This window comes from Aeromonas sp. FDAARGOS 1408 (assembly GCF_019048665.1).
Lineage (GTDB): Bacteria > Pseudomonadota > Gammaproteobacteria > Enterobacterales > Aeromonadaceae > Aeromonas > Aeromonas dhakensis.
Genome location: NZ_CP077394.1, coordinates 4,522,501 through 4,578,304, shown reverse-complemented (window position 1 = coordinate 4,578,304; position 55,804 = coordinate 4,522,501). Strand labels below are relative to the sequence as shown.

Here is a 55,804-nt window from a genome sequence, read left to right as displayed (position 1 = left end):
TCGAGGCCGTCGGCAAGCTGATCACCCCCACTCCCATCGAAGGCGTCGGGCTCGGCGTGCTGGTCATGCTGTTGTCGGCGCTGGTCAACAGCGGCGTCTCCGCCTATCTCTACCGGGTCGCCAAGGAGGAAGAGTCGGTGGCGCTGGCCGCCGATGCCCTGCATCTGAAGGCGGATGTGCTGACCTCGCTCGGGGTGGCTGCCGGTCTGCTCGGCATCTGGATCGCCTCTGCGCTGGGCTACAACCTCTATCTGCTGGATCCCCTCGTCGCCATCGGGGTCGCGCTCTTCATCCTCAGAGAGGCCATCGCCATGCTCAACCAGGCCTTCCAGCCCCTGCTGGATCACAGCATGAGCGAGGAGGAGCTGGCCATCACCACTCAAGTGATCGAGGAGTGTTGCCCGGAGCACGGCGGCTTCCACGACCTGCGCAGCCGTCAGGCGGGGCGTCGTCGCCATATCGACTTCCACCTGACACTGCCCAAGGAGATGAGCATCGAGCACTCCCACGCCATCTGTGACCGCATAGAGCAGGGGATCCAGCGCCATCTGCCCCACGCCATCGTGCTGATCCATGTCGAACCAACCGGCCACGCCTAGTCAAATCGGCTAAATCATCGGGAATGCCATAAACAGCACAATAAACTGTCAGATGACGTGGTAGGGTGTTCCCTCCCCGTCATCAGGTATACGCCGTGAAAAAGCTGGAAATGAAGGATCTCACCGACGCCGAGAAGGCCGGGATCACCCTGCTGCTGCAAAAAGCACAGGCCAACGCGGACCACCCATTGACCAATGCCGAACGCAATCGCATACGCGAGGAAGGCCGGCTCAAGGTGGTCGCAGACCGGGCGGCAGCTGCGAAAGCGGCGGCACAACTCGCAAGAGAGAAGGCCAAGGAACGGGCCGCCAATCAGGTACTGCCCGAGACATTCAGCTGGGTTGACTCCGTCAGCAATCGCTTTCGCAAAAAACCTTGATCATGCCGTTTCAACAGGATCAAGCCAGTCCACGCCCTGTCGGCGGGCTGGCTTTTTCATGATGGAAGGGAAAGGTTCTGACCCTTGACGTGACATTATCTGTCGACTCGCATGACCCTTTATCTCGTTTTTTTCTTCGCACAAAGGGGCTCGCACCAACCCGAAAAGCACCTGAAATGGATAATCATGTTATTGATATAAAAGGTAAAATCGTCCTGAAAATCCAGTCATCCGGCACAGGGTACCAACTGAGAGATAAAGTTTGCTTTAACAAAGCGTGCGTGTTCTAATCGACAGCGATAGTTCGGCAGTTCAGTCCTGATTATGTTAGGCAGTCATTTTAGTAAAGCAGTGATTAGTGCAAGTGTTATTTCGATGATGCTTGACGAATAATTCTCCTTCTTTAGTGCTTCCCCTACGTATTGCTGACGAAAAATCAAAACTTGCCATCTGATGGCATTTCAAACACTAAATTTGAGAGTAATTATTATGTCCAAAGTGACTGGTACCGTAAAATTCTTCAACTCCGAAAAAGGTTTTGGCTTCATCTCCCCGGTTGACGGCAGCAAAGACGTGTTCGTACACTTCTCCGCTATCCAGTCCAACGGTTTCAAAACCCTGGAAGAAGGTCAGCGCGTTGAGTTCACCATCGAGCAAGGCCAGAAAGGCCCGGCTGCTGCCAACGTAGTTGCCCTGTAATTCAAGTCAGGGATACCTTCACCCCGCTTCTGCCGGCTGAACGGATCCACTGCAAGAATTGAAAAAACCCGCTTCGGCGGGTTTTTTGTTGCCTCAAATTCACCCTGCCCGTCATCCCCGCCCTGCACCCATCCTTGCATACCTCCGCTTCTCTGCTGGCGAGAGGATAACCGCACAATATTAATGATATTAATTATCATTTACACAGCCATCAGTGATCACTACAATGCCTGCCGACCGCCGGGATCACTATTCGATTGAACCTGCCTGGTCCGGGTTTCACGCGGGATGCGGCGAGACCCCCCATCGATTCACCCAAAGGATGAATGCATCTTCTTACTAAAAAAGAGTTCAGGCCAACATGATAACAATGCACCGCAACAAGCTGACCACGCTCATTCTCGCCGTCCTCGCCGCCAACGCCCATGCCGCCGAACAGGAGGTCATGGTGGTGACCGCCTCCGGCTTCCAGCAGAAGATCGAGAACACCGCCGCCTCCATCTCGGTGGTGACGCGCGAGCAACTGGAGAAACGCGCCTACCGTGACGTGACCGACGCCCTGAAGGACGTGCCGGGGGTGGTGATCACCGGCGGCGGCAGCAGCAGTGACATCAGCATTCGCGGCATGAGCTCCAAGTACACACTGATGCTGGTCGACGGCAAGCGGGTCGACAGTCGCGGCACCCGTCCCAACAGCGACGGTCCCGGCATCGAGCAGGGCTGGCTGCCGCCACTGCAGGCCATCGAGCGGATCGAGGTGGTGCGCGGCCCCATGTCCTCCCGTTACGGCTCTGACGCCATGGGCGGGGTCATCAACATCATCACCCGCAAGACCGCCAGCATGACGGCCTGGCAAGGTTCGGTGCAGGCCGACTCCACCTTCCAGGAGAACAAGGACTCCGGCAACATCTTCCAGAGCAACGCCTACACCGCTGGCGCCCTGGTGGATGGTCTGCTGGGGGTGCGAGTGAACGGTCTGCTCTCCCACCGCGGCGAGGATCAGTTCCAGAACGGGTTCGCCGAACAGGAGATGCGCAGCGGCACTGTGGTGTTCAGCCTGACGCCGGACGAGCACAACCGCTTTGACTTCGAGGCCAGCCGCGGTCTGCAGGATCGCAACCGCACACCGGGCGACTCTCTGGCAGCCAAGGCCAAGCCCAGCCTGAACACCTACGGGCGCACCAACTACGCCATCACCCACGACGGCCGTTATGACTTCGGCTCTTCCACCAGCTACCTACAGCGGGAAGAGAACACCAACCCCGGCCGTCAGATGAAGCTCATCAACACCATCGCCGACACCCATACCCAGTTCGAACTGGGGGCTCACTACCTGAGCGTGGGCGGTCAATACCGTCACGAGGATCTGCAGGATGAGGGCAACCAGCTCAACGTGGCCAACCGTGCCAATCAGCTGACCCGCTGGAGCTGGGCCCTGTTCGTGGAAGACGAGTGGTCGCTGACCGACAGCTTCGCCCTCACCGGCGGCGTGCGGATGGACCGTGACCAGAACTACGGCACCCACTGGAGCCCACGTCTGTACGGGGTCTGGCACCCGGCCGAATTCTGGACCCTGAAGGGTGGCGTCTCCACCGGCTACCGCTCACCGGATCTGCGCATGTCGGCCGCCAACTGGGGCCAGGCCACCGGCGGCGGCACCCAGGACGGCATGCTGGTCGGCAACCCGCAGCTCAAACCGGAAACCAGTGTGAGCCAGGAGATCGCCCTGCTGTGGGATGGTCAGGAGGGGCTGAGCACAGGGCTGACCCTGTTCAATACCGACTTCGAGGACAAGATCTCCGAGATCCGCCGCTGCACCAGCAAGAATGACCCCTCCTGCACCCTGAACGGTCACACCTATGACTTCATCAGCGACCGCATCAACGTCGACAAGGCGAACATGCGCGGGGTGGAAGGCACGGCCAACTGGGCCATCAACGAAAAGTGGTCGCTGGCCTCCAGCTACACCTTCACCCAGTCCGAGCAGAAGAGCGGTCCGAACGAGGGCAAGGCGCTTAACCAGATGCCGCGCCACATGTTCAACACCACGGTCGACTGGAAGAGTACCGATGACGTCAGCCTCTGGTCACGGGTCAACTTCCGCAGCAAGACCTCGGACTACCTGAGCCGGGTCAGAATGGCCGACGGCACCCCTTCCTACACCTTCTTCGACACGGGTCTGGTCTACAAGGCCAACGAACATCTGAACGTCACCGCAGGCGTCTACAACCTGTTCGACAAGACGGTGGACTACAGCAGCTTCGGCACAGTGCTGGATGGTCGCCGCTACACCCTGGGCATGACCTACAACTTCTGATGACTCACCGCCGCCCACCCTGGGCGGCGGTTCTTTATTGCCCCGCCTCGTCTGCCCCCTCTTTCACATAGCTTGCCGCCTGCCAGGTGTTGCGCCCCAGCGACTTGGCGCCATACATCAGCTGATCCGCCTGCAGCAGCACTCGTCGGCCCTCTGCCCTCACCTCGGCCGGCACCCACACCGCCCCCGTGCTGATGGAGATGCCAAGCTCCCCGGCGCTGGTCGACAGCTTGCGGCCATTGACCTCCCGCCCGATCCGCTCGGCCCACTGCTGCAGCGTTGCCATGTCGACCACCAGCAGACTGATGCAGAACTCCTCGCCGCCGATGCGGGCGAACAGGGCGCTGGCGGGCAACACCCGCTGCACGCGCTCCACCATGGCCGACAGTACCTCGTCGCCGACCCCGTGCCCGAAGTGATCGTTGATCCCCTTGAAGCGATCGAGATCGAACAGCAGCAGGGCACACGGCTCGCCGCTGGCCAGTCGTTGCTCCAGCAGCGGCAAGAAGGCGCGCCGATTGAGGATGCCGGTCATGGAGTCGGTGCTGGCGAGGCGCTCCAGCCTGGCGTTGGCCTGGATAAGCTCGGCGGTACGGCTCGCCACCGCCCGCCGCAGCTGGATGATGTAGGCCATCAGCACCAGGCCGCCGACGGCCAGCAGCCAGGGCCAGAGATGAGCCGGGTAGACGGTCTCGATATGCATCCACTTGCGGATGATCCGCTCCCGATCCGCCTCGCCGATGCGGGCGAAACCCTGCTCCAGCTCCTGCAGCAGCGCCTGATTGCCCTTGGCGACGGCAAAGCGGACGTCATCGCTGTAGAGGTGGCGCACCGGGATGAAGCGGGTGGGATCCGCCGCGGTGTAGATGTAGAAGTTGGCCACCTGCAGGTCAGCGATGAAGGCTTCCAGTTCGCCGTTCAAGGCAGCCCGCAGCATGGCGTCGTTGTCATCGAAGGTGCGCAGCCGGGTGCGCGGGAAGTTCTTGCGGGCGTAGTACTCCTCGAACCCTCCCGCCACCACCCCAACGCTCTCGTGCAGCAGGTAGTAGTTCACGTCCGAACCGCGCAGGGAGTTGGCGAAGAAGAGCTGGGCGTCGAGGTGGGAGAGGGCCTGGCCATAGTCGTAGACCATATTGCGCTCCGGCGACCAGAGCAGGCCACCATGGACATCGGCCTGGCCGTTGCGAACCAGATCCAGCGAGCTCTGCCAGTCCACCAGCTTGAACTGGATGGGGCGACCGGTGACGCGGCCATACTCGCGCCACAGATCGATCAACAGGCCATCGGGCTGACCCGCTTCATTGAGATAGGAGAAGGGCTGCCAGGCCTTGGAGTTGGCCACGATGAGCGGTTTGGGCGCTGTGTTCGCCCATGCCGGCAATACCAGCGCACAGAGCAGCAGCAACCACCCGTATCCGACTCGCCACCTGACTCCCGACTCACCTGCCATCCCTGTACCGACCCTGCTGTTTGGCCGTCTGCGCGGCCATCGATTATCACCATCTTCAGCATAGGAGAACAAGCATGAGCGAGTATGAAACGAGCGTGATGCCGGCCGGACCAGTGCAAGACCAAAGACGAACAGGGCGCCCGCTGGCGCCCTTTCCATCGACTCGTTCGCCCCTCACAGCGGCAGGCTGATGCGAGCCTCCAGCCCGCCCTGCTCCCGGTTGTGCAGGGTCAGCTCGCCCCCGTGCTGGTGCACCAGGGTGCGGGCGATGGAGAGCCCCAGCCCCACGCTGCCGGATTCGGTGTTGCGGGCCTCGTCGAGACGCACGAACGGCTTGAACACATCCTCCAGCCGGGCCGGATCGATGCCGGGCCCCTGATCGCAGACCCGGATCACCAGCTCGCTGTCGGTGCGTTCCAGCGACACCTCAGCACTGCCGGCGTACTTGATGGCGTTGCCGATGAGGTTTTGCAGCACCCGGCGCAGGGTGTTGGCGCGGCAGGCGTAGACCTGCTTGCCCTCTGCCAGGCAGGTAACCGGCTGACCTGTGTCGGCATAGTCGTCGCACAGGCTCTCCAGCAGGCTGACCAGGTCCAGCTCCCGGGTCGCCTCCTGCTGCCCCTCCTCCCGGGCGAAGCTGAGGGTGGCCGCCAGCATCTGCTCCATCTGTTGCAGGGTCTGCTGGATCCGCTCCTTGTCCTCTCCCTCGTCCAGGAATTCGGTGCGCAGCCGCAGGCTGGTGATGGGGGTACGCAGATCGTGGGAGATGGCCGCCAGCATGCGGGTACGGTCCTGCACGAAGCGATCGAGCCGGGTGTGCATGCGGTTGAAGGCCTGGATGGACTCGCGCACCTCGGTCGGCCCCTCTTCCCGCAGCGGCTCTATGTCCTCGCCGCGGCCGAGCCGGTCCGCGTTGGCGGCCAGCTGCTTGAGCGGCCGGGTGGCACGACGGAACAGCCAGATCATCATGCCGATCACCAGGCTCGCCACCAGCATCAGGTTGAAGGTGGTCTGCCAGGACCAGCTGGCCGACTCCTTGTCCACCAGCGAGCTGAACTGCAGCCAGCCGCCGCGCGGCAGCTGGATGGAGCCATACAGCCGCATGTCCTGCGGTGGCGGCACCCCCTTGCGGTCCTTCATCATCCGGTTGTGGTGCTGCCAGGCCCGGCTGCGCTGGGCATCCTGCTTGAGCTCGGCGCTGATCTCCACCATCAGGGTCGAGGGGTAACCCAACCGGGAGCGCACCAGCTGCTCGAAGCGGGGACTGCGGTTGTCCGGCTGCAGCGGCTCGTCGGCGATGCGCAGCAGCAGGGTCTCGCTGCGGCTCGCCTTGAGGATCTCGTCATAGAGGGAGGGGGGCGAGAGGGCCAGCAGCCGCACCACCGAGACGATGCGCTGCATGGCGTTGCGGCTGTTGACGTAGCCGAGCGCCTCCTCCCGATCCGTGCGATAGATCTGGATGCTGAGCAGCTGGATCAGCACCAGCCCGGCCAGCGCCACCAGGATGATCTGGCCGGTCAGCCCCTTGGGCCACAGCTTCGACCAGCCGCGTCTTAACATCCCCACCGCCTTATACCTGAGTCACATCGGCGGCGAACAGGTAACCGCCGCCCCAGATGGTCTTGATAAGCTCCGGATTCTTGGGATCCCGCTCCAGCTTGCGCCGCAGCCGGCTCACCAAGGTGTCGATGGCACGGTCGAACGCCACCGCCTCGCGGCCACGGGCCAGATCCAGCAGCTGATCCCGGCTCAGCACCCGCTGCGGGCGCTCCAGAAAGACCCGCAGCAAGTCGAATTCGGCGGTGGAGAGGCTCAGCCCCACCCCTTCCTCATCCACCAGCTCGCGCCGGTTGATGTCGAGCAGCCAGCGATCGAAGCGCAGATCCCGGGTCAAGGCCTCGGCCACCGGCTGCGGCTCGACCTGGGTGCGGCGCATCACCGCTTTGATGCGGGCCAGCAGCTCGCGCGGATTGAACGGCTTGGCGAGGTAGTCATCGGCCCCCATCTCCAGCCCTATGATGCGATCGGTCTCCTCCCCCATGGCGGTAAGCATGATGATGGGCAGGCTGGACTTGGCCCGCAGCTCGCGGCAGAGGGTCAGGCCATCCTCCCCCGGCATCATCAGATCCAGCACCAGCAGATCGAACTCCCGCTCCTCCAGCAACCGCTTCATCTCCTTGCCATCGCGGGCACAGCTGACCCGCAGGCCGTGCTGTTCCAGAAAGCGCTTCAGCAGATCGCGGATCTCGCTGTGATCGTCGACCACCAGAATGTGGGTGCTGTTTTGATTCATGGGGACCTCCTGTTAGAGCTGGCACGAGTATACGAAAATCCGCCGGGCGGTTTGTGTCAAAGTGTGCCAGATCAGCAAGATGCCACACTCTGCTACAAAAAAGCGGCCGCTCGGCAAAGTTGAGACACAGACCGGCTGTTTACTGTGACCACCCCATCGGTTGCAGGAGCAGACAGGCCATGCTGGCCCTCACCACCCCCTTGCTGCTGGCCTTTGCCGCCAGCGAAGCCCTTGCCAGACAGGCAAGGCGCACATCCGGCCAGACCGACCCGGTGCAAGCCGGCGCCGTCGACGCGGCAGCAGACGATACCGGCGTGCCCGCCGACCAGGCGACCGAGCCCCCTTCGTCATGATGCGCCCCCTCCGGTGCGCACCCTGACCTTCCCGCCGCCCCTGCGGCATCTCATCAAGGAGAATCGACTCATGATCAACAAGACCATGGCCCTGTTCATGCTGGCCGGACTGGCCCACACCGGGCTGGCCCAGGCCGCCCTGCCGGCCGACGTCAGCGTTGCCCCCGGCCTGCTGTTCGTCAACTGGCACGACACCGCCAGCAGCGGCGATGCCCATCCGACCCTGGAGGTCCACAATGCCGCCGGCGATCTGATCAAGCGGGTCCCCGCCCGGCTGAACGGCATGCAGCAGGTACGCCTGCCGATGCGGGCCCAGGGTGACCTGACCCTCAGCCTGGATGGTGAGAGCAGCAGCTATCGGATGCCCTACAGCGTCGGTAGCGGTCGCCAGCGCTAAGCCCGCCCATCCGGAAAAATACCCCGCCAGCGACCAACGCTGACGGGGTATTTTTATTGCCCGCCCAGCATGGGCCCGGTCAATGCCCGGTACAGGGTCATGGTGTCACACTCTGCTACAAAATAGGCTTCAACTGGCAAAGTTCAGACACCTGTCTGGTGTGTAATCAGGGTCAAGGCGAGCAAGCCGACCCCGAACTCAATCCGCAAGGAGATAGACCATGAAAAAACTGACCAAGACTCTGCTGACCGCCACCCTGATCCTTGGCCTGCCGCTTGGCGCCTATGCCGCCAGCGAAGCCGTCAGCACTGCCCAGCCCGGCATGATGACCGACTGCCCGATGGACGGCAGCGGCATGATGGGCGGCAAGCACCATGGCGGCCGCCACGACAAGATGGCCCGCATGCAGAACATGACCCCGGAGCAAATCCAGGCGAACCTGCAGCAGCGTTACGACAAGCTCGAAGATCCGGCCAAGAAGGCCGAGTTCGTGAAAAACCTCAATCTGCGTGCCGACGGCATGACCAAGCACGCCGAAGCGATGAAGCAGTTCGCCGAAGCGCACCAGTAATTCGAAAGCAGCAAAAAGGGGCCCGCGGGCCCCTTTTTTCATGCACGTCGTTCAGACTCAGGCCTTGGTCTTGTCGGCCAGGTTCAGGGTCTTGACGGTTTCGCCTTCAAACTTGATGAGCACGGTTTTCTGGGCCACTTCGGACTCCTTGAACAGGCTCTTGGAGGTCTCAGCCAGCATGGGGGAGACCTTGTTCAGGGCGCCCAGATCATAGGTCCACACTTCCAGACCGGCTTCGGTCTTGGTGCTGGCCGGTGCGCCCAGCTTCTCTTTGATGGCCTGCTTGTTGGAGCCGCCTTCCTTGATGTCCAGCGCCTTCTTGATCGCCTCGTTGGAGGCGCTGTCCATGGCGGTGCCGGCCATCTCTTTGGCAGTGCTGGTTACGCTGCTGGTCACTGTGTCGGTCAGGGAGTCCATCAGGCCGGCGTTGGCCATCAGGGGCAGTGCAGTCAGGGCAACCAGGATGCTCTTTTTCATCGTTTCATGTCTCACGGGGATTAAAGAGCGCGCATCAGACCAGCGTACCCGTACGGAGTCAAGATGAGGCTGCGGTCAAGACGCATTCGGGGGGGAGGATTAGCACCATTCGGCAGCCGGCGGCCTGGCGGGGCGGCCGGCTACTGGCAGATCTGGTTTTTGCCCGTCTGCTTGGCCTGATAGAGGGCCCGATCCATTCTGACCATCAGCTGACCCATGCTCTCGTCCGGCCGGTACTCGGCCAGCCCGAAGCTCATGGTGATGGGGAAGTGCTCGCACACCGGCGTCGCCATCAGCAACTGCCGCAGCTTGTCGGCCACCCGCCAGCCATCGGCCAGGCCGGTATTGGGCAGCACCACCATGAACTCGTCCCCGCCCCAGCGGGCAATCAGGTCTATTTCGCGAATGTGGCTGCGCACCAGCGCCACTATGCTGATCAGGGTCTGATCCCCCGCCTGGTGGCCGTGGCTGTCGTTGATCTGCTTGAAGTCGTCCACGTCCATGGCGATGACGGAGAAGGGTTGCTGAAAACGCTTGGCCCGCTCGCACTCCTGCCGAATGGTGCGCTCCAGCCGGTAGCGACTGGCGGCACCGGTCAGGGCGTCGGTCTCCGCCAGCTGGCGATTCTCCTCCGCCTTCTGCTGCAGCGCCTCGTTGAGCCGCACCAGCTCGGCGGTGCGCAAGGCGATCTGCTGCTCCAGGGTGTGGTTGCGCCGCTCCAGCTGCTCCAGCAGCAGTTTCTGGGCGTGGATGTTGCGGTGGGCGCCGATCATCCGGGCCACTGACCCGTCCGGGTTGCGGGCTATGATGCGGCCGCAATCCTCGATCCAGATGTAGTCGCCGCTGCGGCTGCGGCAGCGGTACTCGACCCGGTAGTCGGGGGCGGCGCCGCTCAGGTAGGCGTCGAAGCAGGCCATCACCTGCTCCATGTCGTCGGGATGGATCACACTCTCCCAGGTGAAGACAGTGTTGCCGAGGGTGTGGGGCTCGTAGCCCAGCATCCGGTACCAGCCGGGATTGCGATAGACGAACCCGGTGTTGGCGTTCCAGTCCCAGATGCCGTCGCTCACCACCGCCAGGATGCCGTGCACCACGGCTTCGCTGACGTCCGAGATCCTGATCGTGTCACTGTCTTGCAGCATAGAGACCATCCTTGCCCTCTCACCCCCAACTGCGGGAAATGCAATCTGATTGAAGAAAAACGACTATGGGGAGACGACTCCCATGAAACCCAACTCTGTCGCGGCCAGCCGGCTCATGGCCCGTCTCCGGTTATCGGCCGCAATCAGGTTCGTCTGAACAACAGTAGCAACCAGTGTGACTCAATACACTAGCCTTTTCCGGTTTTAAAGGCGGGATGATGCCGGTGGCGATAGTGGCTGGGCGCCAGGCCGTGCTGGCGTTTGAAGGCGGTGGAGAAGTGGTACTCGTTGCGAAAGCCACACTGCTCGGCCAGCAGCTTTACCGAATCGGCCCGGCTGGCCAGCAACAGCGCCGCCCGCTGCAAGCGCAGCCGTTGCAGCAGCGCCATGGGTGCCAGCGCGAAGTGCTGCTGGCAGAGCCGGTAGAGTTGACGTTCGGAGAGATGCAGGGCGCCAGCCATGCGCGCTATGTCCCAGGGCTCGGCCAGCGCCTCCTTGAGCAGCAGCTCGAGGCGCAGCGCCAGCCGCTCGCCGCGCCGCTGCCCCTCCCCCTTCTGCAACAGACGGCGCAGATAGAAGCCGAGCTGCTCCACCAGCAGGGCGCTGAGCAGCGGGTCCTGATGGCGCTCCTGCTCCGCATAGAGGTTCTCGACGGTGCGCAGCAGGGTGGCCTGCTGAGAGGTGCAACCCAGCCGGGATTGGCTGGCGAAGGCATCCCAGGGGGAGTCCTTGTGCAGCAGCAGCCACACCAGCTCCCACTCACTCGGCTGCTGGCTCAACGGCTCGCTCGGCTGCTCTCTCAACTGATAGCAGAGCGGCTCCCCAGCAGGGAGCAGCGCCCACTCCCCGACCTGCAGCCGCGCCATGCGATCGCCCACCTGCACCTCCCCCTCGCCCCCCAAGGTCAGCAAGAAGCAGTGCATATCGGCAAAGCGGCGCGCGATGCGGTAGCGGGTCTTGAGGCGGGAATAGCCCGCCAGCCACACCTGCTCCTGCGCGAGGGCCGGCAGCAGGCTGTCACAGCAGATCTGCTCGCGGCAGTCGGGGGAGACATCGATAAGCTCGGTGTTGGCAGTTTCAGACATCATCAGGACGGACTCAGCCATGTCGAAGGGGCAGGCCCCAGCATAGCATTAAGGGCATCAAGTCACAGGAGATCAGCCATGCATATCCATCACGTCGCCATCTGGGCGCAGGATCTGGAGGCGCTCACAACATTCTACTGCACCCTGTTTGGCGGGCAGGCCAATGAGCGCTACCACAATCAAGCCAAACAATTCAGCTCCTACTTCGTGCGCTTCGAGGGGGGCGCCAGCCTGGAGCTGATGCACACCCCCATACTATTTCCGGCGGATCTCAGTCTGCCGCACCCGCTGCAGGGGCTGGCCCACCTCGCCTTCTCCCTCGGCAGCGTGGAGGCGGTGGACAAGATGACCGCCCGCCTCAAGCTGCTCAAGGGCGCCGAGGTGAAACACCTGGACGGCCCCCGCTGGACCGGCGACGGCTATTACGAGAGTACCTTCCTCGACCCGGAAGGCAACCGGTTGGAGTTGACCCTTTAATCCCTGAATGCTCCCCTCACCCTGCCCTCTCCCAACGGGAGAGGGGGGGGGTAAAGCAGCATCGAAGATATGATCGCCAGCCATGTTGATTCGGTTGATGGCAAAAATAGCCAACCAAGTAGGTTCGATTAGCGAAGCGTAATCGGACAGCGTATTTGCTCCCTTCTCCCCTTGCGGGAGAAGGGTCGGGGATGAGGGGAAGGCAAAAGAGATTTAACAGTAAACGTTGGGCTTCGTTCAGCCACCACCTTCGCAACAGATTGATGCGGGTCTCGTGAAGAAATATATACGGGACTACCAATCGCCAGATCATATCACCTGAGGCGCCATACATATCTCAGACAGGGTGACACCAGCGCCACTCAATATCATATTCAGAAAAATAAATATTAATTTGGCACGCGGTACCAAAAACAGCGTCTCAATATTTAATCCTGTCTCTGGCATGGTGCTGCTTTTGATTGTCATCATCGTGTAGCCCCATATCGTGTCGCAACCAGTCTGGCATATTCTCCTGCTTGAATGTGCGGGCCTTGTCGGCCCTTCTGGTCAATATTTTCATGATCGCTTCGATCAGATTGCTTCCTGCCGTTTCCATGATAACCTCGCCTTGATTTCGCCGTTTGATTGGACGTCGAGTGTTATTAATCCGGGCCAGGAAGGCCAACGATGAAAGCTAACCAGACACATAAGCGCAAGTTATACATCGCCCAGATCGGTGCCCTGCACACCTTCGAGGCGGCGGCCCGCCACGGCAGCTATTCCCGCGCCGCCGAGGAGCTGTTCATCACCCAGGCGGCGGTCAGCCAGCAGATCCGGGGACTGGAGCAGAGTCTGGGGGTCAAGCTGTTTGTCCGCGAGGGGCGCAACATGCGCCTGACCGAGCGGGGTGCACGCCTGCTCCCCTGGGTCAGCCAGGGCATGGCGGCATTCGAGCAGGGCATGGCCGCCCTCGAGTGTGAACCGCTGGCAGGGGTGCTGAACGTCACCGTCATCCCCTCCTTCGCCAGCCGCTGGCTGATGCCGAGGCTCTGGCGCTTCGTCGAACGCCACCCCGAGGTCGAAGTGCGCCTCAACGCCAATCCCCAGGTGCAACCCATAGGCCGGGGTGGCATGGATCTGGCGATCCGCTACTGCAACCGGGTCAACCCCGAGCTGAGCTCCTGCCTGCTGATCCGGGAGTGCGTCTTTCCGGTCTGCTCGCCGGCCCTGGCCGAGCGGCTGCAGCGTATCGAGGATCTCTACGATACCGTCATCGTCTCCGGGCCCGACTACGCCGGAGTCTCGTGGGAAAAGTGGCTGCAGGAGTCGGGCTATCGGCTCGACCTGAGCCGGATCAAGCGCTTCGAGGTCAACAACAACAGCCTGGCGATCGACATGGTGCTCTCCGGCAAGGGGGTCGCCCTGAGCCGCAACGTGCTGGCGGGGGATCTGATCGCCAGCGGCCTGCTGACCCGCCTCTTCACCAAGAGCTACAACCCCGACAACGACTACCACCTGGTCTGGGATCCCGACTCTCCCAGACTGACCCGGATCCGCTGCTTTACCGACTGGCTCAAGGAGGAGGTCGCCCAGGGCCCCGGCTGCCAGCCGGATATGCAGGCCGAACCATAAGCCAGAGGCGGTTGGGGGGTGTGGATATTCGACACTCGAATCTCTGGCTTGCCGAAACCCCGGCCAAGGGAGCCTCCAATTAGGTGATCGTCGGATTACGTGACCGTCCGGTTACACGATTGCCCGATTACGCGACCGTCCGATTACGCGACCGTCCGATTACGCTTCGCTAATCGAACCTACAAGTCCCCAATAAACCAATCATCCGAATCAGATCAAAGGAGGCCAAATCTCCCTTCTCCCTTGCGGGAGAAGGGGTAGGAATGAACGGTTGGTAAAAGAGATTTTCAGAAAAATTGGGCTTCATTATGCGGAACCACAACCCACGCAACTTGTAGACTAGCACTAAACCAACGAAGCCCAACTTACCATTTTTTAAAATATAAAAAATAGTTTTGGCAGATAGATTTAAAATCCCTATCAATATAAAAACTTCTTATTGAGTTTACTCTCACCGTTCTTTATCATGGTTTCGCTTACTTATTTAGGAAGTAAGGTGTATCACAAGCTGTCAAGTAGAACGCTCACCAGTACACTGGCTAGCAGACGACTTGCATGGCCGCAGATGGCTAGTAGACTCACGTCGAACACTCCTGCGATGATGGTATCATATATCATATCTGACATTCGTGGCCGACATCATATCGGTGTTGTGAATGCGTATTTAAGTACGTTTGTTAAGCCCGGATTGGGAATCGGATGGCCACAGTCCTTTACCTTTCCGGGTTTTGCAATTTAAGGCTCAATATGATGAACTCAGAAAATCAATGGTTTCGGAGTCGTGGTTACTTACATTTTGATTCTCCAGTAAAATTACGAAAAGCATGTCAAATTGTAAAATCGCCCATCAATGTTGCCCACCATGCTTTCCTCCCGCTAATAAGTTACGATATACACAGCTTTAAAATATCAATAGACAAAGATGGTAATGTTCAAAAGAAAATAAAAGAAAGGCCAATTTCATATGCATCACATATCGACTCTCACATTTACTCTTACTATGCAGAGTTATTGTCTAATGTATATGAGAAGGCTCTCCACGAATTGCAATTAAAAGAATCCGTACTTGCTTTCAGATCTCTTGGAAAAAGTAATATTGATTTTGCTAACACGGCCTTTGAAAAAATAAAGGCTCATGGTGATTGCACTGCAATCGCGATGGATATCTCTGGTTTCTTTGATAATTTAGATCATGTAATACTCAAATCAATGTGGTGCAAATTACTCCAAGAAAACTCATTACCAAATGACCATTTCAATATATACAGATCTCTAACCAAATCGTCTACAGTCAATAGAGACCTATTGTATGCAGCACTTAAAATATCGAGAAACAATCCAAAATCTACAGGGGCAAGGCTTTGCGATATAAAAACCTTCAGAGATAAAATACGAGGCCTAGGGCTAATAAAAACCAACTCGACTGGAAAAGGTATACCACAAGGAACATCTATAAGTGCTCTTCTGTCTAATATATACATGCTAGATTTCGACAAGAAAATAAAAGACATAGTGGTATCTATTTCAGGAGAATACTATCGTTACTGTGACGATATGCTTTTTATCATCGATAGTGATAAAACCAGCGAGTTAATATCTATAGTGACAAAAAGCATCTCCTAGCTAAAGATAGAAATAAATGATAAGAAAACAGAGGTTAGAAACTTCCACGTATACAGCGGAGTTCAAAAATGCGACAAGCCGCTACAGTATTTAGGGTTCATTTTTGATGGCGAAAGAAAACTAATTAGATCAGCAGCCCTAGCTAGGTTTTCAGGCAGAATGAAAGCTGGGGTTAGGTTAGCTAAAAAGACGCATCAAAAAGCCAACCTTATTGAAGAGAAAAATGGTGTAGCGAAAACACCACTATTTAAGAAGAAAATTTATGAGCGTTACTCGCATTTAAGCAAGCGAAACTTCATCACATATGGCCATAAAGCGGCAAATATAATGGGTTCTAATGCGATCAAAAAGCAATTAAAACCCCTTTGGGGGCGACTGCTCAAAGAGATGAATGAGCAATAATTTTTCACTCCTAAAAACATACGTTGACGGCGGCAACTCCCTTCACCGCCGTCCAACCCATCACTCCCCCAACCTCTGTGCCAATCCGGAATAACGCTCGGTCTTTTTCCGAACTGCTTGGGCCAACAGGGCGCGATCGCCGTAGAGATCGAGGCGCGCCTTGGCGCGGGTGATGCCGGTATAGACCAGCTCGCGGGTCAACAGCGGGCTGGGGTTGTCCGGTAGTACCAGCACTGTATGGGCAAACTCCGAGCCCTGGGATTTGTGGATGGTCATGGCGTAGACGGTTTCGTGGGGCGGCAGCCGGCTGGGCAAGAGGGCCCGCAGGGTGCCGTCCGGCTGCTCGAACCAGACCTTGAGTCGCCCACTTTCATCGGGCAGGCAGAGCCCCATATCGCCGTTGTAGAGGCCGACCCCGTGGTCGTTGCGCACCACCATCACGGGGCGGCCCGCATACCAGTCGCCATCGCGGGCAATCAGCCCGGCCCGTGACAGGGCCAGTTCGAGGCGCTCGTTAAGCCCCTCGACCCCGAACAACGGGCCATCGCGCAGGGCACAGAGGATCTGGAAGCCGTTGAATGCCTTGAACACGGCGGCGGGTGCCTCCCCCGCACGGGCCGCCTTGAGGTAGCTGCCATAACCGGCCACCCCCTGGGCAATCAACTCGTCGTAGGCCTCCCCCGCCCAGGGGTGCAGGCTGATATCGCCAAATCCCATGCCCCAGACCGCCTCCACCGCCGCCGCATCGCCGCCATTGCAGGCGCGCGCCAGCTGGCCTATGCCGGAGTGCTGATCGAAGCGCCAGCTCTTGGAGAGCAAACAGAGGCTGTCGCGCACGCTTGCCCCAGCAGGCTTACCCTGCAGCCGGTAGCCGGTCTGGCGGGAGAGCCAATCCGCCTGGGCCGGGCTGATGCCCTGTTCGATAAAGCTGCAGATGTCGCCGAGCACGGCCCCCGCCTCCACCGAGGCGAGCTGATCCTTGTCGCCGAGCAGAATGAGACGGGCATGGCTTGGCAGCGCATCGAGCAGGCGTGCCATCATGGGCAGATCGACCATGGAGGCCTCATCCACCACCAGCAAGTCGAGGTGCAGCGGGTTGCCTTTGTGGTGGCGGAACTGGCTGCGCCCCGGAATGACCCCGAGCAGCCGGTGCAGGGTGCCCGCCTCGGTGGGAATGGCCTCCACCCACTCAGGGGGCAAGTCCAGCGCCTGCAGGGCAGAGCCGATACTCTCGGTCAGACGCGCCGCCGCCTTGCCGGTGGGGGCCACCAGCCGGATCGCCGGGGCCTTGCCCGCTTGCAGACCGGTCTCCACCAGAATGGCCAAGAGCTTGGCGACCGTGGTGGTCTTGCCGGTGCCGGGACCGCCGGAGATCACCGCAAAGGGGCGTGCCGCCGCCGTGGCCGCCGCCAGCTTCTGGCCGTTACAGCAGAGCGCCTCGGGCACCAGCGCATCCAGCTTGTTCAGGTCGTTTGCGGCCTGAGCACTGGCCAGCAGCGCCTCGATGGCAGGCCACTCCACTTCGTTCGGGAACACCAGATCCAGGTACTTCTCGATAAAGTGGCGTGCCGAGAAGTCGGGGGCGAGGCGGGCCTTGAGCAGGGCTGCGAACACCAGGCCGTAGTCGCGGGCAAAGAGGCGCGACAGGGCCGGGGCAATCTCCGGCCATTCGGCGCGCTCACTCAAGGCTCGCAGATGGCGGGCCACCCCTTGCTCGTGATCGTGGTAGCGGGTGAGGTAGAGACGGCCGTGCCAGAGCCGCAGCGGCCAGCGCGGGGCTTCCCCTTCATCTTGCTCGCCGCCAACCAGCGGGCTTGCCGCAAACAGGGCGGGCCAGCTCGCCGGATCCGCCAGATCGGCCAGCAGATCCCGGCCCTGATCCGGATCCAGCCCGAACGGGCGCAAGGATCCGGCAGATAACATCTCCAGCGGCAGACAGACGTGGCCACGCCCCAGCTCGAAGCAGGCGAGCGCCGCCCCCAGCACCAGCTCGGGGCCGCCGCCCAGATCGGCCACCAGCTTGGCAAATTGCAGATCCAGCTGGCGGATGCGCCCCGCCAGCGCCAGGGCCTTGAGCCGTTCGATCATGATTGCGCTCTTCATGCTTCTACCCCGTTATCCCATTCTTGTGCAGAGGCGGACGCCGCCCCCTCGCTAAACAGCCGATCCAGCCCCAACACTAGCTCACGGCTGGGGCGAGTATGGAAGATCCCCCCCTGCGGCATGCCGCGCAGGAACAGATAGAAGACGCCGCCAAAGTGCTGGTCGAAGTCGTAGCCCGGCAGACGCAGGGCGAGCAGCCGATGCAGCGCCAGGGAGTAGAGCTGGTATTGCAGGTCGTAGCGATGCTCCACCATGGCCTGCTCCAGCGCCGGCCGGCTGTAGTCGGCCGGGCTCATGCCGAGGTGGTTGGATTTGTAGTCGAGCAGATACCAGCGCCCCTGCCACTCGAACACCAGGTCGATAAAGCCCTTGAGCATCCCCTGCACGGTGGCGAAGCTGAGCGGCTTGTTGCCCCGCGACAGGGGGTCGTGCTGCTGGCAAAGCGCGGTCAGCGCAGGTGCCGTCACCCGCCCCATGGGCAGGAAGAACTCCAGCTCCACCTGCTTGCGCTCGGGGACCAGATCCCGCAGCCGTAACGGTTCGCCACTCTCTGCAAGTAACGCGGTTTCAAGCGGCGTATCCAGCACCGCCTCCACCTGCTGTTGCAGCACTTGGGCCCAGCTTTCGTCGAAGCCATCCTGCGCCAGCAGGGTGGCGATATGCTGTGCCAGCGGCTCGCCTGCGGCACTTTGAAAGTCGATGGTCTCGAACAGGCTATGCAGCAAGGTGCCGGGGCGCGCCCCCTTCGGGAAGGTGAAGATGGAGGGCTGGGGCGCCTGCACTGGCTCTTCGGCAGCCAGCGCCGCCGCCTCGGTGACCACCTCGTCATCGAAGCCGGGATTGGCGAGCACCCCCTTGCTGTGACCGTGGCCCTGGGCTGCCAGCCCAGAGTAGGAGCTGATCCACCAGTCCCGCTCAAGGGTGCCGCCAAAGCGGCGCACCTGGGGCTCGCCCAGTTGCTCCTCTTCTGGTGGCAGCGGGGCCGGGCGGGTGAGCGAGGGCTCACCGACGGCCACTCCGGGCAGATCTTCAGCAAGCGCACTGAGGGCGGTGGCCAGGGTTGCGGCGTCCCCCTCCTCCCCCTTTTGCAGCAGATAGCCGATGGCGGTCTGGTGCAGGTCGGTCTTCTCCGACTTGCCATTGCCGGAGCGCACCGGCGCCAGCCCCAGCCAGGTGGCGTAGACGCCCCGGGTCAGCGCCACGTAGAGCAGGCGCAGATCCTCGGCGAGGCGCTCCTTGTCGGCCTCTGCGAGAGAATCCTCGGCGCCGGTGAGATCGAGAATGGTGCGATTGCCCGCCTCATCGGCCTCGTGATAGAGCGGGGTGTCGGCGCTGCGGTGGCTGCAGATAAAGGGGAGGAACACCAGCGGGTACTCCAGCCCCTTGGATTTGTGGATGGTGACGATCTGCACCAGCTTGCGCTCGGACTCCAGGCGAAGTATCTGCTCCGCATCCTGGCCGCTCTGGCGGTTTACCGCCTCCCCCAGCCAGCGCAGCAGGGCGTATTCGCCGTCCAGCTCGCTGCTCACCTGCTGCAACAGCTCCCCCAGATGGAGGAAGTTGGTCAGCCGCCGCTCGCCGTAGGGGCTCGCCAAAAGCGATGCGGCGAGATTGCGCCGGTGCAGCAGGGCCCGCAGCATGGCCAGCACGCCGCGCTTGTGCCAGACCTTGCGGTACTCCATAAACTCCTGCACCGCGCTCTCCCAGGCCCGCTCGTCGGAGGCGAGCTCGTCGAGGGCCTTGGCATCGAGATCGAACAGGCCGGTGGCGAGCGCCGCCCGCAAACTTCTCTCCTCGCTCGGGTTCTGGCAGGCGTGCAGAATGAGCAGGATCTCTCGCGCCTCCACCTGCTCCAGCACGCTCTCGCGATTTGACAGATAAACCGAGGCGATGGCGAGGCGTGCCAGCTCCTGCTGCACCAGCTTGCCCTCGGCGCCGGTGCGCACCAGCACGGCGATATCCCCGGCTTTGACCGGCTCACTGCCGATCAGCGCCTTGCCCTCGCGGGCCAGGGTCAGCAGGCGGTGGATCTCCGCCGCCGTGGCGCGGGCCATCTTGCTCTGGTAGTCCCCCCGGTTGAAGGTGGGCTGGCCGGTGAGCTGCCAGCAGTGCAGCACGGGGGCGGTGTCGCCGTCGAGGCGCAGCGCCTTGCTCTTGCCCTGCGCCTCCACCGGCAGGAAGGGGATATCCGCCTCGTAGATAAAGGGATCCTTGGCTCGCTCGAACAGACCGTTGACCGCCGCCACCAGGGCGCCGCTGGAACGCCAGTTGCGCCCCAGGGTGTAGTGGGCGCTCACATTTCGCCGCGCCTGAATGTAGGTGAAGATGTCGGCGCCGCGAAAGCCGTAGATGGCCTGCTTGGGGTCACCGATCATCAACAGCGCCGTGTCTTTATGGCCGCCGTAAAGCCGGTGGAAGATACGGTACTGCTGGGGGTCGGTATCCTGGAACTCATCGATCATGGCGACCCGGTAGGTGGCGCGAATACGATCGCACAACCGCTCCCCAAGGGGGGAGTCGAGCGCCCCGTCGAGGTCTTTGAGCAGATCATCGAACGAGAGCTGATGGGCCTGGCGCTTGCTGGCCTGCATCCGGCTGCGCACCACCACGGCGGCCCGCTGCAGGATAAGATCCCGGATGCCGGGACGGCTCGCCAGCAGCGCGTCGATCTCGCTGAACAGCGGCAGGGTAGGCACCGCCCCCCCCTTCTTGAGGTTTTCCTCCAGCACCGTCTGGCCGAAGCGATCCAGTTCCTTGGGAATCGCGTAGCCGCTGGTCTCGTCTTGCGCCCAGTCGGTTATCTTGGCGAGCCACCCCTCGTAGTTCTTGCCGGTGTAGCGGCTGATATGGCCATCGGTCTGGCGGCGGATCTCGTCCACCTGCGCCAGCCAGGCCTCCTTCACTGCTGCGATACGGGCCATGGCCGCCTGATGGCGGGCCGCCAGAGTCTCGTCCCCCGCCGGCGGGCGCATCTCCAGCTCGCTGTTGTCGAGCCAGCCATTCATCTCCCGCAGCAGGGCGGCGGGGCTTGGCCAGAGCGCGCGCACCGCGCTGGCCAGGGTTTTATCCACCGGATAGAACTCGGCGCGCCAGTAGTCGCTCACCGCCTGCAGCCTGAGCTGGCTGTCGTCGGTGAGAAATTCGGTCTCGAAGAGGGCGCCCGACTCGAAGGCGTTCTGTTTCAGCATCCGCTGGCAGAAGCCGTGGATGGTGAAGACCGCCGCTTCGTCCATCTGTCGTTCGGCGGCCAGCAGGCGGCGTGCCGCCAGCTCGTGATCCTCCACCTCCTCCAGCAGTTGGGCCAGCAGGGCATCGCCGCTTTGCCCGCGCATAAAGGCGAGACGCGCCTCGTGGATGCGGCCACGGATCCGCCCGCGCAACTCGGCAGTGGCCGCCTCGGTAAAGGTCACCACCAGGATCTCGGTCACCGACAGGGGCCGCTCGTGGGCGCTCGCCTGACCAGCATCGGCGCCTTCTTCGATGAGCGGGCCATGGCCCAGCAGCAGACGCAGGTAGAGGCCGGCGATGGTGTAGGTCTTGCCGGTGCCGGCGGAGGCCTCGATCAGCCGCTCGCCATGGAGGGGAAAACGCAGGGTATTGAGCGGATTGGCCATTATTGCAACTCCTCCAGCGCCTTGATCAGCGGGGTCAGGTGTTCGCGGGCCAGCGCCTGCAGCTGGGCCAGCACCTCGTCATCGAGTTCCGGGAAGCAGCGGGCAACGTAGACGTCCTGCCCCTCCCCCGTCACCATGTAGCCGCCGTTGAAGCGGGCGAGGGCCGCCTTGTCGGCGGCCTCCGGTTTCTCCGGATCCTTCTCGATCCCCTTGATCCACTCCCAGGCGGTGCTGGGGAAAAACGGTAGCGGCCGCTTCATCCCCTGGGTCCAGAGGGCGACCAGGGCCGCCAGTCTTGGCCGGGCTTCGTCTGCCGGGAGGCTGGGCAGGCGCAGGCTCTGCTTGGCGTCGAACAGCAGGGTGTCACCGGGGGCATCACTCAGGGAGAGGCAAAGGTGCTGGATCCAGCCCAGCAGCAGATCCTTGCCGTTGAAGCTGCCGGGTTTGATCACCAGCAAGCGCCCCTTCTGGGTGTCGATCCACCCCTGCAACTGGCCCTGGGTCAGGGAGATATCGATCTCCACCGCCTGTTTGTCCACCTCATTGGCCGCCACCCAGGGACGTAGCCTCTCCGCCAGCTTGCCCATCTCGGCATCCAGATCATCCAGCAGCAGGCTGCCGAACCAGCCCTGGGGCAGCAGGCCGGAGAGCTGCAAGCGCTGGCGACGCTCCTCGCTCTCCCCCTCCTCGAGGTGGGCATCGAGCAGCAGCGCCTTGAGCTGGTAGTGCTGCAGGCCGTCCAGCTCGAACGGCTCGCTGTCCTCGATCTCGGCCTCGTCCAGCTCGAACCACACCTTGAGGCGGCGGTTGAGGAAATACTTGGCGGGCTGGCGATAGAAGCGCAGCAGCTCCGCCAGCTCCAACCCCTGCTCCTTGCCCCCCCCTTTGTTCCAATCTGGCGGCAACGGCAGCTCGCCGCTCTGGAAGTTGGCGGCCCCGCGCTGCGGATGGAGGGCCGGCAGCCAGTCGGCGGCATAGGTAAAGAGGCCGGAATCCGCCTCTGGATAGAAGTAGCTGCGGCTGTAGGGGGTGAGCGGGTGTTCGACGATCAGGTGCTCGAGCAGCCGCTTGCCGGAGGTCTCGTCATCGAGCTTCTCATCCCCCGCCAGTACGAAGCCCTGCCGCACATAGTCGATGAGCTCCGCCAGCAGCACGGAGGGCACCTTCTCGCTGTTATCCTGGGCACTGAAGCCCTGATAGCTGATGTAGAGCCCCTGCTGGGCGCTCAGCAGCGCCTCAAGGAAGAGGTAGCGGTCGTCATCCCGGCGGGAGCGATCCCCGCGCCGGCCCGCCACAGCCATCAGGTCAAACCCCATGGGGGGCAGGGTGCGCGGGTAGACGCCGTCGTTCATGCCGAGCAGGCAGACCTGCCGGAAGGGGATGGAGCGCATCGGCATCAGGGTGCAGAAGTTGACCTGACCGGCGAGGAAGCGCTGGCTGGAGCGGGACTCCCCCAGCACGCTGCCGAGGTAATCCTGCAGCAAATCGGCACTGATGGGCTGCTCGAAACGGGCCTCGCCAAGCTGGGCGAGCCAGTCAGCCAGCTGGCTGCGGATCAGCTGCAGCTGGCGCTCTTCATCCTCATCGGCCAGATAGAAGCGCTCCAGCAGCTCGTTGAGGCAGGCGATCCACTCGGGCAGCGGCTGCGCCTGTTGCAGGCGGGGCAGAAATTCCGCCAGCGAGTCGACAAACCAGGCAAGCTTGCCGAGGGCCAGCCCCTGCTGACCCTCGATATCTGCGTAAGGCAGGATGCCGGCCACCGGCTCGCCGTCCCCCATGGCAAAGCCGAGCAGCATGCGGCGCAGGCCGAACAGCCAGCTGTTGCCAGAGAGGCGCGGCAGATCGAAGCGCTCCGGGTAGCCGTCATCCAGCCCCCAGCGGATGCCGGTCTCCTGCACCCAGCGCCGCAGCTGGTTGAACTCGTCGTCATCGAGCTCGAAGCGGCGCAGCACGGCGGGCACCTCGAGGATGGCGAGCAGCTCGCCGGCTCCCAGCCGGGCATTGGGGAGTCTCAGCAGGGCGAGAAAGCTCTGCAGCAGCGGGCTCTCCTGGCTCGCCGCCCGATCGGATACCGCGAAGGGGATCTGGCCTCGCGCGCCAAACACCGCCTGAATATAGGGGCCGTAGCTGTTCACATCCGGCATCATCACCACCACGTCTTTCGGGGTGAGGGTGGGATCTTGCTCGAACAGCGCCAGCAGGCGGTCGTGCAGCACCTCGAGCTCGCGCATCGGGCCGTGACAGGCGTGGATCTGCAGGGATCCATCGCTCGCGTCGATCGGGCTCTTGTGCTGGCTGCTGTCGAGATCGAACTGACCGGCCCCCCGTTCGGCCAGCTCCAGCACATCCTGCTGGATGGCGCGCAGCAAGCTGGTGTCGTCGATATCGACAAAGGCCTCGATCTGCGGCACCTCCAGCTCCATCAGCTGGTGCAGGTAGTCGCGCCCCAGCTTGCCCATGGAGGCGAGCAGCGGGTTGGCGGGGCCCTGCAGGGTATCGAGATCGGTGCCGGGCTTGAGCTTGTTCTCCAGCCGAGCCAGGGTCTTGCGATCGAGCAAGTCCCCCCAGTAGTAGCGGCAGGGGTTGGTGACGAACAGGTGCACCTCCACCTCAGCCCGGCTGCCGAGGGCCAGCAGCGCCTCCACATAGCGCGGCGGCAGCGCCGAGATGCCGAACACGAAGACCCGTTGGGGCAGTTTGCCCGGCAGATCGGCGGTGCGTTCCAGCTCGTGGATAAACTCCTCGTAGAGGTTGGCGCGGTGGTAGCCGCTGGGGGCCAGCGCCAGGGTGCGAGCCACCAGCTCGCGCCAGAGCTCCGGCTGCCAATCCTGACCGCTCACCCCGGCCAGCTCCTGACCCAATCCTTCACCCTGTTCCCAGCGGGCAATCCAGTCCGGTCGGTAAACCAGATACTGGTCAAACAGATCCGCCACCTTCTGGCAGAGCTGCCACAGCCGCACCTGCTCGGGATCCTGCAATGACTCCGCGTCATCCCCGCCCAGATAGGCGGCCAGCGGCGCAAAAACGGGGCGATCGAGCAGGGCGGGCAGGATGGTCATCAGCTGCCAGCTCATGGAACCCTTGTTGTAGGGACTCTGGCGCGGCACGTCCGCCAGCACCCGGGTGAACATCTCCCAGATAAAGCTGGCGGGCAGCGGAAAATCGATATTGGCGGCAATGCCGAAGGCCTTGGCCAGCTCCAGCTTGAGCCACTGGGCCATGCCCGGGCTCTGCACCAGGATCTGCTCGCGCTCGAAGGGGTGAGCGAGGGGGGTCTGCCGGATGCGGCTCACCAGCAACTCTTTGAGCAGATCCAGCTGATTGGAGTGGTAGAGGGTAAACATGGGCAATTCCCGCCAGTGCAAAAGAGGGGTCAGCGCGGGAAAACCTCAAGGATCCCCGTCACGTCACAGGTATCGGGATTGTCGGGGATCGGGGGATAAGATGCAAAAGGCGCTTGTTGTCGCCGATCACATCGCCCATCTGCCGCAGGCAAATGTGGCGGGCATAAAAAAGCCGGTGCAATTGCACCGGCCAAAAGGCGTTGGAAAACTCGAACCTGCGGGGTTTACCAGTTCTTGCCGAGGCGGGCATCCAGGCTGAAGGCCCCTGCACCGGCCGCCGCCAGGGCCAGGAAACCACCGGCCACGGAGACGTTTTTCATGAACATCAGCATCTGCATCTGGTCGGCAGGCTGATAGTGGAAAATAAAGGCGGCCATCAGGGTGAAACCGGCCATCAGCACGGAGAGGCTGCGGGTAAACAGGCCCAGCATGATGGCGAGGCCACCGCCCAGCTCCAGCAGGATCACCAGCGGCAGGATGAAACCGGGCACGCCCATGGCTTCCATATACCCCTGGGTACCGGCGTAACCGCCGATCTTGCCCCAGCCCGCAATCACAAACATCAGAGCCAGCAGTACGCGACCCACCAGCAGTGCCAAATCTTTCATCTTGTCCATTTCAATATCCTCGTTTTGCGTCACATCACCGCTGACTGCTTCAGGGTAGGTCAAATAACAGGGCTTGGCTGGCACTCATGGCCACCAGATCCCATTTGGGCTCATCACGACTGAGTACCCCGTCGCCGGGTCGGGCAGCCAGACCGTTGGCGGCAAGCTCCCCTGAAATCATCTGCAGGTAACCGTGTCGGCCGGCCAGCTCCCAGGTGAGGCTCTCACCCGGTTCGAGCTGCAACCGCCATACGCGGGCCTGCTGGCGGATCCTGAAGGATCCTGCTTCGCCGTCCGGTGACGCCACCAGCGTCATGCCCGGATTGGCTTCAATCTTCTTCTGCTGATAGCCGGGTGTCGTGCCGTGTTCGTTCGGCTCGATCCAGATTTGCAGCAGGGAGAGCGGCTCGGTCTGCGAGGGGTTGTACTCGCTGTGCCGGATGCCGGACCCCGCACTCATCAGCTGGAAATCCCCCGCCGGGATCTGCTCGGCATGGCCGAGGCTGTCCTTGTGCTCTATGGTGCCTTGCAGCACGCAGGTCAGAATTTCCATGTTGGCGTGAGGGTGGGTCGCGAAACCGCCACCCGGCGCCACCAGATCCTGATTGATGACCCGCAGCACTGAATGCCCCATCCAGTCCGGGTCGTAGTAGTGCCCGAAGGAAAAGCTGTGGCGCGCATCCAGCCAGCCGAAGTTGGCCTTGCCGCGCGCTTCTGCGGCTCTCAATTTCATCATGGTGTGCTCCTCACGTACCGATACGGTTGATTAACGCTGTTTGCCGCTACCGATGCCGAACGGAATGCGGTAGTCGCTGCTCTGCTCACCCAGGCTCACGGTCAGGTTGCCCTGGGTGCGGCTCGGGATCTGGACCTGCTGGCTGCCCATCAGGTTGGCGTGGACGGAGGCAACCAGGTCGCCAGACTCGTCACGCACTTCCAGCATGGGGTTGCCCTTGCCTTCCACCGCGGCGGTGGCGTGCCAGTTTACAAACAGCACGCCCGGGGCGGCGTTGAGGTCAGCCGGGACGGAAGCCTGAGCAAAACCTGCGGTCATCAGGCCTGCAACGGCCAGCATCTTGATTACGTTTTTCATGTTCATTCACTCTCTTGGTTTTATGTCATTGCCAAGGCCGCTGTGGCCAGAATCAATGCATCCATGCAAGAGGTCATTCAAATAGTGTGTTGTTCTTTCACCGAAGTCAGACGCCCTGATTGAGGGGGTCACAGTCTGGAACTACCCGTATATTTGGCTGCTTGGCGCTCCTGCCTAAGCGTTGATTGAATATTAAAGACACTTGGCCTAACTTGTTAGCGAGATAAACTGGCAAACATGTTCAAAAAAATTGAAGGCAATTTATGGCCAAGGAACTGAACAAGGAACGGGCGCTGACCCTGGAAGCCATCCGGGTGCTGGATGCCATCGACCGCCGCGGCAGCTTCGCGGCGGCAGCCGACGAACTGGGCAAGGTGCCCTCGGCGCTGAGCTACACGGTACAGAAGCTGGAAGACGAGCTGGACGCCATGCTGTTCGACCGCAGCGGCCACAGAACCAAGTTCACCCCGGCCGGCCGCATGCTGCTGGAGCGCGGCCGGATTCTGCTGGAGGCGGCCGAGCATCTGGTGGGCGAGACCCGGGCGCTGGCCCGCGGCTGGGAGACCGACATCACCATCGCCGTCGATGCGCTGGTGCCGCTGCAGGCGCTCTACCCGCTGGTGGAGCGGCTGGCCGAGCTGACCGATACCCGACTGCGGCTGCGGGCCGAAGTGCTGGCGGGCAGTTGGGAGTGTCTGGAGGATGGCCGGGCCGACCTGCTCATCTCCTCCCTCAATCCCGACATCATGATGACCGGCATCAAGCACCAGCCGCTGCAGGAGGAGGTGATGCTCTACGTCGCCCACCCGGATCACCCCCTGCACCAGGAGCCCGAGCCCCTGGCAGACGATACCCTGCGCCGCTACCGGGCCATCGCGGTGGCCGACACGGCGCTGCGCAAGCCGGTACTCACCTATCGTCTGCTCGACAAGCAGCCGCGGCTGACCGTCAGCACCATGGGCGAGAAGCGCGACGCCCTGCTGGCGGGGATCGGGGTCGGCACCATGCCGCTGAGCTGGATTGAAGAGGACATCCGGGCCGGACGGCTCAAGGTGATCGGCCCCGAGTATCGCCACCAGATCCAGGTGGTGCTGGCCTGGCGGCGCGACACCATGGGCAAGGCCAAGAGCTGGCTGATCCGGGAGATACCCAAGCTGTTTCCCTGCAAGGGGGAATAAATGTCTGCCGCGCGAGGGCGGCGGCGCAGGAAGTGCCGAAACTGAGCCCCTGTCTTGACGGCGGGCTCAGATTCTAGGAAAAGAAAAAAGCGGCCCTCTTGCGAGTTCCGCTCAATGCCAGGAAAGAATAAAAAACCTTGCGGTTTAAAAAACCCTTAAATTGGAAGCAAACAATCGATTTCTCAACCAGGAAGGTCTTGAATCCGATTCGTTTTGAATTATGCGCGATGTTTTATGCGCCACCAGCAAAATGTTGAACGGTTGAAGGATATGCACCGCAGAGTATCACTATCTGCAACCTTCGAGCGCGACTGGTCTGGCCATTTCAATCGATTAGGTCGGGTTTGTTTCCTCTGGTTTTTTAAAGTGTCAATATCTGAGCCCACAACGACAAAAGAACTCAATTTCTGACACAACATAAAAATGCAGATAAAGGAATAGTTGCATGACCTACAGCCAGACCCTGGCCAACAATATTCTCGACACCCTGAAGAAGACCCTGACCGACAAGGGGATCCGCTATCAGACCCTGGCAGAAGCCATGGGGGTCTCCATCGCCACCGTCAAACGGATGATGAACAAGCCCTCCCTGCCGTTCGACACCCTGCTGGAGGTGTGCCACTTGGTGGGGCTCTCATTCGAGGAGCTGCTGGACCGCACCCAGGACGCCCAGAGCCGGCGCGCCGTCTTCACCCAGGAGCAGGACGAGGCGTTCCACAGGGAGCCCGGTCTCTACGCCTTTCTCGCCAACATCTTCTGGCGCGACAAGACGTTAATCGATCTCAAGCGTGAGTACGGCCTGACCGATGCCTCCTGCTACCTCTACCTGCGCAAGCTGGAGAAGCTCGGCATCCTGCAGCTCGGCATCGACAACAGTTACCACTTCCTCATCAGCGAGCGGATCAGCTTCGAGCAGCACAGCCGCTTCGCCCGCCAGCAGGCGCGCCAGGCCATGTCGGTGCTGGGGGACTATCTGGTGGAGAACATGCACAGGCCCAACAACTACATGGCGCTGTGTCAGCTCCATCTGGACGAGAGCGAGGCGATGGCGCTGATCGAGCGGATGAAGGAGTACTGGCACCAGGAGCTCAAGCTCAACCGCCCCGCCATCGGCCAGCGGGAGGGCAGCAAGACCTACACCATGTCGCTGCAGCTGGCCGACTGCGGCTATCAGAGCTTTGACGATCTGATCCCCAATATCGACAACTGATCCCGGCGGATCCCGCGGGATCCGCTCCCCCTCCTTTCCTCACAGGCATGGCCCGCCAGGACACGCCGGATCACCCCTGATCCACGAGCCGGGTTTGCGGCAGCTTGCCTGCGAGGGGCTGCAATGCTCGCGTATCGAGGTGAATGCGGATGGCATCCGGCCGCCAGTGCTCGATGTCGCAATCCACCAGCGCTCCCCGCTCGTCGTAGTTGACCCGCACCAGCCGCAGCACGGCGCTCCCCTCCGCCAGATTGAGGGAGCGGGCGATGGCGCCGCGCGCCGCCGAGGGGGTGATCTCGAGGCTCGCCCCACCCTGGCCTATGCCATATCGCTCCCGATAGAGCTCGGTGAGGGAGCTGGCCAGTGGCGCGCTGGCGATATCGGGAAACCGGCTGGCCAGCAGGTGGTGGCTGACGTGCAGCACGGGGCGGCCGTCGATGAGGCGCAGGCGGCGGATTTCATAGAGCGGGGTGAAAGGCTCCAGCCCCATCCAGCGGCACAGCTCGCTGCTGGCCAGCTCGCCGCCGTGGGCCAGCACCCGGGTCTCGGCGGTGCGCTGCTGCTCGCCGATCCACTGGTGAAAGTGGGTGTGGATGGCGGGGTCGTAGGTGAGGCGGGGCGGTGCCACGAACCAGCCGCGCCGCTCAGCCCGGTAGATGAGGCCATCCGCCTCGAGACTGGAGAGCGCCTCCTTGATGGTGATGCGGGTGGTGGCGAAGCGCTCGCTCAGGGCCCGCTCGGCGGGCAGCTGCTGCCCCGCCCCCAGCTGGCCGCTGCCGATATAGCGGCGCAGGGTCTGGCAAATCTGTTCACACTTGGAGGCGCGGCCATCGGCCACTGCCCGCTCGCTCAATCTCGGTTCGATCACGCTCATCTTCCTGTCGATCATCCTGGCTGCTGTGGCTGACTCAACTCTCGCTGGAGTAGTCCAGCCTCACTCGGATTGAGAGTTGTAACCGTGCAGGATGACAGCGCCATGACAGGGCGATTGTCATCAAACTGCCATCAAAGCGCCCCGCCACCGTCATATTTCCCCTCTAGCATCCCTCTCGAACCTTAACTGACCTAGTCCAGAGGGATGGAATGATGAAAAGCGTGATCGCAAGTGCACTGGCCCTGGTGGCCATCAGTCAGCCACTGTTTGCCGCCGAGAACATCGCGGATCTCGAAAAGGCCGCCCGCGGTGAAGGCCAGCTCAGCAGCGTCGGCATGCCGGACAGCTGGGCCAACTGGAAGGATACCTGGCAGCAACTCGGCAGCATCTACGGCATCAAGCATCAGGACACCGACATGAGCTCGGCCCAGGAGATCGCCAAGTTCGCCGCCGAGAAGGGCAACGCCACCGCCGACATCGGCGACGTGGGCGGCGCCTTCGGCCCGGTGGCGGTCAAGCAGGGAGTCACCCAGCCCTACAAACCCTCCACCTGGGCCGACATTCCGAACTGGGCCAAGGATGCGGATGGTCACTGGATGCTGGCCTATACCGGCACCATCGCCTTCCTGATCAACAAGGATCTGGTCAAGGCGGCCCCCACCAGCTGGCAATCCCTGCTGGGCGGCGACTACAAGGTGACCCTGGGTGACGTGGGTGTCGCCTCCCAGGCCAACAACGGCGTGCTGGCGGCGGCCTATGCCACCGGCGGCAGCGAGAAGAACCTCAAGCCTGCGCTGGAGCTGTTCGGCAAGCTGGCCCAGCAGGGCCGTCTGTCGCTGAACGACCCCACCATCGCCAACATCGAGAAGGGCGAAGTGGAAGTGGGGGTGCTGTGGGACTTCAACGCGCTCAACTACCGCGACCAGATCGACCCCAAGAAGTTTGATGTGGTGATCCCGAGCGACGGTTCCGTCATCGCCGGCTACACCACCATCATCAACAAGTGGGCCAAAAACCCCAACGCCGCCAAGCTGGCGCGGGAATACATCCTCTCCGACGCCGGCCAGATCAACCTGGCGCGCGGCTACGCCCGCCCCATCCGCAGCAACGTGACCCTGCCGGATGACGTCAAGGCCAAGCTGCTGCCGGCCGAGCAGTACGCCAATGCCAAGCCGGTCCAGGATCACGCCGCCTGGGAGCAGAGCTCCAAGGCACTGCCGCGCCAGTGGCAGGAAACCGTCATGATCAACATGCAGTAAGGAGCGGCCAGTGCAACACAAGGTGATAGTGGTACTTGTGGATGGCCTCTCTGCCGAGGTAGCCCATTGCATGGGCTACCTCGCGGGCATGGTGGAGGCGGGACAGGGGTTGCAGGCCACCCTGAGCTGCGCCCTCCCCTCCCTCTCCCGGCCCCTCTACGAGTGCATCCTGACCGGAACGACGCCGGTGGAGAGCGGCATCACCCACAACGGGGTGAGCCGTCTGAGCCGGCAGGAGTCCATCTTCCATCTGGCCCGGGCGGGCGGCAAACGCACCGCGGCGGCGGCCTACCACTGGATAAGCGAGCTCTACAACCAGAGCCCCTGGCAAGCGGCCCGCGATCGCTTCACCCATGACGAGCGACTGCCCATCCAGCACGGCTGTTTCTACTGGGATGACGGCTACCCCGACAGCCACCTGCTGATGGATGGCGAGTGGCTGCGCAGCCAGTACGACCCCGATTTTCTCTTGATCCACCCGATGGGGGTGGACGATGCGGGCCACCAGTTCGGCCTCGACTCCCGTCAGTACCGCAATCAGGCACGCCGGATGGACAGCCTGCTGGCCGACCTGCTGCCCCAGTGGCTGGCGGAGGGGTATCAGGTGGTGATCACCTCGGATCACGGCATGAACAACGACTTGAGCCACGGCGGCACCCTGACCGAAGAGCGCCGGGTGCCGCTCTGGCTGTTTGGCGATGCGTTCGTGGCCCAGTGGCCAGCCGGTCCCGCCATGCAGCAGACCCAGCTCTGCGCCCTGATGGCCGACCTGCTGGGAGTTTCCCACGACAAGCCGGGCTGCCCACCGCTGCTCAAGGCCGGCAACCTGCCGGAGGTACACTGATGATGCCCGCCACCACCGAGATCCTCGCGGATCAACCGACCGTCACCCGGCGCCGGCTGCGTCGCCACTGGCTGCCCGCCCTGGTGCTGCTGCCGTTCGTTCTCCTGATGATCCTGTTCCAGCTCGCCCCCATGGTGTGGGTGCTGGTGGGCAGTTTTCAGACCCCGGACGGCTGGGGCCTCGACTACTACCGGGAGATTTTGAGCTCCCCCTTCTACCTGCAATCGTTCGGCAACTCCTTGCGCATCGCCGGCATCACCAGCCTGGCGGGGCTTGCCATCGGCACGCTCGGGGCGGCGGCGCTGCGCCACAGTGGTGAGCGGGTCAAGCGGGTGCTGCTGGCCTTCGTCACCATGACCGGCAACTTCAGCGGCGTACCTCTGGCCTTCGCCTTCATCATCATTCTCGGCATCAATGGCGCCGTGACCCTGTTGCTGAAATCCTGGGGCCTCATCGACGGCTTCAACCTCTACTCCGGCAGCGGCCTCATCCTCATCTACACCTACTTCCAGATCCCGCTCGCCCTGCTGCTGCTCTATCCGGCCTTCGATGCGCTGCAGGATGAGTGGCCCCAGGCCGCCGCGTTGCTGGGGGCGAGCAAGAGCCAATATGTGTGGCACGTGGCGCTGCCGGTGCTCACTCCCGCCCTGCTCGGCACCCTGATCATCCTGTTTGCCAACGCGGTGGGGGCCTATGCCTCTGCCTATGCCCTCACCACCGGCAACTTCAACCTGGTGACCATCCGGGTGGCCAGCCTGGTCTCCGGCGACATCTTCCTCGAGCCCAATATGGCGGCGGCGCTGGCGGTGATCCTGATGGTGCTGCTGGGGGTGGTGACGGCCGCCAACCAGTGGCTGCTGAAAAAGAGCTACGTGAACAAGGGGCAATCCCATGCATGATTTGAAACCTGGCTGGCCGCGCTGGGTGCTGGGGGCCCTGGTGGCTACCCTGCTGTTGCCGCTGCTGGCTACCTTTCTCTACTCCATCTCCACCCGCTGGGGGGCCACCCTGCTGCCAGACGGCTTCACCCTCGACTGGTATCTCAAACTCTGGGGCGACCCGCGGTTTCTGGCGGCGTTTGGCCGAAGCCTCTTGGTCTGCTTCGCCACCCTGCTGCTGGGAACCCTGGTACTGGTGCCGACCGTGCTGGTGGTGGCCTACTACTTCCCAAAGCTGGATCCCTGGATGAACCTGTTGATCCTGCTCCCCTTCGCGGTGCCGCCTGTGGTCTCCTCGGTCGGGCTGCTGCAGATCTACGCCGACGGCGTTCTGCCCATTATCGGCACGCCGTGGATCCTGATCGGCACCTGGTTCACCGTGGTGCTCCCCTTCATGTACCGGGCGCTGGCCAACAGCCTGCAGGGGGTACCGCTCAGGGATCTGATGGATGCCGCCCACCTGCTGGGGGCGAGCAGCCGCCGCGCCTTCCTGCTGGTGGTGATCCCCTGCCTGCGCAAGGGGCTGCTGGCGGCGCTGTTTCTCTCGCTCTCCTTCCTGCTCGGCGAGTTCGTGTTTGCCAACATGCTGGTGGGCACCCGTTACGAGACCCTGCAGGTCTACCTCTACAACATGCGTTCGACCTCGGGCCACTTCACCAGCGCACTGGTGATGAGCTACTTCCTGCTGACCCTGCTGCTCACCTGGGCGGCGAACAGATTTCATAGGTGAATCAAGATGTTCCATCTAGAAGTGAATCAACTGCACAAATCCTACGGCGACACCAGAGTGTTCGAGGGGATCGAATTCGGCATCCGCAAGGGGGAGCTGGTGACCCTGCTCGGTCCCTCCGGCTGCGGCAAGTCCACCCTGCTGCGGGCGCTGGCCGGGCTCACCCCGGTGGATGGCGGTCAGGTGCGGGTGGCCGGTGAGGACATTACCTGGCAGGAACCCCAGAAGCGGGGCATCGGCATGGTATTCCAGAGCTATGCCCTGTTCCCCAACATGACGGTGCGGGATAACGTCGCCTTCGGCCTCAAGATGAAGCCCCAGCCGGGACGGGATCTGGCCGCCAGCGTGCAGGAGGCGCTGGCGCTGGTGGAGCTGACCGGCTTCGAGCGCCGCTATCCGGCCGAGCTTTCCGGTGGCCAGCGCCAGCGGGTGGCCCTGGCCCGGGCCCTGGTGGTGCAACCGCGGATCCTGCTGCTGGACGAGCCGCTCTCGGCGCTGGATGCCCGCATCCGCCGCAGCCTGCGCCAGCAGATCCGCGAGATCCAGCAGCGCCTCGAGCTCACCACCATCTTCGTCACCCACGATCAGGAGGAGGCGCTCACCATGTCGGACCGGATCTTCCTGATGAACAAGGGATCCATCGTCCAGAGCGGCACGCCGGAGGAGATCTACACCCGCCCCGCCGACGCCTTCGTGGCAGGCTTTATCGGCAACTACAACCTGCTCGATGGCGAGCAGGCCAAGGCCCTGTTCGGCCAGCACTGCCGTGGCAAGCTGGCGCTGCGACCGGAGTCCCTCTCCCTGCTGCCGGCCGGCGCCCGCAGCGACGAGCCGCACCTGCCGGGGGTTATCAGCGGGCAGCAGCTGCTCGGCAACGTGATCCGCTATCAGGTGAGCTGCGCGGCGGGCCTGCTGACGGTGGACTGCCTCAACCGCTCGGCCCGGGATCTGCTGCCGGTGGGCAGTGCCGTGACCCTGGCGGTGGCCCGGGATCAACTCTGTGAGGTAGCATGACGCCCCATTACATTTCCATTTTCACTGCGAGGAGCACCCATGGCACTGGCACTGTTTGATCTGGACGAGACCCTGATTGCGGGGGATTCCGCCAGCCTCTGGCTGGAGTACATGGTGACCGAGGAGCTGGCGCCAGCCGGCATGATTGCCGAGGAGCAGGCCATGATGTCCCTCTACCATCAGGGCAAGATGGACATGCACCAGTACATGGCCTTCACCCTGCAGCCGCTGGCAGGCAAGTCGCGCCAGTGGCTCGACCCGCTCTGTGCCCGCTTTGCCGAGCAGGTGCTGCGCGAGCGCATCTACCCTGAGGGGGTGGAGCGCATCGAGTGGCACCGCAAGCGGGGCGACGAGCTGGTGCTCATCTCCGCCTCCGGCGAGCATCTGGTGGCTCCCATGGCGCAGATGCTGGGGATGGATCACTGCGTGGCCATCCTGCTGGATGAAGAGGCCGGCATGCTGACCGGCCAGACCCGCGGCACCCTCAGTTTTCGCGAGGGCAAGGTGGCCCGCATCAACCAGCTGTTTGCCGCAAGCACCGACCCCTGGCGGGAGAGCCACGGCTACAGCGACTCCCACAACGATCTGCCGCTGCTGCAGGCGGTGACCCACCCCCACGCGGTCAATCCCGCCCCGGGGCTGCGCCAGATCGCCACCGAGCAGGCCTGGCCTACCCTCGACTGGCAGCTGGCCTCCTGAATGAAGAAGAGGCCCTCAGGCCTCTTCGTTGCTCAGCAGTGCATCGTCGGCAGGGGGCGTCTCCTCCTGCCCCTTCGCCTCTGCTCGGCCTAGATGGATGCAGTTCTTGCCGTCGCGTTTGGCGCGATACACCTCGGCATCGACCGCCGCCAGCAGCGCCTTGCCATCCATCCCCGCCCGGCTGGCCACCAGCCCGCCGCTCAAGGTGATCCTGAGCCCCGGCTCGCGCCAGTCCAGTGACTCCACCCCCTTGCGGAACTGCTCCAGCAGCATCTGGCAGAAGTGGATGTCCGGGTTGACCAGCAACACCACCAGCTCTTCGCCACCGTAACGGCAGACCCAGCCGTGATCCCCCAGCAGGGCCCGGCCGAGCTGGCTCACCCGCTTGAGCACCACATCCCCGGTCTGATGGCCGAAGGTGTCGTTGACCCGCTTGAAGTCGTCCAGATCCACCATGGCCAGGCAGAACGGCTGCTGATCCTGCAGCAGTCGGTTGAAACGTTCATCGAAGAAGCGGCGATTGTAGAGGCCGGTCAGCTTGTCCAGGTTGGCCTGCTGGCGCGCCTCGTGATAATCCTTGCTCACCTCGGCCAGCTCGGCATAGACGTGCCTGAGCTCGCGCATGCCCCCCAGGGGTACTCCGTCAGGCTCCATCCGGCTGGCCCGGATCATGCTCGAGATCTCGTCGAGCATGCGCCGAAAATAGCGGGACCAGATCAGCGCCAGCATCAGGTAGAGCACACAGGCCAGCGCCACCATCAGCAACACGTTGAGGGAGACCCTGTCCACCACCGCCATCACGCTGGCCGCCGGCTGCACGCTGATCAGCACCCAGTTGCGCTCCTGCAGCCTGCTGTAGGCCACGAACTGGCGGGAGTCCTTGTCCAAAAAGATGCCGTCCTCCTGAGTGAAGCGAGCGAGCCATTCTGGGTGGGTCATGGGCTTGAGCAGCTGGGCCGCGTCAGGATGAGCCAGCACCTTGCCGGACTGGTTGACGACCATCTGGTAGCCATCTCCCAGCTGGCGGCTCAGCTGGGCGGAGAAGGGGGCCAGGATGGCATCGACCGCAAGGACCCCGCGCACCTTGCCCTCCCTGTCGGTCAGGGCCCGCGCCAGGGCGATCACCAGGTTGCCGTTGGTGTAGTCGTAATAGGGCTCCGTCCAGACCATCTTGCCCACGTGCTGGCTGGCCAGCTGATACCAGGGACGCACCCTGGGATCGAAGTTGGCATCCGCCTGCCAATCGGGGTAGATCAGCATCTGGCGCTCGGCGGTGCCGACATAGATGTAGACCAGATCGGCCATGATCCCCTTGTAGAGCTGCCACTCCTTCAGATAGGTCTCGGTGTTGAGCAGGCGGGGGCCGCTGATGTCCTCAACCTTGACCCTGTCGTAGATGAGGGTGAACTGGCGCTCCATCTCGTGCAGATAGGGCTCGATGAAGACGTGACGAAGCTGGTGGTTGGTGGCGAGCAGGCGTTGCTGCAGCTCGCTTTGCAGACTCCGCTCCATGTGCAGGTAGTAGATACCACCCAGCATCAGCACCGGAATGAACAGCAAAAGCAGGCCCAGACGCATCCTAGTTACCAGGGACCAGGTTTTTTTGGCGACCGCTCGTTTAACCAATCCTGACTCCTGCTATTGCCAGACCACGCGTAGTGTCAGAATATCAGCAGCGCGAGATGGCGTCCAAAAGGAAGCTGTTTATCTGCTCAATTAGAGGTAATCGACACGGATGCTGAACCCGGACCTGTTGATGGCGCTGCACTACTGCGCCGTGATCACCCTGACCGGGGCGATCACCTCCGAATATTTCCTGTTCCGCCGCGGCATGTCCATCGAGCAGGTGCGCAAGCTGCTGCTGGCTGACGGCCTGGCGGCGCTGGCCCTGCTGCTCATCTTCATCACCGGGGTGCTGCAGGTGCTCGCCCACCCCGATGAACCGGCCGTGCTGCTCGCCAATCCGGGCTACCGCACCAAGCTGCTGCTGTTCTTCGTGATGGCCATCAGCTTTGGCTACCCCAGCCGCCTCTTCTATCGCTGGCGCCGCTCCCTGCGCCAAGGACGCGCCCCCATGGTCTCCATTCAGCAGCAGTTCTGGGTGATCTGGATCCTGCGCGGCAACCTCTTGCTGCTCGCCCTCATTCCCCTGCTGGCCAGGATCGCCAACGGCTAAGTCCCCCGGCCTGCGGCAGTGCAGCGGGATAACCGCTCACGCCGCCAACCTCACCGACAGCGCAAGACAAATCCCCCCGCTCACGGTTATCTTGGAGGCTGGAGCTTTGCGGCACGGCCCTGCCCGTCCGTCTTTCAGGGATGAATCTATGCGTTCGAACATGATGTTATTGATGGCCGCCGCCATCTGGGGGCTGGGCTTCGTCGCCCAGCGGCTCGGGATGGACCACATGGGGCCTTACACCTTCAACGGCCTGCGCTTTCTGCTGGGGGCCCTCTCCCTGCTGCCGCTCTTGTGGTGGCTCAAATCCCGCCAGCCGGGCGGGCAGGCCGGGGATCGCCGCCTGCTGCTGACCGGCGGCCTCATCGCCGGTACCGTGCTGTTCAGCGCCGCATCGCTACAACAGGTGGGGCTGCTCTACACCACGGCCGCCAAGGCGGGCTTCATCACCGGCCTCTACATCATACTGGTGCCCGTCATCGGCCTGGCCCTGCGCCACAAGACGGGGGCCAACACCTGGGTCGGCGCCCTCATCGCCATGGCGGGACTCTACTACCTCAGCGTCACCGAGGATTTCACCATCGGCTACGGCGACCTGCTGCAGGTGGTGGGGGCCCTGTTCTGGGCGGTGCACCTGCTGGTGCTGGATCACTACTCGAGCCGGGTCGCCCCCATTCGCCTCGCCGGGGTGCAGTTCGTGGTGTGCGGCCTGCTCAGCCTGGCCACCGCCTTCCTCATCGAGACCCCCTCGGTGGCCGGTGCCGTCGCCGGCTGGCAGGCGCTGCTCTACGCCGGCCTGGTGTCGGTGGGGGTGGGTTACACCTTGCAGGTGGTCGGCCAACGCGGCGCCCACCCGGCCCATGCCGCCATCATCCTCAGCCTGGAGACGGTGTTCGCCGCCATCGGCGGCGTCCTGCTGCTGGGGGAGACCCAGGACGAGCGCGCCTTCGTCGGCTGCGCCCTGATGCTGGCGGGCATGCTGATCTCCCAGATCCGCCTGCGCTGGTGGTGGAAATCCCGGCGGGACAAGGTGCCCAGCCAGCCCTGATGAGGTAACGGTCAGCCTTCATCCCAAATAAAACGAGGCGCCCACAGGCGCCTCGTTTTATTGCCGCACGTCTAGCGCACGCTGGAGCAGAAGCTCACGTCGTCGCGCAGGGGATCGTTGCTCACGCTGTGGTAGAGCTCGAAGCAGGGACCGCTGCCGAACTCCAGCCCGGCCGCCACTATGTCGCCCACATGCTCCTGCCAGCGCGGCCCGTACTGGCTGCGATCGGTGATGAGGTAGCGGGACTGGGCATAACGGCCGGCCGGAATGAGCTGGGTCTCCACCTCCCCCTCGCCCCGGGTCTGGGGCGGCACAGTGATGCCGATATCGGTGCGGCACTGGGCCGGCGGCGTCACCTCAGGGTTGTCGTGGTAGATGAAGATCCACTCCCCGCCCTCCAGCCCGCGGGCGGCGGCCCACTGGTGCAGGCGGCCGCAGACGGCGTCATAGCCTTCGCCATAGGGACCGGTGACCCGCACATAGGCCAGGGTACGGGCATCCATCTCGACGGTTTTCATGGTGTTGCTCCTTGCTGATGAGTGGCCTTCAGCATAAGGGGACAGACCATCCCATGCGTGTCCATCCTTGCTCTCCAGGTGTCCATTCTTGCCCTTGTCGCGGCGAAACTCCCCCGGGGTGCAGCCATAGTAGCGACGAAACGCCTTGGCGAACGCCTGGGAGCTGCCGAGCCCAGCCCCCAGCGCGATGGCGGTGACGCTGGCATCTGTGTAGCAGAGCTGCCAGGCGGCACGCTGCATGCGCAGGCGCCGGCACATCTCGCCCGGAGCTTCCCCCGCCACGGCGGTGAACACCCGATGAAAATGGTAGAGGGAGAGACAGGCCCGCTCCGCCAGCGCCTCGATGGTGAGATCCGGATCCTGCTCCAGCGCCCGCAGCACCGGGATGAGCCGGCGGCGGTAGTCGATCATGGCCGGATCCTCGCCATGTAGAGGGCATCCACATACTCACCCTGGCGAAAGGCGAAACCACGGGCCAGCCCCTCCTCGATGAAGCCGAACTTGCGATAGAGCGCCAGCGCCGCTGCATTGTCGGCATAGACGGTCAGCTCGATGCGGCGCAGGTTGAGCCAGTTGTCAGCCATCTCCAGCGCGGCCCCCAACAGGGCGGAGCCCACTCCCTTGCCCGCCCAGTCATCCCGCACCCCCATGCCGATACAGGCCACGTGTTTGCGCCTGGGGTTGGGCTCGATATGGAGTGAAATATTCCCCACCAGCAGACCGTCGACCTCAGCCACCAGCGCCACCACGCTGCCGCTCTCCAGTCGCTTCTGCCAGACCCCCAGGGTTGGATAGGGCAGTTGCAGAGTGCCCGCCTGGGCATTGGGCATGGCATAGAGATCCCGCAAGGCGGGGGCATCGGCCGGTTCGGCGTGACGAATGGTGATCTGCATCTGAGGCTCCTTCTCGAAAACTTCATCATGCAGTATCAGAAGGGTCCGGTCATCCCCCTGCCACGGTTATTTGCGCGGGCAATTCGGCGTCCCATCGTCATGGGGCAGCACCGGGCGGCAGACACACAAAACAGGGGCCCAAGGGCCCCCGCATCATCACGGCGCATGATGAATAAAAAACGGAGCCAGAGGCTCCGTGTTTCACTGCAGTATCAATCTCGAACGGAACGCGCTTCGCGCTCTGCACGTTCCCGTACCAACAGGCGTTTGTACCACCAGCTGTTGCGACGACGTTGAGTGTTGGAAGAGCGACGAGCCATTTCTGAAGTCCCAGTCAAGAGAGGAAAAGAGCCGCATTATGCGATAGAGGTCACGTCCATGTCTTTAGCTGGATCAAGAAAAGCCTCACTGGCCCACGGTGATGGTGCCGCTCTGCGTCGCCTTGCCAGCCGCATCCGACGCCCTTTGTGGCTCGCGCCAGACCAGAGGCCCATTGCTCTCCTGTTCGTTTTGCGCAGCGCACTCCAGCCAGTCACCACCCTGCCGGATCCGGGCCCCTGCCGAATACTTCTGATCCTGATACCAGCAGACCTGCTCCGGCAGCGATCCCAGCGGCAACACCAGCTCGCTGCCCACTTCCGTCCGCTTCGGTTCTGCCGCCACGCCGATACCGGTCGCACCGCCCAGCAGTGCCAGCAGCAGCCAGCCGCCTGCCCTCTTGCCTGAATTCATGATGTCACTCCTCGCTTGATGAAGAATGGAAGCGACCGGCAGCCGCACAAACTTGATTAATAAGCGGTGCCCTCTCTGGCATTCCCAAGCCAATATGGTAGCCTGCCAGCGCCTGCCCGCCCGTCTCAGAACCGGGCCAGGAGAACCCGTTGAATTTGTCGGCCCCAGACAAATATAACCTTATTAATCAAATCGTTATTTGGATATTATCCCAATGCGTATCATGCCGTTGCTCCAGGCGGCCTGCCTGAGCCTGATGTTGTCCGCCTGCGTTGCCCCCCTGCTGATGATGAGCCCCACCAGCCAGCTGATGTGGGCCCTGCTCAAACCCCTGGTCGGCTTCGATCCCAACCAGGCCAACCTGTTTGAACAGCCCCTGATCAAGGACCGGATGACCGCCATCCTCGGCCCCAACTACGACAGCACCATGCAGTTGCTCAAGACCGCCAACGAGCTGCAGCAGGAGGGGCCACTGTTCTACGTGGTCTCCCGCTATGCTCCCATGCCCGAGGTGGCCAAACAGGCAGGCATGGTCTGGAACTCGCAGACCAACCAGATGTCCGTGATGCTGCTCAAGGGCGACGGCACGCCCCAGGTCTTTGGCGAAAACCTGGCGGCCAGCACTCCGAGCTGGCCCAGCGAGATGCAGAACTGGCAGGCGCAGGGCAATCCGGCAGCCAGTGCGCTCTCCGGTGCCACCAACAGCCTGAGCGGCGCGGCCACCGGCAGCTCGCTCTTCGGCAGCGTGCTGGGTTCCCTGCAGCAGGGCGCCAGCAAGACCATGGCGGACAGCACCCAGCAGGTCGTGAACGGCGCCGCCACCTCGGCCCAGCAACAAGCCGGCAAGGCGGTCAATAACGCCACAGCCACCGCGCAGCAGCAGGCCGCCAAGACGGTGACCGAGCCCGCCAAGCAGGCGGTCAGCAACGCCACTGCCACCGCGCAGCAGCAGGCCGCCAAGACGGTGACCGAGCCCGCCAAGCAGGCGGTCAGCAGCGCCACGGCCACCGTGCAACAGCAGGCTGCCAAGACAGTGACCGAGCCCGCCAAGCAGGCGGTCAGCAGCGCCGCTGCCACCGTGCAGCAACAGGCCACCAAGGCCGTGACCGAGCCTGCCAAGCAGGCGGTCAGCAACGCCACGACCACCGTGCAGCAGCAAGCTGCCAAGACAGTGACCGAGCCCGCCAAGCAGGCGGTCAGCAGCGCCGCTGCCACCGTGCAGCAGCAAGCCGCCAAGACAGTGGCAGAGCCCGCCAAGCAGGCGGTCAGCAGCGCGGATGCCACCACCGCCGGCAAGGCGGTCGCCGATGCGGCTGCCAAGGCCGAAGCCGCGCGCGCCGCCGCCGAAGCCGAGATGGAAGCTCTGCTCAAGTAACCCCTCCCCAGGCCATCGCAAGATGGCCTGGCTGTTTTCCCCTCCCGCCCGCTCCCTGGCAGCGGAAATCATGAACTTCTCGGCATAACTCCCTAAACTGGATGAAGACGACTTTTCGCAAGGAGTGCTGCCATGTCGCGTCTGCTCGGTCTGTTTGTCTGCTGCTGTCTGGGGGCCGCCCTGCCCGCCTCGGCGTTCACCTATTACTCCGAGCAGAACATGCCGTTCAACGGCCAGGATGAGAAGGGCAACAGCACCGGCCTGGCGGTGGAGCTGTTGAGACTGATGTGGCAAGAGATGGGGGAGCCGGAGCAGCCCATCCACTTCATGCCCTGGGCCAAGGCCTGGTACCTGCTGACCCAGCAGCCGGATGCCGTGCTGTTCACCACGGCCCACACCCGGGCGCGGGATCCCCACTTCCTCTGGGTCTGCCCCATCAGCCACTCGCGGGTGTCGCTGGTGGGCCGCAAGCGGGATGCCCCCAAGGTGACCGGCAAGGCCGATCTGACCAGGCTGCAGATCGGGGTGATGCAGGCGGACGTGGGGGAGCAGCTGCTGCTCAACCGGGGCATCAGCCCCGCCAACCTGATGTCGGTGGAGCGCATGGATCAGGTGGTACGCCAGCTCATCATGGCCCGCACCGATCTGGTGGCCGGCAACGAGGTGATGCTGTTTCATCAGGCCAGGCAGCTGGGCTTTGCCCCCGAGACTTTCGTCACCGTCGCCACCCTGGCGGATCAGGACAACTGCTTCGCCTTCAACCCGGCGGCGGACAAACAGCAGGTCGCCCGTCTGCAGCAGGCGCTCGACAAGGTCAGACAGGGGGAGGCCTTCAAGCAGCTCATCGCCCGCTACCAGGATGTGGTGCAGCCACCTCCGGCCGATCACCTACCGCGAATAGAGTAAGTACCAGATACAAACAGGCCACCCGAAGGTGGCCTGTTTCATGGTGCGAGCCGCTCACTGGAAGTGATGGTCGTGCTCGGACTTCTTGTTCTGGGCGCCCTCGCTGTGCTCGATGGCGGTGCGGATGAGGTCGACCCCGGCCCGGATGATCAGGACCCCCATGTTGACCAGCTTGACGCAGACCCACATGAAGGTGATGAGCAGGATCAGCTTGAGCACTGTCTGGAACGCCTCCAGGAAGTTCTGCTCCAGCTGACCGGTCAGGCCGCTGGCACTGGTCATCAGCCAGGTGTACACCTCACGCACGAAGGGGATGCGGCTCGGCATCTCCAGCACGTCCAGCGCGGCAGGCAGGGCCTGGAAGATGACGATGCTGCCGAACAGGATCAGGATGACACCGATGGCGATGCCCAGAAAAAAACCAAACTGTTTCATGGAAGGTCCCAAGGTTTGCTGCATGGAAATAACATAGCTGCCAATACTAGGGACTGCCTTACCCCACGGCAATCCTTGCGCGCCGGGTCGCCCGCTTGCCACGCCGGCCCGGCCCCGGCGTCCGGCCACAAACCATTGCCCAACTATCTGATTTCTGTGACGCTTGTGCCCATCACCCCCTATCGGTCAGGCCTTCATTTTGCGCCACTGTTTTTTGCTGCTCTGCCTCCTGCTGTCGTCACCGCCCCTCCTTGCCGCCCCGACGGCGGCCGTCTGCGTGGTCAAGCACCAGCAGCAGCTGTTGCTGGTGCAAGACAGGGTTTCCTCCCGCTACAGCCTGACCGGTGGCTACATAGATGCAGGAGAGACGCCGCAACAGGCGGCGCTGCGGGAGCTGTATGAAGAGACCGGCCTGCGGGGCAGGGTCGTCGCCGAGCTGGGGCCATGGCAGCGCGCCCTGTTGTTTGCCTGTCAGACCCTGGAGCCCATCCGTGCACAGACCGGCTCTGGCTTTGTTTCTCTGCTGCAGGCCCCCAATCTGGGCGGCGAGATCCTCAATGCCAGGCTGATCGCGCCGGCCCGGTTGCCGGATGAGCAACGCCGCTTCCCGGCCCAGCTCAGCTGGCTGGCCCCCCAACTGGCCGCCATGCCCGACAGCCCCGTGCTGTGGCTGCCCAATTTTCGTGGTGAAGGCAATGCACTGCACCGCATGGAAGTCCCGCTGATCCACCAGCTGCAGACCTGGCTCGGTGTCCAGGTGCGCTGGCTCGAGGTCAGCAACCTGTTCGGTTCAGCCGCCTTTCAGCTTGCCCTGCTACCCTTGCTGCTGCCCTGGCTGGGCTGGCCCCGGGTGCGCCAACTGCTGCTGGCCATGCTGACCCTCACCCTGCTGGTGCAGCTGGCCAAGGAGGGGATTGGCTGGCCCAGACCCTTCCATCTCGACCCCGCCCTGGCACAGGGCAGCGCCCAGGGCTTCGGCATGCCGAGCGGCCACGCCGCCTCTGCGCTGCTGTTCTGGGGCGTGTTGCTCAGAGCCTGCTGGCCCGCCAACCCCTGGCGCAGTGCCACCCTGGCCCTGCTGCTGGCCACCCTGACCGGACTGGCCCGGGTCTGGCTCGGGGTACACTTCCTGTCGGACGTGGCGGCCGGTTTGCTGCTTGGCGCCTTGCTGCTGGCCCTGTATCCCCGCCTCGCCGGCCTGGCTGCCAGTCGTTGGGGCTGGGCCGGGCTGACCCTCGCCTGCGCGCTGGCCGCCTGGTGGAGCCAATCTTCGGCACTGGCGGGCCTGGCCACCTTCAGCCTGGGGTTGACCCTCGGCATGATGTTGCCGCTGCCGCGCACGGCGCCGGCCGGCTGGCGCCTCCCCTTGCTGGCCTTGCTCGGTGGCCTGCCGCTGGGGGCATTGTGGTGGGCGCTGCCGCTCTGGCTGACCAGCTCCTGGCTCATTCTGCTCGGTCAGTGGCTGCTTTATTGTTGCCTGGGGCTCTGGTTGAGCGCCGGTCTCTGGTGGATACTCTCTCTCGTGAATAATGACCCGCTACCCAAGGGCCCAGGCCCTGACAAGGGATTGCTATGAATATGAAAAAAGTGGATTTAGCCAAGATAACCCTGGGAGTGCTGTTTATCAGCCTCCTCATCGTCTCCTGCTTCATGGTGCTACGCCCCTTCCTGCCCGCGCTGGTGTGGGCCACCATGATCACCATCGCCACCTGGCCGCTGATGTTGATGGTGCAGCGCCTGCTGTGGGGCAAGCGCGCCCTGGCGGCCCTCTTCATGACCCTGGTGCTGCTGCTGATGTTCGTCATTCCGCTCTTCATGGCGCTGGCCAACGTGGCGGAGAAGGCGCCCATGCTGATCGAGCTGGGCACCACCATCAGCCACTCCCCGCCCCCCGAGCTGCTCTGGCTGCAGCAGGTGCCGCTGGTGGGCGGCAAGCTCTATGACTTCTGGCAGCAGATCCTGGCGAGCGGTGGTCAGGTGCTGTTCGCCAAGCTGGCCCCCTACTTCGGCCAGACCGCCCGCTGGCTCGCCTCCCAGGCGGGCAATCTGGGGCTGCTGTTCGTCCACTTCCTGCTGACCGTCGGCATCTGCGGCCTGCTCTACCACTCCGGTGAAGTGGTGGCGACCGGCATTCGTCGCTTCGCCCACCGGCTGGCCGGCGAGCGCGGCGACAATGCCACCGTGCTCGCTTCACAGGCGATCCGCGCCGTGGCCATGGGGGTCGTGGTGACCGCCCTGGTGCAATCCTCGGTGGCCGGTATCGGTCTGCTGATTGCCGGCATCCCCTACACCATGATCCTGGTGGTGGTGATGTTCCTGCTGATCGTCGCCCAGATTGGCCCCTTCCCGGTGCTGCTGGCCTGCGTCGGCTACCTCTACTGGAGCGGCGACACCACCTGGGGCACCTTCCTGCTGGTCTGGTCGCTGCTGGCGGGCACCATGGACAACTTCCTGCGTCCCTTCCTGATCAAGCGCGGCGCCGACCTGCCGCTGATCCTCATTCTGGTGGGGGTTATCGGCGGCTTGCTGGCGATGGGGATCATCGGCCTCTTTATCGGCCCCGTGGTGCTGGCAGTGGGCTACACCCTGCTGGATGCCTGGATCAAGGAGGGTGACCACCCTACCGGTGACAAGGTAGACGCCCTACCTCATGACAAGGCACTGTCATAAGGTCAAACGCCGCCCGAGAGGGCGGCGTTGTTGTTTTACAGACAAGAGCCAAAGAGCAAGGCCTTGTGCCGGCACAGAACCAAAGTTCGAACGTTTTCCGCCAAATCCGAACCAAGGTTCGAGCCAACCCCTTTCTCCCCCTGTTCCCTCTCGCTGCCGCCCACCACAATGGCGCCACCATTCAGGAGGAACAACAGATGAACGAACTGAGAGCAACCCGCGCCCTGATCAGCGGCGGCGCAAGCGGCATTGGGCTGGCCATCGCCGAGGCGCTGGCTCGGGAAGGGGTGGAGCTGGTGCTGGCCTCCCGTCGCCACGCCCTGCTGGAGCAAGAGGCTACCCGCCTCTCGACGCAATACGGGGTAAGAGTCCTGCCTCTGGTGCTGGATGTCTGCGATGCTCCCCAGGTTCGAGCCCAGCATGCCCGGGCCAGCGCACTGCTCGGCCCCATCGATCTGCTGGTCAACAACAGCGGGGTCGGCAGCGATTATCTGGTGCAGGATCTGCCGGAATCGGAGTGGGACAGAGTGATGGACACCTGCGCCAAGGGCAGCTTCCTGCTGACCCAGGCTTGCCTGCCGGACATGCTGTCTCGACGCCACGGCACCATCATCAACATCGCCTCCCAGGCCGCCAAAAACGGCTATGCGAGGGCCAGCGTCTACTGCGCCGCCAAATTTGCCGTCTTGGGGTTTGCCAAGGCGCTGCGGGAAGAAGTCCAGCATCAGGGCATTCGGGTTCACACCCTCTGTCCCGGCCTGGTCCAGGTGCCACCACCGGCCTGTGCGGATGAGCGCAAACCCGGTTGGTTGCAGGTCTGGGATCTGGCCGAGGCCGTACTCTACACACTGCGTCAACCCGCCCATGTGCAGCTGGACGAGATCGGCATGACAGGGATCTGAGGACTGCTGAGAGGAAAACAGGGGCGCCAAAGCGCCCCGTCAGTTCATGGCAAGGGAGTATCAGGCTGGCTGGTGCAGGGTGATGCAGTGAATGCCGCCGCCACCGGCGGCGACCTTGTCGCCAAATTCGGGGGCGAATCCGATCGGAGGGATGGCGGGGTTGCCATCCCTCTGAGGCAGGTCACTGAATCGGGCCGGCAAGGGTGGTTAAATAGGCGTTCGTCTCTTTGCCGGATCTTGTCGTGACCATCCTGTCCGCCTCCATGCCGCCAGCCCGGGACTGGCCTGACTATCTGCAGGCCTCCTGGCTGCGCTGCGCTCACCAGACCAGCGCCACCCTCTGGCATCCGCCCCACAGTGCCAAGGGCCAGACCTTGCAGAGCCTGCGCCAGCGCAAGCGCGACCTGCTCACCACCGGCGAGATGGCACTCGAGGATCTCTACGAATTCATGGAGGGGCGCCCCTGTGCCCTGCTGCTCACCGACGAGAGCGGCTGCCTGCTGGCCCAGACCGGTCACCCCGACACCCTGCGTGAGCTGGCGGCGCTGGGGTTTGGCCCAGGAGCCTTCTTCAGCGAGGGGCGCATTGGCACCAATGCCATCAACCTGGCGGCGCTGGAAGGGATGCCGCTCTGCGTCAGCGGCCCCCAACACTTCAATCAGACCCTGCACCCCTGGCACTGCTGCGCCAGCCCGGTCTACAACAGCAACGGCCGTCAGGTCGCCATCATGGCGCTGACCTGCAAGGTGGAAGAGGCGAGCGCCGGCGATCTGGCGCTCACCGTCAGCGCCGGGCGCGAGCTGGCCCACCTGCTGCAGATGGAGACCCTGATGCAGGAGTCCCAGCACCACCTGAGCGAGCTCTACGCCCTGCTGGACGGCATGGATGATGGCGTACTGGCCTGGGATCCGCAGGGCCGGCTGCGCTACCTCAACGCGCTGGCGGCCAATCGGCTGCGGCTCGATCCGGCGCTCTGCCTCGGCCAGCCGCTGGAGCAGCACCTGCTGTTGCCCCAGCGGTTGCAGCTGGCCATCAGGGGGCAGACCCCGCTCAGCCATGTGGAGGTGACGCTGGAGCGGCTCGGCGCGCAGGAGGGGGAGTTCATCAATGCGCTGGTGAGCCTCAAGCCGCTGCCGGGGCCGGAGGGGGTCAGTTTTATCGCCCTGCTGCACCCGGTCGATCGGCTGCGGGCCATCAGTCAGCTGCGCCAGACGGTACCCGAGCTGTCGGCGCTGGTGGGGGAGTCGAGCGCCATGCGCAAGCTGCTGCGTTACGCCCGGCAGGCAGCCCAAAGCCAGGGCCCCATCCTGCTGCGCGGCGAGGAGGAGGTGGGCAAGGCCCAGCTGGCGGAGGCGATCCACTTCGGCAGCGAACGGGCCGCCGGGCCGCTCATCACCCTCAACTGTCAGGCCCTGCCGAGCGAGCGGATGGCGCTGGAGCTGATGGGCTCCGATGAGGCCGGACAGGAGCGGGCCGGCAAGTTCGAGCTTGCCCACGGCGGCACCCTGGTGCTGGAGCAAGTGGAGTGCCTCTCTGCCCCCATGCAGGCGGCGCTGCTGCAACTGCTCAAGACAGGTCGCCTGCAGCGCTTCGACTCGGCCCGTATCCTGCCGCTCAAGGTGCGGATCATCGCCACCAGCAGCGCCCCGCTGGAGCAGAAGGTGCAGGAGGGGCACTTCGGCCGCCAGCTGCTCTATGCCCTGCAGGCGTGCGAGCTGTGGCTGCCAGGCCTGCGCGAGCGCAGCGCCGATCTGCCCGGTCTCATCAGCCAGCAGCTGGCTGCGCAGGGGCGCGAGCCGGTGCGCCAGTTCAGTCCGGCGGCCCTCGATTGCCTGCTCGCCTATCCCTGGCCCGGCAATCTGGGGGAGCTGCGCAGCGCCATCGAGCATGCCCTGCTTCACGCCGGTCAGGGGCCAATCCCGCCGGAGGCTCTGCCGGCCGCCATTCGGCACGGTTATCAGCGGGTGGCGGACGAGGTGGTGGGGCAGCCGCTGCTCACCCTGGCGGAGCTGGAGCGCCAGGCCATTTTGCGCTGCGCCCACGCCTGCAAGGGGCAGGTGAGCCAGATGGCCCAGCATCTTGGCATCAGCCGCACCACCCTCTGGCGGCGGCTCAAGCTGCTCGAGATCGATCCTGCCAACTACCACGGCTGACGCCAGTCCGAGCCATTGCATATCGGTTCGCAGAACATGAAAAAGGCCCCGCAGTGGCGGGGCCTTTTCTATGGCAAGCTGGCTGGTCGTTACAGCCCCAGCTGATGGGCGGTGACGATGGCCGCCAACACATCCTCGGCGGTGACCTTGAACGGCATGTTGTGGATGGTTTCCCCCTCCGCGGTGGAGGCCTTGGCCACGTCCATCAGGCGCGCCATGTCCAGCTCCTTGACCCCCATCATATGCAGGTTGGTGGGCAGGCCGATGGAGCGGCAGAAACCCAGCACGGTCTCGATCTCCGCCATCGGTGCGTTCTCCAGCACCAGCTGCACCAGGGTACCGAACGCCACTTTCTCACCGTGATAGAGGTGATGACACTCGGCGAGCTGGGTCAGGCCGTTGTGAACCGCGTGGGCGGCGGCCAGACCACTGCTCTCGAAGCCGATGCCGCTCAGATAGGTGTTGGCCTCGATGATGTTCTCCACCGCCTTGGTGCAGAGCCCCTGCTCTACCGCCAGCTTGGCCTTGTAGCCATCGGCCAGCAAGGTCTGGTAGCAGAGCTCGGCGATGGCCTGCGCCGCCAGGGTGGAGGCGCCACCGGCCATGGTCTGGCAACCGGACACCTTGTTGGCGCGCGCCTCGAAGTAGGTGGAGAGCGCATCCCCCATGCCGGAGACCAAGAGCCGCACCGGGGCGCGGGCGACCACGCCGGTATCCATGATGACCATGTTGGGGTTGGTCGGGATCATCAGGTATTCGCTGAACTGCCCTTCCGGGGTGTAGATGACCGCCAGCGCGCTGGTGGGGGCATCGGTGGAGGCGATGGTCGGCACTATGACCACCGGCACCTGCTGGTAGAAGGCGACCGACTTGGCGGTATCCAGCGTCTTGCCGCCGCCGATGCCGATGATGACGTCAAATGGCGTCTGCTTGCAGCGGGCCAGCAGGCGGTCGATCTCGGGGCGGGAGCACTCGCCGTTGAAGCAGTCGAACTCGGGCTGGATGCCTGCCCCGTGGAAGCTGGTGGCCACGGTATCGCCAACGAGCTTGGTGACGAAGGCGTCGGCCAGGATCAGCGGCTTGGCGCCGAGTGCCTTGACGTAGTTGCCTATGTTGGCGAGGGCCCCGTTGCCTTGCACGTATTTGCTGGGGCTGATGATGATGCGGTCCATATTTTATCCCTCTCTCTTTATTTCGTAAGACTTCTTTTGAAACTAAAGGAGGCGAAGGGGCGGCAGTGCCGGGGAGTCCTTCGTCTTGAATGGGGCTGCACCGGCTCAGTAAGCGAGTGCAGCGCCTTGAAACAGTGGCGTCAGTCGCCGAAGCGCTCCGCAGCCAGCTGCTGGAAGCAGGCCAAGGCGGCCTCGGCATCCTCCCCGCGTGCCAGCAGGGTGAGCGTGTCCCCCTGGCGCACATCGAGCATGGTGAGTCGGGTCAGGCTGCGGGGATTGGCCTCTTTCTCCCCCTTCTGCAGCTTGAGTTCGGCGGCAAAGGGCTTGAGGGCGGCCACCAGGCGGGCGGCGGGGCGCACGTGCAGGCCGTGGGGATTGTCTACCACCACCTCGCAGCGCAGCCCGCCGTCGTCAGGGGCTGGAGCGGCTTCAACGGCCTGCGGCTCCGCCTTGCCCGGCAGCATCGCCTGTTTCGGGCCAAGGGCGCCGAGTGCCTCGGCGGCGACCTCATCCAGCGTCAGGCCGGAACCGGCCGCCACCACGGCGGCCAGGGTGCCCTCGACCAGCGGGGCCGGGCAGAGCCGCACCCGGGCACTCAGCTCGGGGGGCAGCAACTCGAGGGCGGTCTCGGCGCTGAGCAGGGCGCTGCCCAGATCCATCAGCACCAGCACGCCGCTGCCGTCATCCGCTTCTTCAATCGCACTCATCACGGCGATGGCGTCGGTGCCGATGGGGTGGTCAGGGTCATCGACCCCGGCCGCCAGCAACAGTTTCGCCGGGCTGCCCAGCTGATCGGCCAGCGCTTTCAAGCCGGCTGCCAGCTGGGCGCTGTGAGAGACCACTACGATTCCGATCATGTCTACAACCTCGCTCTGTCACACAGGGCGGTCAGCAGCAGCAGGGTCGAGGTGGCCCCGGCATCCTGATGGCCGATACTGCGCTCGCCAAGATAGCTGGCGCGCCCCTTGCGAGCCTGCATCTGGATGGTGGCCTCGGTGCCGGCCGCGGCGGCGGCCACCGCCTTGTCCAGCGCCTCGGGCAGCGGCAAGCCTTGCTGCTCCGCCTGCTGCAGGGCGGCCAGGGCCGGCCACCAGGCATCGCACATGGTCTTGTCACCCGGCTCGGCGCGGCCGCGCGAGACGATCCCCTCCACCCCGTCGCTCAGCATCTTGCCGAGCTGGCCGAGGGTCAGGCTCTGGCAGGCATCGCTGCTGGCCGCAGCCCGGATGAAGAAGGTGCCGTAGAGCGGGCCGCTGGCGCCGCCGACCGAGGAGAGCAGGGTCATGCCGGTGGTTTTCAGCACCTGGCCGATGTCTTTGTCAGCCACCGCCGGCAGCTTCTCGGCCACCTTGGCGAAGCCGCGTTGCATGTTGAGGCCGTGGTCGCCGTCGCCAATGTCGGTATCCAGCGCCGTGAGGTAGTCACGCTGCTCGGTGAAGATGTGCTCGCAGTCGAGCAGCCAGTTGACGATTTGATGCTTGCTTAACATGAATATTCCTCAGCAGCCGCGACGCAGGGCGGGGGTGTGAACGGGGGCATCCCACAGGGTCATCAGCTCGTCATCCACCTTGAGCAAGGTGATGGAGATGCCGGTCATGTCGAGGGAGGTGCAGTAGGGGCCGATCAGGTTGCGCACCAGATGGATGCCCGCCTCTTCGCACAGGGTAGCGAGGCGGCCATAGACGCCGTAGAGCTCGGAGATGGGGGTGCCGCCCAGACTGTTGACCAGTGCGATGACCCGGTCGCCCTTGTTGAACGGCTCGATGAAGGTGTGCTCCTCCTGCCAGCTGCCGGAGGCTCTGTCCCAGTGGCGCAGGGTGCGGCCATAGGGGGTGTTGTCGACCAGCTCCTTGAACATGTCGTCCACCAGGGCGTTGAGGTCGTTGAAGGGGCGACGTTCGATGCCCGGCTCGCCGTGGATGCCGACGCCGAACTCCACCTCGTTGTCCGCCAGGGTGAAAGAGGGCTTGCCGGCAGCGGGAACTGTGCAGGCATGCATGGCTACCCCTATGGTGCGGCTCTGGTTGTTGACGCGACGGGCCAGCGCCTCGCAGCGCGCCAGATCGTAGCCCGCCTCGGCGGCGGCACCGACCAGTTTCTCGCACAGCACGGTCGTGGCAACGCCACGGCGACCGGCGGTATAGAGGCTGTCTTTCACCGCCACATCGTCATCGATGAGGGCGAAGCCCACCTTGACCCCGTCACCGTGCAGCAGCTCGACCGCAGTCTCGAAGTTGAGCACGTCGCCGGTGTAGTTCTTCACCAGAAACAGCACGCCAACACCGCCGTCGACCGCCTGACCGCACTCATACATCTGATCCGGAGTCGGCGAGGTGAAGATCTCGCCGGGGCAGGCACCATCCAGCATCCCCTTGCCCACCAAGCCACCGTGCATCGGCTCGTGGCCGCTGCCACCGCCGGAAACCAGCGCCACCTTGCCCATCACGGGAGCATCGGCACGGGTGATGAAGTGGGGCTCGATACGCACCTTGAGCTCGGGGTGGGCGGCTGCCATCCCCATCAGCTGTTCACGGACCACGGCATCGACGGCATTGATCAGTTTCTTCATGGCTCACTCCTTGGCTTGCCACCGCTCGGGTGGGCAAATGGTTGATGGAGCCAGTCTAACGGCAGAAAAGAGGATAAAAATGACGGGCTGTTTGGTTCGGATTTGAAACAGCAGAAGAGGGGTTGGCGTTTCAATCTGAAACAGTGCAGAGCAAATAAGAGCAAAACTGTTAGCCGCCTCACAGCCAACAAAAAGGGCCCTGCAGGGGCCCTTCGCTACAACCTCAATAAGCTGACGGGTTAGATGGCCCAGCCACCGGCATAGAAAACAACCAGCGCCACGGCGATGATGACGGTACCGATGTTGAGCTTCTTCCACTCGGCGGCAAACAGGCGACCGATCACCAGGGCCACGAAGCCCAGCATGATGCCGGTGACTATGTTGCAAGTGAGCACGATAAAGACGGCGCACAGCATGCCGGAGAGCGCATCGACCGAGTCGTTGAAGTCCAGCTTGGTGACATTGCCCAACATCAGCAGGCCGACGTACATCAGCGCCGGTGCGGTGGCGTAAGCCGGTACCAGATAGCTCAGCGGCGAGAGGAAGATCATCAGCAGGAACAGCACGCCAACCAGAGCGGCGGTCAGACCGGTCTTGCCACCGGCGGCAGTGCCTGCGGCGGACTCGATGTAGACGGCAGCCGGTGCACCACCGACGGCGCCTGCCACCATGCTGCTGACAGAGTCGGCAGTCAATGCCTTGCCGCCACTGATGATGTGGCCACGCTCGTTGATGAGGCCCGCCTGACCAGCCACGGCACGGATGGTGCCGGTGGCGTCAAACACCGCTGTCATCACCAGCGCCAACACAGTGGGGATCACCACCGGATTGAGGGCACCCAACAGATCCATGCTGCCAACCAGAGAGCCCTTCTCGCCAGTCAGGCTCGGCATGGCGAAAAAGCCCTGCCAGGTCACTTTCGGGTCGAAGATGAGGCCGAGGATGGAGATGGCGATGATCACCATCAGGATGCCGCCCGGCACCTTGCGACGTTCCAGACCAAAGATGGCGGCCAGACCCAGCACCGTCATGATGACCGGGAAGGCGGTGACTTCACCCAGTTGTACCGGCAGACCGGCTCCTTCGTTCTTGATCACCATGCCGACGCCGTTGGTGGCGATCAGCAGCAGGAACAGGCCGATACCGATGCCGGTGCCGTGGGCGATGCCGGAGGGGAGGTTGTCCAGGATCCACTGGCGCACGCCGGTGACACTGATCAGGGTGAACAGCACCCCCATCAGGAAGATGGCGCCCAGCGCCACCGGAATGCTCAGCCCCTGCCCCAGCACCAGGCTGAAGGCGGTAAAGGCGGTGAGGGAGATGGCGCAACCGATGGCCATCGGCAGCTTGGCCCACAGCCCCATCAGCAGGGAGCCGAAAGCGGCGATCAAACAGGTCGCCACAAACACCGGCCCCTGCTCAAAGCCAGCAGCACCCAACATGTTCGGCACCACTATGATGCTGTAGACCATCGCCAGGAAGGTGGTCAGCCCTGCGACCAGCTCCTGACGCACGCTGCTGCCGCGCGCAGAAATGGAAAAATAAGAGTCCAGAAAGCCGCCATTCCCTGATTGGGCGGCCATATCTTGCTTTGCCATAACTAATCCTGAAAGTGTGAAGGAAATCGTTTGCGTGAATGGCGCGCAAAATAGCAAGAATTTATCCGGATTGCAGCGATTTCCCTGATTTTTTCATCAAAATCACAGGGAACGTTCTCGTTCGGGCACAGATATGACGGGTTCAGGCTGCCCCTCTTCCCCTGCGAGCGTAAACGACCCACCTATACTGCAGGTAACCCTTCACGCCGCCAGACGGGAGATACCCATGCACACCCGCAATCTGCTGAACGATATCCCCTCGCCACTCCCCACCGAACTCTTTCAGGATCTGGTCAGCACCAATCACCTGAGGATCGAGCGCATTCTCTCCCACGGCCATCAGACGGCCCCCGGCGAATGGTACGATCAGGATGAACATGAGTGGATCCTGGTGGTGCAGGGTGAAGCCAGCCTGCTGTTCATCGATCCGCAAACCCAACAACAGCAGCTGGTCCAGCTGGGGCCGGGAGATCACATCAATATCCCTGCCCGCCAGAAGCACAGGGTCGAGTGGACCCATCCCGACATGACCACCGTTTGGCTCTGCGTGTTTTACTGAAGTAAGTAAGGAGAAAAGAGGGGATCCGGGGAAAGTGAGACGAAAAAAAGCCCAGTCTTTCGACTGGGCTTCTTGTTAGTGGCGGAGCGGACGGGACTCGAACCCGCGACCCCCGGCGTGACAGGCCGGTATTCTAACCGACTGAACTACCGCTCCGCATTCGGTTAGCTTTCGCTAAATCTTTTGCCGCTTCTTTATGAGGTGTCATCCTCGCAGCCAGTAACGTGGTTTTGCACATCACCGTTTAATTGGGTGCCTGGCAGTGTCCTACTCTCGCATGGCGAATGCCACACTACCATCGGCGCTACAGCGTTTCACTTCTGAGTTCGGCATGGGGTCAGGTGGTTCCACTGCGCTATTGCCGCCAGGCAAAAATCTTCAATCTGAAAAAGCTGATTTAGTTATTCGTTCTCGGTATCTGCTACAAGCCTTAGAACACTTCTTGGGTGTTGTATGGTTAAGCCTCACGGGTAATTAGTACGGGTTAGCTCAATGCATCGCTGCACTTACACACCCCGCCTATCAACGTTGTGGTCTCCAACGGCCCTTTAGGACCCTCAAGGGGTCAGGGATGACTCATCTCAGGGCTCGCTTCCCGCTTAGATGCTTTCAGCGGTTATCGATTCCGAACTTAGCTACCGGGCAGTGCCACTGGCGTGACAACCCGAACACCAGAGGTTCGTTCACTCCGGTCCTCTCGTACTAGGAGCA

52 protein-coding genes, 1 tRNA gene and 2 rRNA genes (2 of these 55 running past the window's edge) are annotated in these 55,804 nt (G+C 63.0%); 28 read left to right on the top strand and 27 right to left on the bottom strand.

Features of this window, described 5'->3' with window-relative positions; genetic code table 11:
- From I6L38_RS21210 to I6L38_RS21195, 4 genes are all read left to right on the top strand, one after another.
- Positions 1-599 carry the 3' portion of a cation diffusion facilitator family transporter gene (locus tag I6L38_RS21210; protein ID WP_010635891.1) on the top strand. It extends 280 nt beyond the left edge of the window, so only the last 599 of its 879 coding nucleotides appear in the window; the start codon falls outside the window, past its left edge; the stop codon is at positions 597-599.
- A gap of 95 nt (positions 600-694) precedes the next feature.
- Positions 695-979, top strand: a complete 285-nt coding sequence (locus tag I6L38_RS21205; protein ID WP_017787886.1) for a DUF3811 domain-containing protein — start codon at positions 695-697, stop codon at positions 977-979.
- 489 nt (positions 980-1,468) lie between these two features.
- Positions 1,469-1,678, top strand: a complete 210-nt coding sequence (locus I6L38_RS21200; protein ID WP_005306081.1) for a cold-shock protein — start codon at positions 1,469-1,471, stop codon at positions 1,676-1,678.
- A 370-nt stretch (positions 1,679-2,048) separates the two neighbouring features.
- Positions 2,049-3,995, top strand: a complete 1,947-nt coding sequence (locus I6L38_RS21195; protein ID WP_043171869.1) for a ligand-gated channel protein — start codon at positions 2,049-2,051, stop codon at positions 3,993-3,995.
- Between the two features lie 34 nt (positions 3,996-4,029).
- On the opposite strand, the gene I6L38_RS21190 is transcribed toward I6L38_RS21195, so the two are convergent.
- The 3 genes from I6L38_RS21190 to I6L38_RS21180 form a co-directional block, all read right to left on the bottom strand.
- Positions 4,030-5,517, bottom strand: a complete 1,488-nt coding sequence (locus I6L38_RS21190; RefSeq protein ID WP_201885372.1) for a transporter substrate-binding domain-containing protein — start codon at positions 5,515-5,517, stop codon at positions 4,030-4,032.
- 102 nt (positions 5,518-5,619) lie between these two features.
- A complete protein-coding gene (locus I6L38_RS21185; protein ID WP_005306091.1) occupies positions 5,620-7,005 on the bottom strand; it encodes an ATP-binding protein in 1,386 nt (461 codons plus the stop codon).
- Between the two features lie 10 nt (positions 7,006-7,015).
- Positions 7,016-7,738, bottom strand: a complete 723-nt coding sequence (locus I6L38_RS21180; RefSeq protein ID WP_005306095.1) for a response regulator — start codon at positions 7,736-7,738, stop codon at positions 7,016-7,018.
- A gap of 179 nt (positions 7,739-7,917) precedes the next feature.
- Here I6L38_RS21180 and I6L38_RS21175 point away from each other — a divergent pair, with 179 nt between their 5' ends.
- The 3 genes from I6L38_RS21175 (at position 7,918) to I6L38_RS21165 (ending at position 9,059) form a co-directional block, all read left to right on the top strand.
- Positions 7,918-8,091: a hypothetical protein gene (locus I6L38_RS21175; RefSeq protein WP_005306098.1), complete on the top strand. Its 174-nt coding sequence runs from the start codon at positions 7,918-7,920 to the stop codon at positions 8,089-8,091.
- A 70-nt stretch (positions 8,092-8,161) separates the two neighbouring features.
- The gene (locus tag I6L38_RS21170; RefSeq protein WP_005306102.1) at positions 8,162-8,488 is read left to right on the top strand and encodes a hypothetical protein; all 327 of its coding nucleotides are present in this window, start codon (positions 8,162-8,164) and stop codon (positions 8,486-8,488) included.
- A gap of 220 nt (positions 8,489-8,708) precedes the next feature.
- A complete protein-coding gene (locus tag I6L38_RS21165; protein ID WP_201885373.1) occupies positions 8,709-9,059 on the top strand; it encodes a hypothetical protein in 351 nt (116 codons plus the stop codon).
- Between the two features lie 57 nt (positions 9,060-9,116).
- Here the strand turns inward: I6L38_RS21165 and I6L38_RS21160 are convergent, their stop codons facing one another.
- From I6L38_RS21160 to I6L38_RS21150, 3 genes are all read right to left on the bottom strand, one after another.
- Positions 9,117-9,536, bottom strand: a complete 420-nt coding sequence (locus I6L38_RS21160) for a hypothetical protein (protein WP_005306108.1) — start codon at positions 9,534-9,536, stop codon at positions 9,117-9,119.
- A gap of 140 nt (positions 9,537-9,676) precedes the next feature.
- Positions 9,677-10,678: a diguanylate cyclase gene (locus I6L38_RS21155; protein WP_117405796.1), complete on the bottom strand. Its 1,002-nt coding sequence runs from the start codon at positions 10,676-10,678 to the stop codon at positions 9,677-9,679.
- Between the two features lie 188 nt (positions 10,679-10,866).
- On the bottom strand, positions 10,867-11,766 hold the full coding sequence (locus I6L38_RS21150) for an AraC family transcriptional regulator (RefSeq protein WP_216988906.1): 900 nt from the start codon (positions 11,764-11,766) through the stop codon (positions 10,867-10,869).
- A gap of 75 nt (positions 11,767-11,841) precedes the next feature.
- On the opposite strand from I6L38_RS21150, the gene I6L38_RS21145 reads away from it, so the two are divergent.
- Positions 11,842-12,240 carry a VOC family protein gene (locus I6L38_RS21145; protein ID WP_201882964.1) on the top strand — a complete coding sequence of 133 codons (399 nt, stop codon included), beginning with the start codon at positions 11,842-11,844 and terminating at the stop codon, positions 12,238-12,240.
- A 421-nt stretch (positions 12,241-12,661) separates the two neighbouring features.
- Here I6L38_RS21145 and I6L38_RS21140 read toward each other — a convergent pair whose 3' ends face one another.
- Positions 12,662-12,838: a hypothetical protein gene (locus tag I6L38_RS21140; protein WP_201882965.1), complete on the bottom strand. Its 177-nt coding sequence runs from the start codon at positions 12,836-12,838 to the stop codon at positions 12,662-12,664.
- Positions 12,839-12,909: 71 nt separating this feature from the next.
- Here I6L38_RS21140 and I6L38_RS21135 point away from each other — a divergent pair, with 71 nt between their 5' ends.
- The 3 genes from I6L38_RS21135 to I6L38_RS21125 all read left to right on the top strand — a co-directional run bounded on the left by I6L38_RS21135 (position 12,910) and on the right by I6L38_RS21125 (position 15,879).
- On the top strand, positions 12,910-13,854 hold the full coding sequence (locus I6L38_RS21135) for a LysR substrate-binding domain-containing protein (RefSeq protein ID WP_201885375.1): 945 nt from the start codon (positions 12,910-12,912) through the stop codon (positions 13,852-13,854).
- Positions 13,855-14,601: 747 nt separating this feature from the next.
- Complete coding sequence (gene drt2 / locus I6L38_RS21130; protein WP_216988905.1) at positions 14,602-15,477, top strand: antiviral reverse transcriptase Drt2; 876 nt, start codon at positions 14,602-14,604, stop codon at positions 15,475-15,477.
- A gap of 159 nt (positions 15,478-15,636) precedes the next feature.
- Positions 15,637-15,879 (top strand): hypothetical protein, encoded by a 243-nt coding sequence (locus I6L38_RS21125; protein ID WP_216988904.1) that lies wholly within the window; start codon positions 15,637-15,639, stop codon positions 15,877-15,879.
- 60 nt (positions 15,880-15,939) lie between these two features.
- On the opposite strand, the gene recD is transcribed toward I6L38_RS21125, so the two are convergent.
- The 6 genes from recD to I6L38_RS21095 all read right to left on the bottom strand — a co-directional run bounded on the left by recD (position 15,940) and on the right by I6L38_RS21095 (position 26,647).
- Entirely contained in the window at positions 15,940-17,982 is a 2,043-nt protein-coding gene (recD, locus tag I6L38_RS21120) for an exodeoxyribonuclease V subunit alpha (protein WP_216988903.1), read from the bottom strand.
- Complete coding sequence (gene recB, locus I6L38_RS21115) at positions 17,979-21,596, bottom strand: exodeoxyribonuclease V subunit beta (protein ID WP_216988902.1); 3,618 nt, start codon at positions 21,594-21,596, stop codon at positions 17,979-17,981. The genes recD and recB overlap by 4 nt, the downstream gene beginning before the upstream one ends.
- Positions 21,596-24,940: an exodeoxyribonuclease V subunit gamma gene (gene recC, locus I6L38_RS21110; RefSeq protein WP_216988901.1), complete on the bottom strand. Its 3,345-nt coding sequence runs from the start codon at positions 24,938-24,940 to the stop codon at positions 21,596-21,598. The genes recB and recC overlap by 1 nt, the downstream gene beginning before the upstream one ends.
- Before the next feature lie 224 nt (positions 24,941-25,164).
- Positions 25,165-25,557: a DoxX family protein gene (locus I6L38_RS21105; protein WP_024941255.1), complete on the bottom strand. Its 393-nt coding sequence runs from the start codon at positions 25,555-25,557 to the stop codon at positions 25,165-25,167.
- Positions 25,558-25,597: 40 nt separating this feature from the next.
- Positions 25,598-26,284: a pirin family protein gene (locus I6L38_RS21100; RefSeq protein ID WP_005306141.1), complete on the bottom strand. Its 687-nt coding sequence runs from the start codon at positions 26,282-26,284 to the stop codon at positions 25,598-25,600.
- Between the two features lie 30 nt (positions 26,285-26,314).
- Positions 26,315-26,647 (bottom strand): hypothetical protein, encoded by a 333-nt coding sequence (locus tag I6L38_RS21095; RefSeq protein WP_011707661.1) that lies wholly within the window; start codon positions 26,645-26,647, stop codon positions 26,315-26,317.
- Between the two features lie 257 nt (positions 26,648-26,904).
- Between I6L38_RS21095 and I6L38_RS21090 the strand changes: the two genes are divergently transcribed.
- Both I6L38_RS21090 and I6L38_RS21085 read left to right on the top strand, forming a co-directional pair.
- Positions 26,905-27,819 (top strand): LysR family transcriptional regulator, encoded by a 915-nt coding sequence (locus tag I6L38_RS21090; RefSeq protein ID WP_010635876.1) that lies wholly within the window; start codon positions 26,905-26,907, stop codon positions 27,817-27,819.
- Positions 27,820-28,264: 445 nt separating this feature from the next.
- Positions 28,265-29,029 carry a helix-turn-helix transcriptional regulator gene (locus I6L38_RS21085; protein ID WP_005306152.1) on the top strand — a complete coding sequence of 255 codons (765 nt, stop codon included), beginning with the start codon at positions 28,265-28,267 and terminating at the stop codon, positions 29,027-29,029.
- Positions 29,030-29,099: 70 nt separating this feature from the next.
- Here I6L38_RS21085 and I6L38_RS21080 read toward each other — a convergent pair whose 3' ends face one another.
- A complete protein-coding gene (locus I6L38_RS21080; RefSeq protein WP_201889742.1) occupies positions 29,100-29,918 on the bottom strand; it encodes a UTRA domain-containing protein in 819 nt (272 codons plus the stop codon).
- 197 nt (positions 29,919-30,115) lie between these two features.
- Here I6L38_RS21080 and I6L38_RS21075 point away from each other — a divergent pair, with 197 nt between their 5' ends.
- The 6 genes from I6L38_RS21075 to I6L38_RS21050 are packed head-to-tail and all read left to right on the top strand — an operon-like array spanning position 30,116 to position 35,387.
- Positions 30,116-31,162 carry an ABC transporter substrate-binding protein gene (locus I6L38_RS21075; RefSeq protein WP_005306158.1) on the top strand — a complete coding sequence of 349 codons (1,047 nt, stop codon included), beginning with the start codon at positions 30,116-30,118 and terminating at the stop codon, positions 31,160-31,162.
- A gap of 10 nt (positions 31,163-31,172) precedes the next feature.
- Positions 31,173-32,006, top strand: coding sequence for an alkaline phosphatase family protein (locus I6L38_RS21070; protein ID WP_017787902.1), 834 nt, complete (start codon positions 31,173-31,175; stop codon positions 32,004-32,006).
- Positions 32,006-32,905 carry an ABC transporter permease subunit gene (locus I6L38_RS21065; RefSeq protein WP_216988900.1) on the top strand — a complete coding sequence of 300 codons (900 nt, stop codon included), beginning with the start codon at positions 32,006-32,008 and terminating at the stop codon, positions 32,903-32,905. Before I6L38_RS21070 ends, I6L38_RS21065 begins: the two co-directional genes overlap by 1 nt.
- Positions 32,898-33,674 (top strand): ABC transporter permease, encoded by a 777-nt coding sequence (locus I6L38_RS21060; RefSeq protein ID WP_005306167.1) that lies wholly within the window; start codon positions 32,898-32,900, stop codon positions 33,672-33,674. The genes I6L38_RS21065 and I6L38_RS21060 overlap by 8 nt, the downstream gene beginning before the upstream one ends.
- 6 nt (positions 33,675-33,680) lie before the next feature.
- On the top strand, positions 33,681-34,688 hold the full coding sequence (locus I6L38_RS21055; RefSeq protein ID WP_017782152.1) for an ABC transporter ATP-binding protein: 1,008 nt from the start codon (positions 33,681-33,683) through the stop codon (positions 34,686-34,688).
- A gap of 39 nt (positions 34,689-34,727) precedes the next feature.
- Entirely contained in the window at positions 34,728-35,387 is a 660-nt protein-coding gene (locus tag I6L38_RS21050) for an HAD family phosphatase (protein ID WP_024941247.1), read from the top strand.
- 15 nt (positions 35,388-35,402) lie between these two features.
- On the opposite strand, the gene I6L38_RS21045 is transcribed toward I6L38_RS21050, so the two are convergent.
- Positions 35,403-37,013 (bottom strand): sensor domain-containing diguanylate cyclase, encoded by a 1,611-nt coding sequence (locus I6L38_RS21045; RefSeq protein ID WP_216988899.1) that lies wholly within the window; start codon positions 37,011-37,013, stop codon positions 35,403-35,405.
- A gap of 109 nt (positions 37,014-37,122) precedes the next feature.
- Here I6L38_RS21045 and I6L38_RS21040 point away from each other — a divergent pair, with 109 nt between their 5' ends.
- Together I6L38_RS21040 and I6L38_RS21035 are read left to right on the top strand one after the other, a co-directional pair.
- Positions 37,123-37,563: a DUF2214 family protein gene (locus I6L38_RS21040; protein WP_005306181.1), complete on the top strand. Its 441-nt coding sequence runs from the start codon at positions 37,123-37,125 to the stop codon at positions 37,561-37,563.
- Between the two features lie 148 nt (positions 37,564-37,711).
- Positions 37,712-38,611: a DMT family transporter gene (locus I6L38_RS21035; protein WP_216988898.1), complete on the top strand. Its 900-nt coding sequence runs from the start codon at positions 37,712-37,714 to the stop codon at positions 38,609-38,611.
- Between the two features lie 71 nt (positions 38,612-38,682).
- Here I6L38_RS21035 and I6L38_RS21030 read toward each other — a convergent pair whose 3' ends face one another.
- The 3 genes from I6L38_RS21030 to I6L38_RS21020 form a co-directional block, all read right to left on the bottom strand.
- Positions 38,683-39,540, bottom strand: a complete 858-nt coding sequence (locus I6L38_RS21030; protein ID WP_201900334.1) for a GyrI-like domain-containing protein — start codon at positions 39,538-39,540, stop codon at positions 38,683-38,685.
- Positions 39,537-40,022 (bottom strand): GNAT family N-acetyltransferase, encoded by a 486-nt coding sequence (locus I6L38_RS21025; RefSeq protein WP_005306188.1) that lies wholly within the window; start codon positions 40,020-40,022, stop codon positions 39,537-39,539. Before I6L38_RS21025 ends, I6L38_RS21030 begins: the two co-directional genes overlap by 4 nt.
- Before the next feature lie 405 nt (positions 40,023-40,427).
- Complete coding sequence (locus tag I6L38_RS21020) at positions 40,428-40,754, bottom strand: YnjH family protein (protein ID WP_216988897.1); 327 nt, start codon at positions 40,752-40,754, stop codon at positions 40,428-40,430.
- Positions 40,755-40,968: 214 nt separating this feature from the next.
- On the opposite strand from I6L38_RS21020, the gene I6L38_RS21015 reads away from it, so the two are divergent.
- Together I6L38_RS21015 and I6L38_RS21010 are read left to right on the top strand one after the other, a co-directional pair.
- The gene (locus I6L38_RS21015; RefSeq protein ID WP_216988896.1) at positions 40,969-42,129 is read left to right on the top strand and encodes a hypothetical protein; all 1,161 of its coding nucleotides are present in this window, start codon (positions 40,969-40,971) and stop codon (positions 42,127-42,129) included.
- Between the two features lie 132 nt (positions 42,130-42,261).
- Positions 42,262-43,035, top strand: a complete 774-nt coding sequence (locus I6L38_RS21010; RefSeq protein WP_005306204.1) for an ABC transporter substrate-binding protein — start codon at positions 42,262-42,264, stop codon at positions 43,033-43,035.
- A 54-nt stretch (positions 43,036-43,089) separates the two neighbouring features.
- On the opposite strand, the gene I6L38_RS21005 is transcribed toward I6L38_RS21010, so the two are convergent.
- Entirely contained in the window at positions 43,090-43,470 is a 381-nt protein-coding gene (locus I6L38_RS21005) for a hypothetical protein (protein WP_005306207.1), read from the bottom strand.
- A 196-nt stretch (positions 43,471-43,666) separates the two neighbouring features.
- Here I6L38_RS21005 and I6L38_RS21000 point away from each other — a divergent pair, with 196 nt between their 5' ends.
- From I6L38_RS21000 to dhaR, 4 genes are all read left to right on the top strand, one after another.
- Complete coding sequence (locus I6L38_RS21000) at positions 43,667-45,046, top strand: phosphatase PAP2 family protein (protein WP_201882895.1); 1,380 nt, start codon at positions 43,667-43,669, stop codon at positions 45,044-45,046.
- Entirely contained in the window at positions 45,043-46,140 is a 1,098-nt protein-coding gene (gene ydiK, locus I6L38_RS20995) for an AI-2E family transporter YdiK (protein ID WP_017785510.1), read from the top strand. Before I6L38_RS21000 ends, ydiK begins: the two co-directional genes overlap by 4 nt.
- Before the next feature lie 197 nt (positions 46,141-46,337).
- The gene (locus I6L38_RS20990) at positions 46,338-47,042 is read left to right on the top strand and encodes an SDR family oxidoreductase (RefSeq protein WP_095591589.1); all 705 of its coding nucleotides are present in this window, start codon (positions 46,338-46,340) and stop codon (positions 47,040-47,042) included.
- Between the two features lie 242 nt (positions 47,043-47,284).
- Positions 47,285-49,195: a dihydroxyacetone kinase operon transcriptional regulator DhaR gene (dhaR, locus tag I6L38_RS20985; RefSeq protein WP_216988895.1), complete on the top strand. Its 1,911-nt coding sequence runs from the start codon at positions 47,285-47,287 to the stop codon at positions 49,193-49,195.
- A gap of 89 nt (positions 49,196-49,284) precedes the next feature.
- Here the strand turns inward: dhaR and I6L38_RS20980 are convergent, their stop codons facing one another.
- The 5 genes from I6L38_RS20980 to I6L38_RS20960 all read right to left on the bottom strand — a co-directional run bounded on the left by I6L38_RS20980 (position 49,285) and on the right by I6L38_RS20960 (position 54,534).
- Positions 49,285-50,367 (bottom strand): glycerol dehydrogenase, encoded by a 1,083-nt coding sequence (locus I6L38_RS20980; protein ID WP_216988894.1) that lies wholly within the window; start codon positions 50,365-50,367, stop codon positions 49,285-49,287.
- Between the two features lie 140 nt (positions 50,368-50,507).
- Positions 50,508-51,224: a dihydroxyacetone kinase phosphoryl donor subunit DhaM gene (dhaM, locus tag I6L38_RS20975; RefSeq protein WP_216988893.1), complete on the bottom strand. Its 717-nt coding sequence runs from the start codon at positions 51,222-51,224 to the stop codon at positions 50,508-50,510.
- Between the two features lie 2 nt (positions 51,225-51,226).
- On the bottom strand, positions 51,227-51,856 hold the full coding sequence (dhaL, locus tag I6L38_RS20970; RefSeq protein ID WP_017787918.1) for a dihydroxyacetone kinase subunit DhaL: 630 nt from the start codon (positions 51,854-51,856) through the stop codon (positions 51,227-51,229).
- Between the two features lie 9 nt (positions 51,857-51,865).
- On the bottom strand, positions 51,866-52,936 hold the full coding sequence (dhaK, locus tag I6L38_RS20965) for a dihydroxyacetone kinase subunit DhaK (protein WP_216988892.1): 1,071 nt from the start codon (positions 52,934-52,936) through the stop codon (positions 51,866-51,868).
- A gap of 239 nt (positions 52,937-53,175) precedes the next feature.
- Positions 53,176-54,534: an NCS2 family permease gene (locus tag I6L38_RS20960; protein ID WP_162512999.1), complete on the bottom strand. Its 1,359-nt coding sequence runs from the start codon at positions 54,532-54,534 to the stop codon at positions 53,176-53,178.
- Between the two features lie 226 nt (positions 54,535-54,760).
- Between I6L38_RS20960 and I6L38_RS20955 the strand changes: the two genes are divergently transcribed.
- Positions 54,761-55,093, top strand: coding sequence for a cupin domain-containing protein (locus tag I6L38_RS20955; protein ID WP_005306245.1), 333 nt, complete (start codon positions 54,761-54,763; stop codon positions 55,091-55,093).
- A 79-nt stretch (positions 55,094-55,172) separates the two neighbouring features.
- On the opposite strand, the gene I6L38_RS20950 is transcribed toward I6L38_RS20955, so the two are convergent.
- From I6L38_RS20950 to I6L38_RS20940, 3 genes are all read right to left on the bottom strand, one after another.
- Positions 55,173-55,249, bottom strand: a tRNA-Asp gene (locus I6L38_RS20950).
- Between the two features lie 98 nt (positions 55,250-55,347).
- Positions 55,348-55,462, bottom strand: a 5S ribosomal RNA gene (rrf, locus tag I6L38_RS20945).
- Positions 55,463-55,546: 84 nt separating this feature from the next.
- Positions 55,547-55,804: ribosomal RNA gene (locus tag I6L38_RS20940) — 23S ribosomal RNA — on the bottom strand; it runs 2,631 nt beyond the window's last position.

Coding starts and splice junctions, on each gene's coding strand:
- I6L38_RS21200 (WP_005306081.1), top strand. CDS start 1,469: ATGTCCAAAGTGACTGGTACCGTAAAATTCTTCAACTCCGAAAAAGGT.
- I6L38_RS21195 (WP_043171869.1), top strand. CDS start 2,049: ATGCACCGCAACAAGCTGACCACGCTCATTCTCGCCGTCCTCGCCGCC.
- I6L38_RS21185 (WP_005306091.1), bottom strand. CDS start 7,005: ATGTTAAGACGCGGCTGGTCGAAGCTGTGGCCCAAGGGGCTGACCGGC.
- I6L38_RS21180 (WP_005306095.1), bottom strand. CDS start 7,738: ATGAATCAAAACAGCACCCACATTCTGGTGGTCGACGATCACAGCGAG.
- I6L38_RS21175 (WP_005306098.1), top strand. CDS start 7,918: ATGCTGGCCCTCACCACCCCCTTGCTGCTGGCCTTTGCCGCCAGCGAA.
- I6L38_RS21170 (WP_005306102.1), top strand. CDS start 8,162: ATGATCAACAAGACCATGGCCCTGTTCATGCTGGCCGGACTGGCCCAC.
- I6L38_RS21165 (WP_201885373.1), top strand. CDS start 8,709: ATGAAAAAACTGACCAAGACTCTGCTGACCGCCACCCTGATCCTTGGC.
- I6L38_RS21160 (WP_005306108.1), bottom strand. CDS start 9,536: ATGAAAAAGAGCATCCTGGTTGCCCTGACTGCACTGCCCCTGATGGCC.
- I6L38_RS21155 (WP_117405796.1), bottom strand. CDS start 10,678: ATGCTGCAAGACAGTGACACGATCAGGATCTCGGACGTCAGCGAAGCC.
- I6L38_RS21150 (WP_216988906.1), bottom strand. CDS start 11,766: ATGATGTCTGAAACTGCCAACACCGAGCTTATCGATGTCTCCCCCGAC.
- I6L38_RS21145 (WP_201882964.1), top strand. CDS start 11,842: ATGCATATCCATCACGTCGCCATCTGGGCGCAGGATCTGGAGGCGCTC.
- I6L38_RS21140 (WP_201882965.1), bottom strand. CDS start 12,838: ATGGAAACGGCAGGAAGCAATCTGATCGAAGCGATCATGAAAATATTG.
- I6L38_RS21135 (WP_201885375.1), top strand. CDS start 12,910: ATGAAAGCTAACCAGACACATAAGCGCAAGTTATACATCGCCCAGATC.
- drt2 (WP_216988905.1), top strand. CDS start 14,602: ATGATGAACTCAGAAAATCAATGGTTTCGGAGTCGTGGTTACTTACAT.
- I6L38_RS21125 (WP_216988904.1), top strand. CDS start 15,637: ATGAAAGCTGGGGTTAGGTTAGCTAAAAAGACGCATCAAAAAGCCAAC.
- recD (WP_216988903.1), bottom strand. CDS start 17,982: ATGAAGAGCGCAATCATGATCGAACGGCTCAAGGCCCTGGCGCTGGCG.
- recB (WP_216988902.1), bottom strand. CDS start 21,596: ATGGCCAATCCGCTCAATACCCTGCGTTTTCCCCTCCATGGCGAGCGG.
- recC (WP_216988901.1), bottom strand. CDS start 24,940: ATGTTTACCCTCTACCACTCCAATCAGCTGGATCTGCTCAAAGAGTTG.
- I6L38_RS21105 (WP_024941255.1), bottom strand. CDS start 25,557: ATGGACAAGATGAAAGATTTGGCACTGCTGGTGGGTCGCGTACTGCTG.
- I6L38_RS21100 (WP_005306141.1), bottom strand. CDS start 26,284: ATGATGAAATTGAGAGCCGCAGAAGCGCGCGGCAAGGCCAACTTCGGC.
- I6L38_RS21095 (WP_011707661.1), bottom strand. CDS start 26,647: ATGAACATGAAAAACGTAATCAAGATGCTGGCCGTTGCAGGCCTGATG.
- I6L38_RS21090 (WP_010635876.1), top strand. CDS start 26,905: ATGGCCAAGGAACTGAACAAGGAACGGGCGCTGACCCTGGAAGCCATC.
- I6L38_RS21085 (WP_005306152.1), top strand. CDS start 28,265: ATGACCTACAGCCAGACCCTGGCCAACAATATTCTCGACACCCTGAAG.
- I6L38_RS21080 (WP_201889742.1), bottom strand. CDS start 29,918: ATGATCGACAGGAAGATGAGCGTGATCGAACCGAGATTGAGCGAGCGG.
- I6L38_RS21075 (WP_005306158.1), top strand. CDS start 30,116: ATGAAAAGCGTGATCGCAAGTGCACTGGCCCTGGTGGCCATCAGTCAG.
- I6L38_RS21065 (WP_216988900.1), top strand. CDS start 32,006: ATGATGCCCGCCACCACCGAGATCCTCGCGGATCAACCGACCGTCACC.
- I6L38_RS21060 (WP_005306167.1), top strand. CDS start 32,898: ATGCATGATTTGAAACCTGGCTGGCCGCGCTGGGTGCTGGGGGCCCTG.
- I6L38_RS21055 (WP_017782152.1), top strand. CDS start 33,681: ATGTTCCATCTAGAAGTGAATCAACTGCACAAATCCTACGGCGACACC.
- I6L38_RS21050 (WP_024941247.1), top strand. CDS start 34,728: ATGGCACTGGCACTGTTTGATCTGGACGAGACCCTGATTGCGGGGGAT.
- I6L38_RS21040 (WP_005306181.1), top strand. CDS start 37,123: ATGCTGAACCCGGACCTGTTGATGGCGCTGCACTACTGCGCCGTGATC.
- I6L38_RS21035 (WP_216988898.1), top strand. CDS start 37,712: ATGCGTTCGAACATGATGTTATTGATGGCCGCCGCCATCTGGGGGCTG.
- I6L38_RS21030 (WP_201900334.1), bottom strand. CDS start 39,540: ATGATCGACTACCGCCGCCGGCTCATCCCGGTGCTGCGGGCGCTGGAG.
- I6L38_RS21025 (WP_005306188.1), bottom strand. CDS start 40,022: ATGCAGATCACCATTCGTCACGCCGAACCGGCCGATGCCCCCGCCTTG.
- I6L38_RS21020 (WP_216988897.1), bottom strand. CDS start 40,754: ATGAATTCAGGCAAGAGGGCAGGCGGCTGGCTGCTGCTGGCACTGCTG.
- I6L38_RS21015 (WP_216988896.1), top strand. CDS start 40,969: ATGCGTATCATGCCGTTGCTCCAGGCGGCCTGCCTGAGCCTGATGTTG.
- I6L38_RS21010 (WP_005306204.1), top strand. CDS start 42,262: ATGTCGCGTCTGCTCGGTCTGTTTGTCTGCTGCTGTCTGGGGGCCGCC.
- I6L38_RS21005 (WP_005306207.1), bottom strand. CDS start 43,470: ATGAAACAGTTTGGTTTTTTTCTGGGCATCGCCATCGGTGTCATCCTG.
- ydiK (WP_017785510.1), top strand. CDS start 45,043: ATGAATATGAAAAAAGTGGATTTAGCCAAGATAACCCTGGGAGTGCTG.
- I6L38_RS20990 (WP_095591589.1), top strand. CDS start 46,338: ATGAACGAACTGAGAGCAACCCGCGCCCTGATCAGCGGCGGCGCAAGC.
- I6L38_RS20980 (WP_216988894.1), bottom strand. CDS start 50,367: ATGGACCGCATCATCATCAGCCCCAGCAAATACGTGCAAGGCAACGGG.
- dhaM (WP_216988893.1), bottom strand. CDS start 51,224: ATGATCGGAATCGTAGTGGTCTCTCACAGCGCCCAGCTGGCAGCCGGC.
- dhaL (WP_017787918.1), bottom strand. CDS start 51,856: ATGTTAAGCAAGCATCAAATCGTCAACTGGCTGCTCGACTGCGAGCAC.
- dhaK (WP_216988892.1), bottom strand. CDS start 52,936: ATGAAGAAACTGATCAATGCCGTCGATGCCGTGGTCCGTGAACAGCTG.
- I6L38_RS20960 (WP_162512999.1), bottom strand. CDS start 54,534: ATGGCAAAGCAAGATATGGCCGCCCAATCAGGGAATGGCGGCTTTCTG.
- I6L38_RS20955 (WP_005306245.1), top strand. CDS start 54,761: ATGCACACCCGCAATCTGCTGAACGATATCCCCTCGCCACTCCCCACC.